The sequence below is a fragment of the Paenibacillus sp. P46E genome (assembly GCF_001909095.1).
In the GTDB taxonomy this organism is placed as follows: Bacteria; Bacillota; Bacilli; order Paenibacillales; family Paenibacillaceae; genus Paenibacillus_AQ; species Paenibacillus_AQ helianthi.
Genome location: NZ_LVYZ01000067.1, coordinates 1 through 46,711, shown reverse-complemented (window position 1 = coordinate 46,711; position 46,711 = coordinate 1). Strand labels below are relative to the sequence as shown.

The window sequence follows — 46,711 nt, the reverse complement described above, 5'->3', positions numbered from 1 at the left end:
ACCATGGACAGCATCATGGCAGAATTCGATACTGGAAAAGCGGATCAAAGCCTGGGCAGCAAAATTGCCGATGGTGCGAAACTTCGTGCGAGCAATGCGAAAATGCTGTTTGACCAGATTAAATCATATGTAATAAAATGGATGAAGAGTAATGGATTGAAGCTTTTGGCTGCCCTTGCAGGGATCTTGGTTGGTGTCGTGGCTGCAGAGATCATCACAGGCGGGGCGATCACGGCTGCACTTCCGATGATTATCAACCTGATCACGATGTATTTGCAAGCGGATGCGATTAAATCCGTGGCCCAGACGATTGTCCAAGCCTCCGGCTATATTGGCACCTACCTGAGCCAGGGCTGGCAGAAGATGATCGAGCCGGCTGCTATTGCACTGGCAACGGCACTGGCAATGGGACTTGTGGAACTTGCGATGGAGCTTGGCTTCAAGGCGATCGGCAAAGGGCTGAACAAAGCCGGACAAGCCGTGAAGAAAGGCGTTGGAGCTGCGGCCACTGGTGCGAAGACCTTAGCGGGTGCAGGAGTCAAGGGCATCAAGAGCCTGTTGAAATCTGGAGCCAAGCTTGCGTCCAAGAGCGGCAGCATGATCATCCGTAACGGAAAAATCGTGATCAAGAGCCTGCAAAAAGGGTTCATGAAGGGGGCCAAAAAGCTCCAGGGTCTGGTGGACCGAATTCTGCAGAAGTTCAAGTTCAAGCGGTTCAAGCTGGAGCGCAAGGGTAAGCATATCCGTCTGTATGGCGAGGTTAATCCTTGGGTGCTGCTGGTTGACGGGGAACTGCGGGACATCGATGAGAAGCAGCTTGAAAAGGAAATAAAAAAACTAGAACTCGATGGCAAGAAACCGATCAAGCTTAGTGAAACCGATTATAAGAAACTTGAAAAGCTTGATGCTACAGAGCTAGAGGTTATTGCTAAACATGCAGATGGAAATAAAGATAAGATTGATTTTAAAAGCGTAAAGAAGACGGGTAATGATCTATTGTCTTCCAATGGAAAATTTAAAGATGCTAAGTTGCAATCAAAATATGATGAATATTGTGAAAGGAAATTTAAAGCTGGTGAAACACCTAAAGACCCTCTAGAATGGAAGGAAGCAAGTGAAAAATGGGCATCTCTTAGAGAACAGGGAGAGATTTTCTCTGATGAAAGTTTTGCTAAATTCTCACAACAATATGAAAATGCACAAAAAGAAATAACAATTGTTACTAATGAAGGAACTAAAATAAGGGTTGACGCAATTGCAACTGATGATCACGGTAATGTTATTATACAAGAATATAAAAGTTCCGATACTGCTCCATATACTCCAAATCAAGGTAAGGGATTCCCGGAATTAGAGAAATCGGGCGGATCAGTTGTGGGTGAAGGGAAGGGAGATTTTACAGAGGGATACGAAATACCTAGTGGAACAACAGTGCAAACTGTTCGGCCCGAAGGTAAAACCTATTCAGATGAATAAATGAGGTGAGATGCAAGTGTCAGTATTAGACAAGAATAAAATAGATGGTATTGGCAAAAGTAAAAGTGAAAATAAATTAGCTTTAATGATTGCAGACCATTTAGATTGGGAAAATGAACACCAACACTTAACATTTTTGCAGGACAAAATTAATGCTTATATTTCTTTTATTGAAAGTGGACAAGTTTATAGTTTATATCCAGATTCAAAGTTAGTAGATGGATTTATTTTTGATCTAAGATTTGCATATAAACCAACCGAAAATTGTAATAAATTATTGGAGCTTTTTAGAAAAAGCACGCAAGATTTGAAGATTGATTTTGAAATCTATGAATCCTAAACGGTTTGGATTTGAGGTGTAAATATGAAAGCAAATGAGGTATTTGATGACGTATGCAGTTTAATATCTGAGAAATATACAGACAGTGGGTGGAAATACTCTAAGTCAGATCATTGGATGACAAAAAAAGATAAGAATTTCACGTACAAAGTGTTTTTTTATACAAGTTGGAATAATATATCTGATAAAAATGTAGCATTTTATGGTGAATGTGCAATTATTCCTATAAAATCAAAAGATAAAATATTTCATATCAATACCCGTCAATGTAATATTCCAAGTGGTCAATTATATTGGAACATCGCAAATGAGGATAATTGGGATTATGCAGTTCAGGAATTCACTAATTGGTTAGATAGTGTATTCATACCGATTGTAGAATGCTGTATGAATGATCTGGATAACTTCGTTAAACAAGTTACTGTGGAAGGATTTTATCCTTCAAGGGGTTATGTGGTAGATATTAGTTTTATCTTAACATATGGTTCACGTGAATTAGCAGAAGAAGCCACCAAAAGATACTATGTTAGTTTAGACGAGTCGATAAAAAAAGAATTTAAAGAAAACTACGAGAGTATGATAAATGGAAATAAGACGGTAAGTGTATACGGTAATAATATGATGAGAAATTATTCTAATTTTAGAACTGTAGTGGAAAATAAAATAATTATAACGTTTTAGCACATGAAATTGTCTAACATCGCTTGCGGTAATTGGTAACCCAGTTATCGCTTTTTATTTTCCAAAATTACTTCTAAGTGGAGAAGGTAGAGCAGGAAATAGTTTTCCACAAAGATCACCGTCGTTATTGTTAATATCAGTATCAAGTGAATCACATGCTATTATATCAGCATTCAAAAGGCAATAAGACGAACTGAAGGTTTTAATACAAGTAATTATCGACAATGATCAAGAGCCATGGACAAATTTAACCCTTACATTGAAGTCTCCTGGAAAGATGAATATTATTTATGATTATGAAGATGTGCTGGCATCAAAAATTTTGCCAAGTCAACGACAAATGGTCTTTGAATACCAGAACTTAGGTATGTTTCCTCAAAATGAGAGGGACAGACTCTTTCTATATTAGAAGATACAGAACTTGAAAATATCTCTAAGAATGCAGATGGAGATAAAGGTAAGATTGTTTTTGATAGCGTTGAGGGAACGGATAAAATTCCTAAAGTAACAAAAGGTTATGATGTAACACCTTTGAAAAGCACTTATAAAGAAAGGTTGAATCAAACTCCGGTAAGTAATGGTAAATGGACTGGTGAAAGAGGTGAATCAACTTTTATTTCCGATAGTCCCGAAGTAAAACCATATTTTAATGAAGCAGGCGTTCAAGGTGTAAAATATAAGAATGCAGTACCAGATTTATCTCCGTTTTCTAAGGCGGAATTTGAGATTACGGGTATGTCTAGTTCAAGAACTTCTAATTTTTCAAAAGCTGACGAGTTGCTCGCAAAGCAGTGGTCAACACCAGAGAAGCAGTGGACAAAGGCTGAAGTGGCAAAATGGAGAACACAAAACAAGTACACTTGGCACGAACTTAATGATGGAAAAACCATACAATTGATTCCAAGTAGTATTAATTCTAAATTTGGTCACCTTGGTGGAGTAAGTGAAGTTAAATGAGAAAGGACGATACTCTGAAAATGGAAAAGGATGAGTTGTTTGGAGAAATTGTATATGAAGATTTGTGGATAGGTACAACAGAGATAACTATGTTTGGAGAAAATCAAAAAATACTTTTGAATATCTATGGTGAAGAGAATGAGGAAATTACTCCGAACCAACGGGACGCTTTTTCTCATTTCAAAGCAAAAATGCCTGACATAGTAAAGGAGAGCGAAGATAAGATTCTTGAGTATTATTTAGATAATTGTGAAGATTATCGAGCAATGCAAAGTAATAGTGAAGAACTCGAAAAAATTGCTCCAAAGATTTCATCAATAGACGAGTTGGGGAAACTTGTTACACCTACAAGTTTGCTAATAAGATATGATTTCGAAGATGGTATTAGACGAGTAGGGATATTATGTGATTGTACTTGGGAACGAGAACATGGATTGGGTATTAGTGTTGAAAATGAAGAAGTAGTAGAAATAGGTCTTCAAGATATTGTTCTTTAGCTTTAGGATATGTCAAGGTTTTGTTTAACCCCCCTTTATAGTTAAGTAAGATGATTTTATCACTTTGAGGGGTACAAATTGAATTACGAAAAGTTAAGAAGGTCCAGCATTCTCTGGATCTGCTACCCAGGCGAATCAGGTGTGTCATCCGTTCGCGGCCCTCTATGTGGAACAGAACCTCGTATTTTTGTTTATTTGGTAGTCCTCCTGAATTTTCCCTAATAGGGAGGTGGTGAAATCTGAATAGGTCAAGGCTAGCCAGTTAGCCCCACCCGGGTGTAAACGCACCCGGGTGTTTTGTTTTTTTGACTTATTCTTAAATAGTAACTCCCCTCAAAATCCCCCTCTCTTATACAGTTGTAATGAAGCCTCAAACAGCCCTCATCTTGGTGTCAAAGTGTGGGTTATTTGACACTCACGGTTTCGAAGGTGTTTGCCGATTTCCCGGGCATCGCCGCCAAAATATGCAGCAAAATAGACGGAGTCGTCAACAAGGCCTTGAAGGCGGTCAATCAGCTGGCACAGAAGCTCAAAACTAAAGTCACACAGGTCATGGACTTCCTGGCCGCCAAGGTGGATCAGGCGCTGGCTGCGGTACAGAACTTCTATACCAAGCTAATCTCAAGCCTGGGCAACCTGCTCATTGCTACGTTTCTGGATGTACTCGCCCGGATGGGGGGGCGCTCGGCAAGGCGGCGAAGCGTTCACTCAGTCATCTGGAAGGCAAGATGTGGGAATATCTGCTCGGAGTAGACATCTCCAAGCCTATGGGGGCAGGAGCGGCAGAGCAGGCGCAGGCATCCGGTCAAGCGGACGAGAAGCTTACCGCAGACGACATCGAAATGGAGTCGGTCGAAGCGGGTGAGATGGATCCTGCACTGGTGCAGGAAGCGAACCTCAAGGACGGGGAGAGCAAGCAGCTCTCCGGCAGCCGCGATCCGGCCACCATGGACAGCATCATGGCAGAATTCGATACTGGAAAAGAGGATCAAAGTCTGGGCAGCAAAATTGCCGATGGTGCGAAACTTCGTGCGAGCAATGCGAAAATGCTGTTTGACCAGATTAAATCATATGTAATAAAATGGATGAAGAGTAATGGATTGAAGCTTTTGGCTGCCCTTGCAGGCATCTTGGTTGGCGTCGTGGCTGCGGAGATCATCACAGGCGGGGCGATCACGGCTGCACTTCCGATGATTATCAACCTGATCACGATGTATTTGCAAGCGGATGCGATTAAATCCGTGGCCCAGACGATTGTCCAAGCCTCCGGCTATATTGGCACCTACCTGAGCCAGGGCTGGCAGAAGATGATCGAGCCGGCGGCCATTGCGCTAGCAACTGCACTCGCGATGGTACTCGTGGAACTGGCGATGGAGCTGGGCTTCAAGGCGATCGGCAAAGGGCTGAATAAAGCCGGACAAGCCGTGAAGAAAGGCGTTGGAGCTGCGGCCACTGGTGCGAAGAAGGTAGCGGGTGCAGGAGTCAAGGGCATCAAGAGCCTGTTGAAAACCGGAGCCAAGCTTGCATCCAAGAGCGGCAGCATGATCATCCGTAACGGCAAAATTGTGATCAAGAGCCTGCAAAAAGGGTTCATGAAGGGGGCCAAAAAGCTCCAGGGTCTGGTGGACCGAATTCTGCAGAAGTTCAAGTTCAAGCGGTTCAAGCTGGAGCGCAAGGGTAAGCATATCCGTCTGTATGGTGCTATTAATAAATCTTTTTCAGCAGCACAATTACTTCATCAAGGGTGAGGCCAAAGGACTTGTAGTATGATGTATCGCTCTCCATTTGCTTAAGGATCATTTCGTTGCGTATCCGCAGCATCTCGTCAGGCGAGAATTTGGCTACAAAACATCCTTTACCTGTTACCGTATTGATCAAACCACCTCGTTCCAACTCCTCCCAAGCCTTCTTAACGGTGATTACACTAACGTTAAGCTCCAGGGCTGCCTGACGAATCGGCGGTAGACAATAGCCGCTTTCCAGCTCGCCTTTCAGGATTTGGGCGCTGATCTGTTCGTAAAGCTGCTGATATATCGGTTTCTCGGATGTGTTCGAAATCGTTACATTCATAATATCTCCACTTTCAGGAATCTCTTTACGGCAATCCGATAGGCAATTAAGGTGAATGCTATAAAAATTACGATACCTGCGATCAGAATGGATAGCTGCAGTGCAGTATTATCCGTCCCGGAACCGTAAAAAATGTCATTTACCCAGGGACTTTGGATTCCGGCCCATTGCGCAAGTCCGGCAAATAGTATAGCGGCCGTAATGGATGCGGTCGTTGCCGCGCCATACTTATACGCTGTCTTGTAATGCATGGATATAAATATGATGTTGAAGATCGCAAGCATGATAAAACATAATCCCCAAAAACCCATATACGGCGGATAGAAAATGTAAGTCAGATGAGGATACAAACGAAACGTGAAAATACTGAAGATCATTGCAATGAGAAGATGCATGAGTTCAAGAATAACAACAACGGTTATCCTGGACTTCACGATGTCTGTTTTGGTCACTGGCATCATCGTACTAAACATCAAATCATTCTGACTTTTAAATCCGCCAAACATATTCGGTATCGTTATGAAGCAGAAATATAGCGGTACGATAAAGTAGATCCAGCCGGGAATAAGCATTAAGCCGCCCATAATTAAGGGTAATCCGAAGAACCAAGGGTTTACTCCTAATTTTAAATCTTTCATCACCAAATTATACATATACATCCTCCTTTTTTTTCGCAAAGTAGATCATGATTTCATCGAGGCTTGGCGTGGTTGCCTTTAGGTTGGAGAGTGGATCAATATCATGGGCATGAATTAATCCGGTAAATCCGAACGAGTTGAGCTTGTAAGAAATCAAATGTTCCTTCACTTCACTCAATTGGGCCTCGCTGCCACTGAGTAAACGGTAGGACTCCTTAAACTCGTTTTTCTCGGAACTGGCGACGATTTGTCCGTGTTCAATGAAGGTTATATAATCCGCACACCGCTCCAAGTCGGATGTAATATGGGTAGAGAAAAGAATACTGATTTCGCCGTCAATAATGAGCTCCTGAAAGATATCCAGCAGATCGTCTCTTGAGACAGGATCGAGTCCGCTGGTGGGTTCATCTAGGATGAGCAGCTTGGCGCCATGCGATAGAGCAAGGGCTAAGTTGTACTTTACTTTCATGCCTGTAGACAACTCTGCAATTTTTTTGTTTTCATCCAATTTGAATCTCTTCAGATAGTTGTAGTAGGTTTCATCGTTCCAATTCTTATAGAACTTCTTTGTAGCATTGGTCAGCGTTTTGAGCTTGCTTCGGGTATAGAAATCGATATCACCGAAGGCGCATCCGATTTCCTGCTTCAATTCGATTTCGTGTTCAGCGATGTTCTTGCCCAAAATGCTAATCTCGCCGCTATCGGCTTGAACCATGTTCAAGATCGTTTTGATCGTGGTCGTTTTTCCCGCGCCGTTGACCCCGATAAAACCCATTATATAGCCCTGCTCCAATTGAAAAGATACATCTTTGATCTGAAAATGAGGATATTTTTTATTTAAGTTTCTAATATCTAGTGCCAGCATACGATACCTCCTAGAAAATTGTGTATTCCGTGTATGCACAATGTATCACGAGACTTTTAAGAAAGTCAATTGGTATTTCACTTAGTCTTCCAAAATTTCCTCCCCACCCAGTTGTAATTCCCCTCCCCAAACTTACTTTATATATGAACGAGAAAATATAGAGTGAGGACAGAAATAGGCGATGAAATTCAAAAAATTGGCCAGAACCTTTCGTCAGGAAACGCCGGAAGCGGAATGTACAGAACGTGAAGCAGCACCTGCCCTTGATCCGGCATCCGATCGTAATCTTGCTTCCAAAATAGCTCCCGATCCGGAGGACAATGAGGCTGCCCCACCCTACAGCTCCAATCACGAATATCTGGCAGAGGAATTGCAGCGGCTGGAGCTTCGGCTCAAGCTCAGGATGCTGGAAGCGCCCCAGCTGGACTCCGGGCTGTCTCCAATGGACGAAGAGATCCACTATTTGCTGGATGTTCAGTCCACGGATGAAGACAGCACAAATCTGCTAACAACGGAGATCAATAAGTTAGAGCAACGTATCGCTTCAAGACTGAGGGCCAGTCACGGGCAAGAGGTCCGGCTGATCCTCCCGCAGGTGGCTTCCACGCTTAACCTGTCTTCTCTGGAGGTAGACATCGTCATCGCTTGTCTGGCACCTGAACTGGGCCGCAAGTATGAACGGATCTATGCCTTTTTACAGAATGATATGACGGATAAGCGCCCTTCGGTTGAGTTCGTCCTGGGGTTGTTTACCGGGTCGGATGACGAAAGGCTAGCAGCCCGTCTGCTGTTCGATGCCAATGCACCGCTGATGAGGTTTTTGCTGGAACGAAGAGGCGAATACGGTGACAGCCGTACACCGCTGATTGCCAGACCGTTGAAGCTGGAGGATTGGGCGGTGAACCTGTTGCTTGGGTATGAGGTGCTGGACGAGCGGTTGACGAAGGCAGCAAGCCTGGACACTCTGGTCATTCCGCAGCAGACAGGATTCCCGGAAGAGCTGGAGCAGAACCTGCTGCGGTTTGTGAAGCATTATAGCAGCGGCGAGGAACGGAGGGCCGGCAGTCTCCTGTACTGCAGTGGTCCGGATGAAGCCGGGAAGCTTAGCGGCATTCGAGGTGTCTGCAGCAAGCTGGGATTATCTGTGCTGGTTGCCGATATGGACAAGCTGCTGCTTCCAGAGGTGGATTTCAGCGAAATGCTGAGGCTGCTTGGACGGCATGCGCTCCTGGAACATGCGGCTCTTTGCTTCACAGGCTTCGACAGCATGGTGACCGAAGACGACCGTTACCGCGTGAAGATCAGGCTTCTAGTGGAAGTGTTAGATACTTATGCACCTCTGACTTTTATCCTTGGAGAAGCAGAGTGGGGTATAAGCTTAACCGGGGTTCAACTGAATTTCATGCAGATCGAATTCCCCTTTCCGGATGCAGCGGCGCGCAAGCAGGCTTGGACGAACTTTGGTCAGGACTACAGGCTGTCACCGAAGATCGAGCTGGCGGATTTCAGCGGCAGCTTCCGATTTACTTCCGGACAGATCCGGGCCGCGCTGAATGGCGGCGAGAATATCGCCGTATGGAACGGTTCCAGCGGGGCTGAGGTAAGCGCCAAAGATCTGTACGAGGCTTGTTACTTCCAGTCCAGCCGCAAAATCCAGGCGCTGGCGACGAAGATCCGGGCCATGTATACATGGGATATGCTGGTGCTTCCTGGCGAACAGTTAAGCCAGCTGCGGGAGATTTGCCGCCAGGTGAAGTACCGCTCGCTTGTCTATGGGGAGTGGGGCTTCGCGGGACGGCTGTCCCTGGGCAGAGGGCTCAACATTCTGTTTTCCGGCCCGCCGGGCTCCGGGAAGACGATGGCAGCCGAGGTGATCGCGACGGAGTTGAACCTGGAAATCTACAAAATCGATGTCTCGCAGATTGTGAGCAAGTACATCGGGGAGACAGAGAAGAATCTGTCGCGGATTTTTGATGAGGCAGAGACCTCCAATGCCATTCTCTTTTTTGATGAAGCGGATGCCTTGTTCGGCAAGCGTTCAGAGGTCAAGGATGCCCATGACCGCTATGCGAATGTGGAGATCAGTTATCTGCTGCAGAAGATGGAGGAGTACACCGGGATCGTGATCCTGGCTACCAATTTGAATCAGAACCTGGATGATGCCTTTGCGCGCAGGCTGCATTTCAAGCTGGAATTTCCTTTCCCGGAAAAAAACCAGCGCGCGCTGATCTGGCGGGGCATGTTCCCGGCGGGAGCGCCGCTTGATCCGGACATGGATTACGATTTCATGGCGGAGAAGTTCATTCTTGCCGGAGGGAATATCAAGAACATTGCCTTGAACGCTGCCTTTTATGCCGCGCACGAGGGCTGTGCAATCGGGATGAAGCAGATCATGCTGGCAGCGAAGCGGGAATATCTCAAGCTGGGCAAAACCTTTTTGCAATCTGATTATGCTCCGTATCACAAACTGATCGAGGTGAAATAAGCATGGCTGTGGATACCGGTACAGTAATTAGAGATGTCAGCACCAGTCTGAAAGCACTGCTTAAGGCACATGTGCCTGAGCTGAACGATGACAGCTTCATCAGCTTTGGCTCCCCAAGCGACATCGACAGCTCCACAATGAAGCTCTCGATGTGCCTGTATTATTTGAGCCACAGTCCGAGCATGCGCAACAGTGAGAAGGAAGAGATCAGCGGTACGAACCAGTTCAATTATCCGCCCGCTTACCTCGATTTGTATTACTTGCTCACCCCGTATGCCAAGGACAGAGAAACGGAGCAGCTCATCCTGGGCAGAATTTTTCAGCTGTTCCATGAGCACCCCGTGCTCAGCGGCACAGACCTCAGGGGAAACCTCGCCGCCTGCGGCAATGACAATATCCGGATATCGTACAATAATCTGACGATTCAGGATATCAAGCAGCTGTGGGAGGTTTTTCCCGGCAAGCCTGCCAAGGTAAGCCTGTCTTATCTGGTATCTCCGGTAAGGCTGCCTGCGGATAAGTCGATTACGATTCCTCGGGTACAGGTAAAGGATCTGGGCATTCACCCCATTTAAATAGACAGGTCCAGGCTTCTTCTTTGAAAGGAGTGATTCATGGAGGGAACCCGTTGCAAGTCAACCGGAAAAGCGGATTTTCCGCAAAATCCAGCACATGCTCAACAGGAGTATAGGCTAACAAAACTTAGGCGTATGCTTTCGAAGCGAGTTTTGTACGAAGAATTTCACAGGAGCATAGGCTAACAAAACTTAAGCGTATGCTTTCGAAGCGAGTTTTGTACGAAGAATCTCACAGGAGTATAGGCTAACAAAACTTTTAGGAGGGTAAGAGATGGCAAATTATTTATCGCCAGGTGTGTATGTAGAGGAAGTCTCAAGCGGTGTCAAACCGATTGCCGGCGTAGGCACATCTGTAGGGGCTTTTGTAGGGATTTCAGAGAAGGGCGTGATCGGCAAAGCAGTGCTGGTTACGAACTGGAGCCAATTCGTCAATGAATTCGGCCAGTTTATTCCGAATGGCTATCTGGCTTATGCCGTGTATAACTTTTTCGCTGAAGGCGGCACCTCCTGCTATGTGGTAAGAGCGGCACCTACAGATATTCAGCCTGCCTCCCTCGCGATCAGAGACACCGATAACCTGGATCTGTTCAAGGTAGTTGCACGCTCGGAAGGGGTATGGGGCAACCGGATTTCGGTCAAGGTGAGCCAATCCTCCAATAAGCAGCAATTCGGTTTCAAAATGGTCGTGCAATATTTGGAAGACTCCGATTTTAATGATGAATACAACGGAGAAGACGAAGCCGGCAAAATCGTCGAAATCTTCGACAATATGCTGCTGATCAATTTTGTGGAAAAGGTGAACGAGGTTTCTGCTTTTGTGAAAGTGAAGCCGCTGGTTGATCTGACCATCCTGGAGAACATGGAGAAGACCCCGGCCTTTAATGAAACGGCCTTGTCGCTTAGCGGCGGTGTGAACGGGATGTCTCCGATTGATTTCCTGGGGGATTCGGTTAGCCGGGCCGGGATTCACGCCTTTGACACCATTGACGGCATCAATATTGTGGCTGCTCCAGACCTTGCGGACATGGCCTACAGCCGGGGCACGATACTGGACATGCTCAATTATTGCAAGCTGAGAAAAGACTGCATCTTCATTGTTGACCCTCCACATGGGCTGACCCCGATGCAGGTCAAGGATTTCAAGGAAGGCGCAGGCAATTACTCAGGTAATTCGTTCAACACTTCCTACGGTGCCCTGTATTATCCTTGGGTCTACATTAATGATCCGCTTACAGGCAAGCAAAAGCTCGTACCGCCGTCAGGCGCTGTTGCCGGAACCTATGCGTATGTGGATTCTGTTCGCGGTGTTCATAAAGCACCAGCCGGAACTACAGATGGCTATCTGGATACGGTTGTGGGCATTGAGAAGATCATCACCAAAGCGGAGCAGGAGCTGCTCAACCCGGAAGGCATCAACGTGATCCGTTCCCTGCCGGAAGGCATCTGTGTATGGGGGGCCAGAACCCTGTCCTCCGATTCCGAATGGAATTATGTCAACGTCCGGCGGCTAATGATGTACATTGAGGAATCGCTTGACGAGGGCAGCCAATGGGTGGTGTTTGAACCCAATGATCCAAGCCTCTGGGGCAAGGTGAAGCGCAACCTGACAGCCTTCCTGACCCGGGTCTGGAGAGACGGCGCTTTGTACGGAACTACGCAGGAAGAGGCCTTTTTCGTCAAAGTGGACGAGGAGAATAATCCTCCGGCTGTTCGGGATGCCGGCCAGCTGATTATCGAGGTCGGTGTGGCACCGGTCAAACCTGCTGAATTCGTAGTCATTCGGGTCAGCCAGAAAACCCTATCCAAATAAAAGATTGAGAGGAGATTTATCCTATGGCAACCGGCAAAAGAATGGACCCCTACCGTAATTACCGCTTCCGCGTCGTGATTGATGGCATTCAAACTGCAGCATTCGCTGATGCGACAATTCCAGATACCTCTACAGAGGCTGTGGATTACCGTGAGGGCATTGATGCTCCGCATGCACGTAAGCTTTCAGGGCTGACCAAATTCGGCAACATTACCTTGAAAAAAGGTCTGACCGACTCCCTGGAGCTCTACAACTGGCGCAAGTCGATTGAAGACAAGGGTGCCCTGAAGAACCGCAAGAGCTTGTCGATCATCCTGGTGGATGAAGAAGGCAATGACAAGGCGCAGTGGGATATCCTCGAAGCCTGGCCGATCAAGTATGATGTCAGTGCACTCAGCGCCAAAGGGAATGAAGTTTCCGTTGAATCCATGGAGCTGGTTCATGAAGGTGTACGCAGAGTGAAATAGCTTTTTGCTTTTTCCCCATCGTCACAAGGGATTTGATACGATACGCCAAAACATGAGAAGGCCGGTATAGGGATCAAATTCACAGCCTGAGGATGCGGGCGAAGTGAAGGAACTAGAATTTTCTGAAGCGAGGGATAACACTTGGAACTTTTGCAAACCGAATTCAGCTTCACATTGCCTAAGGGCTATGTGGATGAGGCAGGCACTCTCCATAAGCAGGGAACGATGCGCCTGGCCACCGCAGCGGATGAAATTACGCCGCTCCGGGATTCCCGGGTCCAGTCCAACCCGGCGTATTTGACGGTCATCCTGCTCTCCAGAGTGGTAACCAGCCTGGGCGGGCTTGGCATGATCACGCCGCGAGTGATTGAAGAATTGTATACTTCGGATTTTGCCTATCTACAGGATATGTATAACCGGATTAACCAGAACGGCACCAATACCGTACATGCCAAATGCCCCAAATGCGAGCAGCCGTTTGAGATTGAACTGGAACCGCCGGGGGAATAATCGGCTACCCCCTTGACCGCCTCTATGAGGAGGTAGCCTTTCTAACCTACTATCTGCATTGGGACTATCCAGCCGTGCTGAACCTCGAACACGCTGAACGGGACCGCTGGTGCAGGGAAGTCAGCAAAATCAACCAAAAGCTGGGTGGCGGGGAAGAGAAGAAGAACTTCTTTGAGGCTTAGGAGGATAACATGAAGGCGAATATTTTGAATATCGGTGCAAAAAGCAATTGGGTGCCCGGCTATCGGGAGGACCCCTATCTTGCCTATAACTTCATCGTGGAGATTGACGGGATATCCGTCGCCGGTTTCTCCGATGTCTCAGGTCTCAGTATTGAGACACAGGTGGAACGGAAGAGCTTCGGAGGCGAGAACCACAAGGAATTTGTCTTCCTCGGCCAGACGAAATATTCCGACCTGACGCTGAAAAATGGGGTCACGAATGATGAATTTCTATGGAACTGGTATCAGAATGTGATCAATGGAGTCGTGAAACGCCGCAACGGGTCTATCTGCCTGCTGGATCATTCCGGCACGCCAAAGGTGTGGTGGAACTTCATCGAAGCTTGTCCCATCAAGTGGGAAGGACCGGCATTCAGCGCCAGCAGTAGTGCAGTGGCAGTGGAAAGTCTGGTGCTGACCCATAACGGGCTGTACAGGTACCGGTAAATGGATACAGTAACATCTGATCAGAAAAGGCAGGATTTCGTCCAGTCCATTCTGGGAAAGTATGGCATCACCAGATGGCGGAGCCGGTTTCAGACTCTGATCCTGCGGCAATTCCCAATGTTGTTCCCGGAGCCTGAAGCGGTGAAGCCGGAAGGTGCAGTAATTCATCAGGTGAGCCTGATTCAGCACACGCATATCCATCAGTCGATTATCCATCCGCCGACACAGGTCATGCTGCAGCAGCAATCTCCAAATCGAAAGTTGCAGATCAGCACAGGCAGTAGTGGAACTGCAAAGGGCAGTCCTGATTCCTATCCGGGAAACCAGGGGAGCGAACGGAATACGCTTCACGGAGAGACCGGTAATCTGAACCTCATCCATGCCTTACAGGGGAGAGTCAGCAAGCAACAAAACAGGGATGGGATTCCTGTAACAACGGCGTATCGATCGATCAGGCTAGCTGATAGTGAACCTGAACCTAAAAGCCCTCAGAACAAACGGAGTCAGAAGAGAACAGCTGAAACAAGGCAATTATACCTGTTAGAAGTGCCGGGGGCCCCGACAGCCGGAACTGGGCAGAAAGAGCAGCACCAGGGGGTCGGGATTGTACCGCATGCCCGGAAATCCCGGCAGCATGAATTCCTCAAGGACGATATCCCGCAGCCATTGCGGGCCGTCCATCAACAGCTGCATACGCTGCGAACCCACACCTTGTTCCATGCTGTTGACGCCTTGAACACTCAGCATCATCGGTCGCTGACACGGGATCTGACGGCTAATCGGGATGCGCAGTCAGGGCAAGCTCCTGCAGGGGGGCTAAAGAATAGCATAGAGGTTGTCTCCAGCTCTGGCAGGACCGCTGTGAATGCACAGCATAATTCTTCTCCATGGATCTTCATGCCAAGTCAGGATTTCCTCCCTTCCGCAAGCCCCGGTCTTCATCTGGGCTTAGGTCCGGGGATTGCGGCAGTGCTGGAGAAAATGGAGAGCAGACAGGTTCCCCGGAATCCGCTGCCGCAGGAGTCTGCTTCAATTCTCAACAGGCTGCAGCCCTTGGCCGTCCAGCCCATTCTGCTTCTTGCCGCTCCATTAGAACCCCAAGGTGGAGCTCTGCGGCAGGCTTCAACCCTGCTCAGCAGCACTGCACGCCGAGGGAACGCTAAGGGCCTTCCGGCAGATGATCCGATACCCGGCTTGATCCATATGGCTGCGGAGCCCGCAGTGCCTTCCGTACAGCGGAGGAGCAGCCGCGGGAGCTGGCCTTACATTGCTGCTCCGTTGCAAGAGGAGATGCACCCGCTCGCAGACAGACATTCCAGCCTGATTCTGCGGAAGCAGGAAGTACCTAAGGCTGCAGGGCAGGAGACGGTACAGCAGCTGCAGGAGGTTATGCCTCTGGAGCAGGCCGCCCAGCAGATTAAGGCTCAGCCATCCCCGAGAGCGGCAGCCCCTGCTGCAAAGATGGACACTGCGGAACTGAATCAGCTGGCTGAACGGGTCTATCAGGTGCTGGAGAAGAAAATGGCGATCCGCAAGGATCGGAGGGGGCTTAGATAATGGCGGAAAAAGCGAAGATTATCCCCCTGGATATGGGCGGCGGAGCCATTGAGGTGATGTTCAACCCCAATGAGTACACCGTTTCCTTCGAAGGGAAATATACCGGGGAGAAGAACAACAAGCAATTTCAAATCACGGAGACACCGGAATTCAAGGTTTCTTTATTCTATGACACGTATGAAAAACGCACAGATGTGCGCAAGAAAACCAGGCTGCTGACCTCGCTGCTTGATCCCAAGGTCAGCGGGAAAAGCACGAAAAAGCCGCCGGTATGCATGTTCGTCTGGGGCGGCTTCACCTACCGGGGCCTCCTCAGCAAAATTGAGCAGAAGTTCACAATGTTCATGGAGAACGGCACACCGGTCCGCTCTCTGCTTGACGTTACTTTCATCACGGACGAGCCGGACAAAACCGTGGAGGACAGCCAGGGCCTGAATGCCTGCCGTAAGCTATGGGTGGTTAAAAGCGGTGACCGGCTGGACCTGATCGCGAATGAGGCGCTGAAGGAGCCGCTGGCATGGCGCAGGATTGCCGAACTGAACCGGATTGTGAATCCCGTCGGCTTTCCTGGAAAAAACGATATCGGGAGGACCTTGGTCATCCCGGATTAAGGCGGGGGTTGCATGGGCACCAGTGTAGCGAATTATAAGATAGAGCTGAATGGAAGCAAGCTGTCCGCAGAGCTTACTGCCGCGGTCGAGGGAGTTACGCTGGAGGATGAGATCAATCTGCCGGCTTTATTTTCCATTCAGATGAATATGGTCAATTCCGGCAGCGGGATGTGGCGGGGAACCGATCTGAAGAGCATTAAGCCAGGGGACAAAGTGAAGCTGTCGCTTGGTCTAGACAAGCCCCAGCCGCTGATCAGCGGAGAGGTTACTTCGCTGGATCTGAATTTCTCGGAGCACTCTGTACTGGAGATTCGCGGGTATGACCTGCTGCACAGGCTCCGGATGGGGACGAGAAGCAAAGTGTTTGCGAAGAAAAAGCTCAGTGATATCGCCTCGGAAATCGCTAAGGAGCATGGCCTTACCCCAGTGGTTGATGATACGGGCACCGTCTATCCCTACCTGTTCCAGAACAATCAGAGCAACTACGAGTTTCTGCTGGAACGGGCGGCCATGCTGGATTATGAGCTCTATGCAGACGACAAAAAGCTGTATTTTGTCAAGTCGCGGTCTGTGAAAGCTCCGGGGCTCCCCGAGATGACCTTCAAGAAGGATTTTGAACGGTTGAACCTGGAGCTTCGGACACTTACGCGGGGGAGTAAGGTGAAGGTCAAGGGCTGGGACGTGAAGGAGAAAAAAGAGCTGGAAGCCGAAGCGAAAACCGGAGACGAGACGACCAAGATGGGCGGCACCGAATCTGGGTTCTCTATAAGCGCCAAAGCCATCCAGGAATCACCCATTTCCATCATGGCGGAAAATTTGCTCGATATGAGCGAGGCCAAAACACTGGCGTCTGCCGCCTATAACAGCCGCCTGCGCGATTTCATTGCCGGGGAGGGGATGTGCTGGGGGAATCCGCTGCTCCGGGCCGGCCAGACGGTGAAGCTGATGGGCATGGGCGACCGCTTCAGCGGTATTTACTATATTGTCTCTACGGTTCATAAGATTGACAGCAAGGGGTATACAACGACTTTTAAGGTGAAGAGGACTGGCCTATGAATGAGGGACCCGGAATTACCAGTTTTGTCGATAGCATCATCAGCGAAGGACGGCTCTTCGGGGTAATGGTGGGCATTGTGATTAACAATGATTCCGCGAACCATGCGGATAAACCGGGACCAGGACGGGTGAAGGTGAAGATCCCGCTGATGGGCATGCCGGAATCCAACTGGGCCCGGATGGCCTCATGGATGGCAGGGAAGGAACGGGGGGCTTTTTGCCTGCCTGAGGTGGACGACGAGGTGCTGGTGGTTTTTGAGAACGGGGATGTTAACCGCCCTTATGTGATCGGGTCTCTGTGGAACGGGAAGGATACACCGCCGGAGACCAACAAGGACGGCAAGAATAATATCCGAATGTTCAAGTCACGCAGCGGACATATCCTGCAGTTTGCCGATACCGAGGGGAAAGAGAACATTACGCTCACTTCCTCCAGAGGTCATGTAATCAGGCTGGATGACAAAAGCGGCGCAGAGCAAATCCAGATCATGGATAAATCAGGGAAAAACAAAATCGTTCTTGATACCAAAGCCAATAAGATATCGGTCCTGTCGGGACAGGATATTGAAATTTCCGCCCCGAGCGGCAAACTGTCCCTCTCCGCCAAAACCATTGAAATGAAATCATCAGCGGACACCAAGATTGAAGCGTCGGCGGGCATGGACGTCAAAGCAGCGGCCAATATGACGATTAAAGGGGCAACGGTCAACATCAATTAAAAAGGAGGCTAAATGATGGGACAGCCTGCCGCGAAAAAAGGCGACCGCATTCTGGCCACCGATACGCATATCGTGATGCTTCCTGCCGGAGCTGCGCTTGTTCCGACGCCTCTGCCTCATCCGTTTACGGGGATTCTGGACGGTGCGCTCAGCACGAACGTCAAGATTATGGGCCAGCCGGCAGCTACAGTGGACTCCACGGCAACCAATACACCGGCACATGTCCCGCAGGGAGGCCCGTTTCAAAAACCTCCCAAAAATCAGGGGAAAATCATCGCCGGAAGCGCAACAGTAAAAATCAACGGGAAAATGGCCGCCAGAAATAGTGATCCGGCGCTGACGTGCAATGATCCGGCCGACCTGCCGGTAGGTAAGGTGGTTGCGGCGGGAACGGTCTTAATAGGAGGCTGAGTTATGGAAGTCGTAGATTTTTTGGGACGGGGCTGGAAGTATCCCATCGCTGTCCAAAGAGGCAGAATCAACGCATCGGAGGGAGAAGACTCTATCCGGGAATCGGTCATTCTGATCCTTTCCACCGCCCGTGGCGAACGGGTAATGAGACCGGACTTTGGCTGCCGGCTGAACGAGCTGGTATTTGCGCCGAATACGATGAGCACTGCCACATTGTTAAGAAGTTTTATTGAAGAAGCGCTGTTGAACTGGGAGCCGCGGATCGAAGTGGATGATATTACAGTCACACCGCGCTCCGACCAGTCGGAGCTGGAAGTGTCCATTGACTATACCATCAGGGCCAGCAACAGCAAATATAATCTCGTCTATCCATTCTTCCTTGAAAGCGTGGGGAAATAATGACAAACATTGTACCTACTATTGACAAGCGGAATCAGGAACAGCTGGTCTCAGAGCTGAGACGCTTAATCTACCAATACTGCAGCAGGGAATGGACAGATTTGACGGAGCTGGAAGCGGACAAGAAGGTGGACGCTCTGGTTCATATCTTTACCAATATGACGGGTAAGGTCATCGACCGGCTGAACAAGGCACCCGAGAAAAATTTCATCTCCTTTCTGAATCTGATCGGCATTCATCCTACACCGCCAAGAGCAGCCAAAGTACCACTGCTGTTCAAGCAAAAGCCGGATGCGGACCCTATCAATACGATTCCGGCAGGGACCAAGGTATCGGCTCAGCCTGAGAATCAGGCGGAGGTTATTTTTGAAACGGACAAGGATCTGACGGTCATCCAGCCACGGCTGGTGAGAGCCGTTAGCCTTGATCCAGAAGAGGACCAGTGGAGCAATCAGGATTATCTCTTCTCAGAGGAGCCGTCCGGCCAAAGCGCCAAATTGTTCAGAGGTGATTCGACGGTAGTCCACAGGCTGTATCTGGGACAGTCGGAGCTGCTGGGGTTCGGGGAAGAGAGCAGCCGCTTGTCTGTGTACTTCAACAAGCCGGAAGCCGCGTTGTCTATGGCTTCGCAGAAACAAGATGTGACCGAAGGTCAGCTGCTGAATATGGATTGGTTCTGCTTCGATGAAGAGGGCAATACCGTTCAACTGCATCCGGAGATGTCCGGGACCCTGGAGGATACCGCCTGGAGGGCTGTGTTCCGCTTCAATCATCTGTCCGGGATACATGCGAAGACGATTGCTGGCTATGAACAAGCTGAAGTTCGTCGTGAATGGTCCAATAAGTGGATATTTGCCGAACTGAAGACACCTATAACAGCCTCTACCCTGATGCCGGATATCGAGGACATCCGCATGGAGCTGAATGTAGCAAGTCCGCTGCCGCTGACTCCGGATTTGACGGTCAACAACGGCAACCTGCTGGATATGGGCAAGGATTATTATCCTTTCGGAGAGAAGCCCAAAGTGAACGATACCTTTTACATCGCTTGCAGGGAAGCTTTCTCCAAAGAAAATGCACAGATTACGCTGGCGATTGAGCTGTCTGATCCGGAAATCAGCAAGCTGCCGGATACTTCCTACGTACGGCTGGGCTGGGAGTACTGGAATGGCAAGGAATGGCTCGTGATCAGCAGCCTGGAAGAGCTTCCGGGTGATGATGCTTCGGCTGAAGCCGGCAGCACAGGCAGTGCAGCCAGTCTTACGGCAAGCGGAACCGTGAGATTTCAGTGTCCCGGGATCAAACCGCTGACTCTGAACGGCGAAGAAGGCTACTGGATTCGTGTCCGCATCACTGGCGGCAATTATGGTGAGGAAGCGAAATATGAATACGAAGATGAAGCGGTCAAGCTGGGAGAGGGAAGTATCACCGTAGCCCAGCTGAAGGTTACGCAAGCGACCTATGCGCCACCTTCGATCCGCAAACTGGGTATTGCCTACAGCTACACGCTGGAGGCGCATCCGCAAACAGTGCTTACAGAGAATAATTTCAGCTTTGAGGACAAGACAGCCGAATGCCTGAAGGCCGGGGAATTTTTCAAGCCCTTTTATCCTTGTGCCGAGCTTGTACCTACATTCTACCTGGGCTTTGACCGTGACATCCGCAATCTTCCGGTTTCGCTCTTTTTCCCGTTAACCGGCGAACAGCTCGGGCGTCCGGTTGTGGCCTGGGAATACTGGGACGGCAGAAGATGGCTGACCTTAAGTGTCAATGACGAGATCCGGGGCTTCACCCGCAGGGAGATTCTGCAGTTTGCCGTGCCATCGGATATCGAGAAACGCGCGCTGTTTGGAACCGAGCAGTATTGGATTCGCGCCCGGCTGGATGAAGGACGCTTTGAGATCTTTCCCCAGGTAGATGCAATCTCCTCTAATGCGGTGTGGGCCCGCAATTCTTATTCGGTTATTGGCGAGATTCCGGGATCAAGCAACGGGGAAGAGAACCAGAGCTTTCAGTTGTCGAAGTCACCTGTTCTGCCTGGCCAGAGTCTTCGCATCCGGGAGGCCTCGGGTCAAGGGGAATGGGTGGGGTGGGAGGAAGTCGACACCTTCTCCTTGTCTACATCAGATGGCAGGCACTATATGCTGGACAGAAGCAGCGGAACAATTATTTTTGGTGACGGCAGGAACGGGATGATTCCGCCTACGGGAATTGATAATATCCAGTGCGACTACAAGCATGGAGGCGGGGCTGCCGGCAATGTTGCGGCAGGTGCAATAACGAAGATATGGGACAGCTTCAGTTGGCTGGATTCGGTGACCAATCCGGTGGCGGCGGACGGCGGATTTGACCAGGAGGAGGCGGATCAGGCTGAGATCCGCGGGCCGCATACGCTGAAAAGCTGGGACCGGGGCGTTACCGCTGAGGATATGGAATGGCTGGTACGTGAGGCCATGCCCCAGATTGCCAAGGTAAAATGTCTCAGCGCCATGAATCGTGACCTGGAGTTCGTTCCCGGTACGGCCACAATCATTGTGGTCCCGGATACAGACGAGCCGAAGCCGGTTCCCAGCCAGGAATTGCTCAGTGAGATTGAAGCCTATCTATGTGATAGGGCTTCGGCGACGCTGGATACGAATGTGCCGGGAATCGCAGTGATTGGCCCGGATTATGTACAGATCGGCGTAGAGGCTGCAGTTGTTTTTACTTCGGTAGAGCAGCGTAAGGTGGCGGAGGGCCGGATTATAGATAATCTGAAGCAGTTTTTTCATCCGCTCTATGGAGGAGACGGGAATAAGGGCTGGGAGCTGGGCCAAAACCTGTATATTTCCGAAGTCTATGCTGTGATTAAGAATACGCCAGGTGTTGATTATGTTTCCGGTATTGTCATCAAAGCTTCGGTACAATGCTTCACTGTAAGTCTTGAACCCTTGGAGAATGGACCTTATAAGCCTCTTGCTCCTTACCCGAAATACAGCGCGGTCCGGTCTGACGACAATTCTATTCAGTATGCGCTTGCTGAGCAGGTGGAGGCCGGAAGCGGGGTGAAATCGCTGATGCTTAAGGGCTTCAAGAAGAATGGAATGATCAGGCTCCGCTACAGAACTTATGAACCGGTACAGCTGATCGTTGTCTCCATTGACGGTGACATTCTGGAATGCCAGACTCTGGACGGACAACCGCTGGAGCGCAGCTATCCTGAGGGCAGTGACCTCGAATTTGATATCACCGATGATTTGACGGTCCGCACCTATATTCTTAACAGTCTGGATCAGGGTACAACTTCGTTTTTTGTAAAAATCGCCGTGTTTGAGCGGGGGGACATCGTATTCTTAAGCCGGGCTGATGAGTATGTCAACACTACGCCGCTTAAGATCCGCGGAATCCACTCGGAGAATATCTTCCTTGAAGAAGACGAGTTGATCTATGGAGGGACACACCTGATCAACAAGCCGGAGGAACATCTCTTTTCATATCTTCTGGATAAGAACACGGGTCTGGTTCATGATTTGACCGGGACCAAGCCGGAATGCGGGCTGGCCGCCATCCTCAAGGAGGACCGGAAATTTCTGACCAGACAGGCTGCTGTTCCGGGATCAGCGGTACATTGTCCTTATTGTTTTCCGGCGGAGCAGTAAATTGACCATAGAAAGGAGGAAGAGTTATGCCGCTTCCAGTACCGAGTCTGGATGATCTGGGCTTTGACGAGCTTGTGGCGGATGCCAAAACGCTGATTCCGCTCTACGATCCGGACTGGACGAATTATAACCCCTCGGATCCGGGCATTACGCTGATTGAGCTGTTTGCATGGTTCAGTGAAATGGTTCTCTACCGGATTGACCAGGTGACAGAAGCAAGCCAGGTGCAGTTTCTCAAGCTGCTGGGTGTAACCTTGACTGAGGAAGAAGAGCTGACAAACGGGATACGGCGCGGGGTGAAGCAATTCTCAGAATGTTACAGAGCCGTAACTTCGGCGGATTTTCAGCTTTTGGCGGAACAGGGTTTGCTGGAAATCCCAGGCATCATGGAGACATATCCTGACCTTGCGGTGCGCATCCTCTGTCTGATCAATACCGACATGGAGAACGGCACCGGCGTAGACAAAGAGGCTTTCGGCCATGTCTCTGTGATCTTGGTTCTGCAGACTGCGAATCAGAAGGATCTGCTGAGAGAAATCACAGCAATGAAGCAGAGTGTCAAAGCCTATCTGGATGCCCGCAAGCTGCTGACCACCCGTGTCCATGTGGTAGAGCCCGATTACCGGGATATTGCGATCGAAATGGTAGTTTCAGCCATGGACAAAAGTATCGGCAGCACGGTTACCGACAGCATTACACGTTTTCTGGATCCGGTAAGCGGAGGAGAGGAAGGCCTGGGCTGGCTTCCGGGAAGAAAGCTGTACGCCTCCGATTTGTATCATCTTGTAGAAGGCATATCCGGAATCGATCATGTGACGAGTGTGACGCTGGACTCTCCTGACCTGCTGCCGTTTCAATTATTTAAGCTGAAGGATCTGAAGGTTGAGGTGGAATCATGAGCAGTCACAACGATTACAGTTATGTGCAGTATCTTCCGAGAGTATTCCAGCAGAAAGCAGGGGAATCCGACGAGAAGTTTTTTCTGGGCCGGTTCCTGAAGGCCTTTGAAGCCATGCTCTCTGGTAAAACAGGCGCAGTAGGTCAAGAGTCACTTGGAATTGAAGCGCTGCTGGATAACTTGCATCAGTATTTTGACCCGGGCAGGGCTCCCTCCCAGTTTCTTCCCTGGCTGGCAGGCTGGGTAGGCTTGGAGCTGGAAGAAGGACTCGAATATGACGGAGAGCAGGATAACCGGGAAAGAACGCTTTCCCCCCGGCAGATTTTGCCGCTTCCAGCCTCCCGCAGTACGGTCAACCGTAATTTGATCGGCAGCATTGTCCAACTCTACAAAAAACGCGGAACACTGGATGGTCTCGCGAAATACTTGCAGGTGTATGCGGGGGAAGAGGCTGCCATTCACATCAGTGATTTCGAAGAGCCTGTCCGCTGCGGCCAGTCGCAGCGTGTGGGAATCAATACGATGGTTGGAGCGGCGGAGCCGAGCTATTTTTCTGTTCATGTCATCCTTCCCGCATACAGCCGGAGCCTTCTGCAGAACAAAGTGCAAATCCTGCAGGAGGTCATCCGGAAGGAAAAACCTTTTCACACCAATTCAAGCCTGAATATTGAAGTTCCGCACATGTGCCTGGGGGTATATGGACGCATGGGAATGGAGACCTTGCTCGGGGGTATGACAGAGGAATAGAGAATAGAGAACGGAGGCAAGCGAATCATGGGAAAAGAATTTGCAAGAATGCGTTACTTTGACGGGCTCTTCCTGAATGCGGAGGATTATAGGCTGGACCAGGATTTCTACCTGCGTCTGCAGCGTCTGCATAACCGTTATCTGCATACCTGGGGCATTGTCTGCGGCCTGAAGGTGCTGCCTTTGCTGGATCAGGGCGAATACATGAAGGTAAAGATTGCGGAAGGTCTGGCATTGAATCAGGCAGTGATTAAGGGGACCACTCCCCAGAAGAATGAGAGCATCAGCCAGGAGATCCTTATTTATGAGGGGCATCCGGATAATCCGGTGGATCTTTCCGAGTATAACGCCAACGAAAGTATCTATATCTGGGTCAGTTATGAAGAGATGGAGACCGACCGCAATATTGAACGGGGGCAAGGTGAAAAGATTCATATCTGGGAGCGGGGACGGATCAGCCACGGTACCGTGAAGCCCGATAGCTCTGAACATATTGTTCTGGCCCGGGTCGTGCCGCGCAAACAGGGAATTGAAACGGTAATCGACAGTGCATGCATCTTTGACTACGACAGTGACGCTGCCCGCACGCCACTTCGAAATTACGCCGGCGCAGCCGGTAAGAAGATGGTGACAGAGAAACTGATTATCAAAGCAAAAAGTGAAGACAGCATCGACAATATGCAATTAAATGAAGAAACGCTGGCTGCGATGCCATCAGTCTATACGCTGCAGGAAGGCAAGGTGTTGGAGGTCAACGCCCCGGATACCCGGTTTACAGGAAACCTCTTGGTTGCCGGTGACTTAACCCTTCAGGGAGAGCTCATTCTGCAGAGCAAGGATAAGTCGCAAAGTGAAATGCGGATCATGAACAGCTTCGTTGAGGTTAACAGTCCCAATACGGATGATCCGAACTATGAATTTCCCGGCCCGCGGGACGGCGGACTTGAGGTCTATCGCGGCGACGGCGGCACTCATGACGCACGGATCGTCTGGGTGGAGGCGGATCAATGCTTCAAGGCCGGGATTGGCACAGATCTCAAAAAAATCGCTTATGGTAACGAGTGGGACAGTCTGATCAAGTATGAGTTCGCTGACCTGCTGCACAGACACAGCAAGCTCTCGTCGCCGGGCGGATCGTCGGTTGGCTTCAACAGCTCCGGCAAGCTGTACAGCGATGCAGATCTGGCGCTGAAGGACGGGGCGACCCTATGGCTGAAAGGCACAAATCCGGACACCATTGACGGCTCGCATGGCCTGGGCTGGTTCGGAGCCGGCAAGCCTTTTGCCGCTGCTGAGGTGGACGGGCCTGTATTGTTCGGGAATAGCGGCGGTGTTCTGGGCACCAGAACGGCAAATAGTGACGGCTCCCGGACAGACAAGACGGTACTTTCCTGGAACAAGACCGGGTATGTGGGGATCGGCCCCCGCAAAGCTTTGGAGGATTCGCTGGATGTCGATGGCAGCCTGCGGATTCTTAGCGGTAAAAACCCGGTCCGTTTCACTTCTGTGTGGTCAGGCTTCCCCGACAATCAAATGAATGGCGCAGAGATCAGCAATGACATTACCGATCACAAAGCATTAATGATCGTGGGCAACCAGTCCGCCGGCCAGGGGAGAAAGGTTGCAATCTGGGACCGCCTCGATGTGAACGGATTTCTGTACGTGAATGGTAAAATGCAGGCATCACAAGAAATCATTCCAAGTGCAGGCAGAGGTGAGCACAACGGCATCATTTTCCCGGCCAACCCGGGAGGCGGCGGTTCGGACCTTGCTTGGATCAAATACTATCCGCGTACAGGCGAGGATTGCACGCTGGAAATCGGCACCTCGAATGATGCCAATGATCACATCTCGCTGAATGCCTCCGGCAATGTCGGTATTGGTACGCTGACACCGGCGGACAAGATGGATGTCGACGGGGAACTGCGTGTCCTGAGCGGCAAGAATCCGATCCGGTTCACATCGGCCTGGTCAGGCTTCCCGGACCAGGCCAGGAACCAGGCGGAGATCAGCAATGACACCACAACCTACAAATCCTTGATGCTTGTGGGCAATTCCTCCTCTCCGGACGGCAAACGGAAGGTTTCGGTCTGGGACCAGCTGGATGTGAACGGGTTTCTGCAGGTGAACGGCGGCGCCCGCATAACAGGAGATCTGCAGATTACAGGCAGCATCAAGACAGATGTGTTCAACTTTGACGGCAGATTCAAAAAGCTGGATGTCGCTGATAATTTTGCAGCCTATGTACGTTGTGCCGATTTCTATATCGGCTACTCGGGCCGCCGCGGAACACCCGGCAGAGCCTTAGTCGATAACGGAAGCCATCTGGTGCTTAATTACGGCAACGACTGGTCTTATGCTTCCGTACACAGCAGTCTTGAAGTCAAGAATGCGCTGAATCCCAGCGCGGGCAGCGGAAATAACGGCATTATCTTCCCGTCTGATCCCGGCGGGGGCAGCGGTGATTCAGCCTGGATCAAATTCTATCCGACCAGCGGGGAGAACTGTGTACTGGATATCGGTGTATCCAATGATGCCGGGGACCGCATCTATCTGCATGCCAGCGGCGGCGTTTATGCGAACGGCAGTATGTACTGGTGGTCCTCACGCGAACTCAAGGACAACATCGCCGATATTCCTGTCAAAGAAGCAAAGCAGCTGCTCGACGGGCTGAACCCGGTTTCTTTTAAATACAAAGGAAGTACGAAGGAAAGAACCCTTGGTTTTATTGCTGAAGAGGTGCCAGCAGTTCTGGCGGACCCCGATCAGCGGGCAATCAGCGGGATGGATATCATCGCCGTTCTGACCAGTGTGATGAAAGACCAGCAGAAGGCTATCGCAAGAATGCAAAAACAAATCGCAACCCTGCAGGGTGCGTAAAAATTGGAGGATAAAAAGATGAAGGAACAACTGGAAGCACGCATGAACGAATTGAAGGCAGAACTCGAATCCGGCCGGCAGATGCTGCAGGAGCTGGACGAGAAACGCAGTAATCTGGGCTATGCCATGACACGGATTAGCGGGGCCATTCAGGTACTGGAGGAGCTGGCTGCGGGGGAAGAAGAGTCCGTTCAAGCCTGAACAAGCTGTAACTATGAAAGCCGGGAGGAGTGGGATTGTGCCAAAGGATATGAAACGCATGAATTATTTCAACGGGCTGCTGCTAAAAGAAGAGGACTTAACACTGGATCAGAAATATCATAAGCGTGCTCGCGGGCTGCATAACCGTTATTTTCATAATTGGGGAGTCGTAACCGGACTGAAGGTTAATCCAAAAGAGTTGACCAAAGTAGAGATTGATCCGGGCCTTGCCTTGAACCGCGTCACGGACCCGGACAACAACGAAGAGATCAGCCAGGAGATTCTGGTAAGTGACACCCATCCGGCGAGGATTCTGGATCTGTCTGGATACAGCACCTCGGATCAGATCTATATTTCCGTCTGCTATAAGGAAGAGTTGGCAGACCCTGATCTCCTTAAGGGGGGCGGGAATGAAATTCATGTGTGGGAGATCGCGGATATCAAAGCCAGCTCCCTGAAGCCTGAGGATGTGCGTAAGGACATCCTGTTGGCCCGTGTTACCCTGAAGCATAATCAGGATGGAGCGCTTAGTATCGACCGGATTTATGAGACTGATGTGGATGGAACGCTGCTTGTGACCAGAGCCGTGGGCGGCGAAACGCTGAAGGCTAACAAAATTATTCTCGGTTCAAAGGAAGATCCCGACCAGCCCTTTTTGAGCAATTCTGTGGAAGAGGATGGTAAAGAGGGGAATAAGCTTAATGTTCATGCAGGCTTGACCGAATTTACGGGCAATCTGAGAACCGGTGCGATTAGTACCTATGGGACTCTGGATGTTAACGGCGAGCTTACTGTCACTGCCGGCAGTGAGCAGGTATTCAAGGTCAATAATTCCGGGGACGTGGATATGACGGGCTCCGTTGCCGTAGCAGGACCTTTCTCCGCAAAAAGCGGGATCGAAGTCAGCGGCGGGATGGCTGTACTGGATGTGTCTCAGGTTATGGTTGGCGGAAATATGGTGACGATCAACAAAAATGCCAGTGCGGAAAATAGCAGCGGCATTGAAATCATCCGCAAGGATCAGCCCAGTGCCAAGCTGCTGTGGGATGAAAAAAGCAACGGGTGGATGATAGGGACAGCTGAGAAAGAGGGTGACCCGGCCAGCGGCATGTTCCATGTCGCCTATGGTGAAGAGTGGGAGCAGCTGCATGGGGGCGCGATGGCGGATAGCCTGCATACCCATAGTCAGCTGCATTCGGCAGACGGAAAACCGGCTCTTCGTACCGATACAGCGGGAAATATCCAGATTGACCAGACATTGACAGTGTCCGGAAGTCTGGTGTCCAAGCGGGACGGCTTGGAAGTCTTCCGGGGAGAAACGCTGCCCAATGCCAAGATTGCCTGGAATGAGAAGGCCAAATCCTGGCAGATCGGTACGGTTAATGGGGATATGACCAACATTCCTGACGGGAAGCAGTGGGGAGATCTGACCGGTGGCAGTAATGCGGATGCTCTGCATACCCACCGGCAATTTCATAATGAAGACAAGAGCCTGCTGGCCCTGGAAATTGGTGCAGACGGGAATGTAAATATCCCGCATGAGCTGATGGTCGGTGAGACACTTACAGTCAATAAGCTGATTGTCAGAGAAGAAGAGATCGTCATCAAAAAAGTCGAGCAAGAGGTGACGGACAGCTTCCTGACCGTAAATAAGGCGGAGACAGACACGGCACTCAGCAGCAAGGGTGGTCTGGACGTGTACCGGGGCAGCCACAATCCGAAGGCCCGGATGGAATGGAATGAGACAGACCGCAAATGGAAAATCGGAATCGAAGGCAGTATGTCTGATATTCCGTATGGGACCAAATGGGATTCCTTGACAAACGGTTCAGTGGCCGACACCGCTCATAAGCACAGCTCCCTAAGCACTCCTTCAGGCGGAACCGTATTGTCTGCCGACGAGCAGGGGAAGCTGTCAGCTTCAGGGAATATAGAGATTGCCGGAACCCTGAAGGGCAAAGGCAATGCTGATCTGAATGCCGATCTGAAAGTAGGCGGTTCCGCCACTATCGAAGGCAACCTTACGGTAAAAGGCAAAACTACCTATGTCAATAAGGAAGATATGGTTGTCGTCAGCAACCGGATTGAGCTTAACAAATTCGAAGGCAACAGCTCCGCCCTGAAGCAGAGCAGCATTGAAGTCTACCGGGGCAAGCAGAATCCGAGCGCCAAGTTGGTCTGGAGCGAGACGGACGGCAGATGGAAGCTGGGGCTCGGAGATGAGCTATCCAATATTGCCTACGGCAGCAATTGGGATGCACTGACCGGAGGGGTGAGCTCAGATGCGGACGGTCTGCATCGGCACAATTCACTGAGTGACAGTAAGGGGAAGACTGCCATCCAGGCAACCGCTGAAGGCAATATTGAGATTGCCAACAGTGCGGAGGTACAAGGAACCCTTACGGTCAACAACGGAGCGGATATCAGCGGCGGTCTGGCCGTGGAGGGCTTGCTGAAGGTAGACGGCAACCTGATTGTCAAAGGCACCACGACAACCGTGAAGCGCGACGATCTCGTCGTAACCAATAATGTAATCGAGATTAACAAGTTCCAAGGTGAAACGCCACCCGCGAACGAGAGCGGTATTGAAGTTTACAGGGGGGAATCACAGCCCGCCGCCAGAATTATCTGGAATGAGAGTGAACGGAAATGGAAGGTGGGCACTGGCGCCGCGCTGGAAAATATCGCAAGCGGCAGCTCCTGGGACAAGCTGACACAAATGGTTAGCGCGGATTCCCTGCATATCCACAGCCAGCTGTATAACCCGCAGACCGATATTCTGGCGCTTAGCGCCAGTGCCGAGGGGGATGTGGATGTTCATCATGATCTGACAGTCGGCAGCAATCTTACGGTGGCCGGTGACCTGGAGGTCCGGGGGAAGTCTGCCAGCATTCATTCGGATGAACTGGAAATCGGAAGTCCATGGATCACGCTCAATCAAGAGGATGATCATGTCTCTTCTCTTTCCGGCGGAGGATTGGAGATTTATCGCGGCCTGAATGAGCCGGCAGCCTCCATCTCATGGAACGAGGATAAGGATCAGTGGCAGCTTGCAACCCCTACGGAATCTGCCGCATTGGTTGTAGATACTTCAGGTAATGTCAATGCAACCGGGGGGCTGAAGGCGGAGAATGCCAATATCCTTGGTGCGGTTACCGCAGCCAGTGCCGCTATTGCCGGAACGGTAACCGTCGGTGATGGACTTGAAGTTCTCCAGGGAACAGAGACCAGTGCACAGATCAAATGGGCAAAGGACCGCTGGAAGCTGGGAACCGCAGGCAAGACTGTACTCAGCTTGACCCGCAGCGGGAAAATGGGTGTGGGTACGGATAATCCCACCGAGGTGTTGGATGTAGCCGGGAAAGCGATCTTCCGGACAGAGGCGGAAATTGCCGGTGCAGCAACTTTTTCAGGCAAGGTCACTGCAACAAATGAAGCGGTTTTCGATGGAGATACTTCATTTAACAAGGCACTGAGTGCTGTGAGTGTCGCAGTAAGCAAGAATGCAATTGTTGCTGGCAGCGTTGTGGCAGGTGGATTTGAAGCCCCCCGCGGGCTGGACAGCAACGGTAAAGCCCTGCCGAATGCGCGGATCGTCTGGAATAATGTACAGAAGGCCTGGTTCTATGGCGACGGAGATACGCTCTCGGAATTCGGTACAGGCAAAGGCGGCCAGAACAAGCTCTATAACGCGCTTGGAGATACAATTGCCCTGTTTGCTGATTCTGAAGGCAAGGTAGGGATCGGTACCAATACCCCATTATCACTGCTGGATGTGAAGATTAAGGGCGGGAATACAGCATTCAGCGTAACCGGAACCGGGAATGTCGGCATCGGGACCTATGCTCCCAAAGTGAAGCTCGATGTACAAGGCGACACATCTGTTACAGGAAACCTTACGGCTACAGGAACTGTTACTGCGGTAAATGCGGTCATCTCTAAGGATTTAACAGTAACTGGCAATCTAACCGTGAACGGTGATACGGTAACCCTTAACGCCGCTACGCTGGAAGTGGAAGACAATATCATCAGGGTCAACAAATATACACCGCAGGCCACCCCGATAGTGGCAAATGCCGGGCTGGAAGTATTCCGCGGAGGGACTGCGCTTCCTGCCCAGCTTCTGTGGGATGAAACGGCTGATCAGTGGCTGGCTGGTCTCTCCAATTCGCTGAAGGCGATTGAATTCAAAGGCCATACTCATCCGGAGTTTGCTGAGCTATCTGGCGCATTTACAGTGGTGTCCGGGAATATTGGGATCGGCACGGCGACACCAGCCGCCAAGCTGGATGTCAATGGAAATGTGGCTGTCTCCGGAAAGCTGAATGCTGCAGACGTTGCTATTAGTGGTTTATTAACTGCCAAAGATGTTGCGTCTACCGGTACGGCAGCCTTAAAAGACGCAACAGTAAGTGGTGTACTTACTGCGAAGGATGCTGCTGTCAGCGGTTCATTGACGACTAAGGATGCGGAGGTTAGCGGCAAGCTGACCGTTAAGGATGTTACCCTCAACGGCAGCCTGACGCTCAGCCAGGGCATCGAAGTGAACAGGGGAACAGATCCGAAAGCGCAGATTCTCTGGGACGAATCCACGGATGCCTGGCAGGCGGGCGTAGCCGGCAGTCTGAAACAGCTTGCGTACAGCGGCCATACCCACCAGGAACTGTCGGATTTGACCGCAGTTCTGAAGATTGCCTCCGGGAATCTCGGGATTGGCACTGCATCGCCAGCCGCCAAGCTGGATGTGAACGGCAATGCGGCTGTCTCTGGCAAGTTGACCGTCGCCGACATCGTTGTCAGCGGCGCTTTGACTGTTAAGGACACTACAATAAGCGGCACGTTAACCGCAAAGGACGCAACGCTGAGCGGGACCACAGCCCTTAAGGATGCCACGGTAAGCGGTATATTCACAACGGCCAATGCGTCAGTCACTGGTAATTTAGCAGCCAAAGACGCAACCATTACCGGTAACCTGTCAGCCAAGGATGCATCCATCAGCGGCACCCTAACGCTTACCCAGGGCATCGAAGTCGGCCGAGGCACGGACGCGAAAGCCCAGATTCTATGGAACGAGGCTCTGGACGAATGGCAGGCGGGTACGGCCGGGAGCATGAAACAGCTCTCGTACAGCGGCCACACGCACCAAGAGCTTACAGATCTGGCGGGAGTGCTGAAGATTGCTTCCGGCAATGTCGGAATCGGCACCGCAGCACCAACTGCCAAGCTGGACGTAACCGGTAATGCGGCAGTATCCGGTAAGCTCTTGGCAGCCGACGCCGAACTAAGCGGGAAGCTGACTGCGAAGGATGCTTCGCTAACCGGTCTTCTGACTGCGAAGGATGCATCCATCAGCGGCAGTCTGATGGTTAGCCAAGGCATCGAAGTGAACCGGGGGACGGATAAGAAAGCCCGGATTTTCTGGGATGCGTCCAATAATGTATGGCAGGCTGGAATGGAAGACAATATGCAGACCCTCGTCTGCAAAGATGCCCTCTATGACGAGCTCATCCAGGTGGCCGGTGCGGTAACTGTCGATAAGAGCAGCAATATAGGGATCGGCAAAACCCCAACGGATGATTACAAGCTGGACGTGAACGGCAACCTGCGGGCGACTAATTTTGCACAAACCTCTTCCAGAACCTTCAAGGAGAACATCACCAGTCTTCCGGTGAAAAAAGCTATGGAGCTGCTGAACAAACTGAAGCCCGTTACCTTCAACTACAAAGCAGAAAATGCCAAGAAACAGAACATCGGCTTCATCGCCGAGGACGTACCGCAGATCTTCTCGACCGCTGATCACAAGTCGGTTGTTCTGATGGATATCATCGGTGTACTGACTACTGTTGTTCAGAAGCAGCAAAGAGATGCCCAAGACATGCGGAAGCAGGTGAATGAACTTCAGATTCAGGTGGCAGCCCTCGCTGGCGCGTAACCCGATAGACACTTCTAAGAATTAGATTAAGCAGCTTCTTCAGCCATAGTGCTGTGGGGCTGCTTTGTTTTTTCATGAGTATGGTCATTCAGGCTATGAAAACAGGCAAATGATGTGAAAGTTTGATACCATATATTATATCCGTAGCTATCGAGCGAATAAATGTGATGAATTGGGCGCACGCAGGGTAAGTGCGAAATAGGGGTTGTTTTCAAGGAGGTAAGCCATGGAGTACATTTCTAGGAAAGAAGCGGGGGAAAAGGGGGAACGCTGGCCTATTGATGCCATTGCGGCGGGTCCTCGTCATACCGCCCTGCTTAAATCTGACGGTATGGTGACGGCTGCGGGGGATAATAAATATGGCCAATGTGATGTGAGCGGCTGGCGCGATATAGTTGCAGTTGCGGCTGGTAATGTTCATATGGCGGCGAATACGGGTAATGCGCACACCATCGGTCTTAGATCTGATAGAACTGTGGTAGCTGTGGGTTGGAACAAGCATGACCAATGCAATGTAAGCGACTGGCGCGATATTGTAGCGGTTGCGGCGGGTTGGCGTCGTACCATTGGGCTTAGATTGGATGGCACGGTGGTAGCAGTAGGCCGAAATCATGAAGGCGAATGCAATGTAAGCAGCTGGAATGATATGGTTGCGGTCGCGGCGGGTGACTGGCATACTATCGGTCTTAAAAGGGACGGCACGGTGACGGCTACGGGCAATAACCGTTACCGGCAATGCAATGTAAACGGCTGGCGCGATATAGTGGCGGTTGCGGCGGGTTATCTTCATACCATCGGTCTTCAATCGGACGGTACGGTGACGGCGGCGGGTTTGAATAAACATGACCAATGCGAGGTAAGCGGCTGGAGCGGTATTGTGGCGATAGCGGCGGGCAGTAATCATACCGTAGGCCTTAGATCAGACGGTACGGTGACGGCTGTGGGCTCCAATGAGTATGGTCAATGTAATGTAAGTGATTGGCGCGATATGGTGGCGATTGCGGCAGGTTGTGCCCACACCGCCGGGCTTAAATCAGACGGCACAGTAGTTGCGGCGGGTAATAATGAATATGGCCAATGCGAGGTAAGCGGCTGGCGCGGCCTCCAACTACCCGGCAATTAGTGTTGCAGTCTGTTTTCTCATGAGCTAGTCAGTCTCTGGAGTGTGAATTCACAGAATAAAAGTGTAAAATGGGCAGTAGATGAACACCGCAGGAGGAACAAGGGATGTCAAAAGAGTATTCGCGCACATATATTGAGAGTGTAAAGCTGGAATTGCTGAGTAGGCTTGGCCTGAAGCAGGTATACTATAAAGGACAGGCAGGCGATGACCTTCTTTATGAAGCCACGGGCTTTGACAAAAAGACACAGCATAAATTCTGTGTCAGAACCAAAACCGGGACCATCGACGAGTTCGTAGCCGGGAAATGGATGAAGGTCCGCAGTTTTGAGATTAAGAGCAAGCAACAATAGCAGAGAGTTAAGGCCTTTGCACACGCAGATAAAATAAAACAAGCCGCCAAACCCTGATCATGGGCTGGCGGCTTGTTTTGCTGCATGTTACATCGAGAAATCATTGCCCAGATATACATTCGGCGCAGTCAGGTACAGCTCACGGACCACTACGTTCTGCGGCTGCTGCAACGCGTAGACTACGGCTCTTGCGATATCATCACCACTCAAAAAAGTCTGTCCCATCGCCCCTCGAATCCGGGCGATCAGCTCTTCCGGCAGATGGTCTCCCTGGTTGAACTCCACCTCCATTCCCAGCTTGCGGGCAAGCTCCACGACCGTCTCAGGCTCCAGGTTGCGGCCGAAGTTCGTCGCCACAGCACCGGGGAGAATGGTTGTTACCTGAATCGGTTCTTTGGCCAGTTCATGTGTCAGTGCTTGTCCGATGGCATTCACCATATGTTTGGTGGCACTGTAGAAATCCCTGCCAGGTTCGTAGGCGTTGCCTGAAGAGATGTTAATAATATGCCCTGGCACACTGCCTTCGTTGAGTCGCATTTCATGGACCGCTGCCTGTGACCCGGCAAGAAGCGCGACGATATTGACATCGATCATCTCCCGCCAGTCGTCCACCTGTGTATCCACAATATTGCCATGAATATGCAGGCCCGCATTGTTGACCATGATATCCAAATGACCGGTCTGCTCGCGGGCCTGATGGATAAAGCTCTGAAGCTTGCCGGTATCGCGGAGATCAAATGCACTATACGTCGCCTGACCGCCGGACTGTTCGATTTGCGATTTCAAGTCCTCAAGCTGCTCTTGGCTTCTTCCGGTGATGAAGACATGAACACCTTCTGCAGCAAGCTGGCTCGCAATGGCGCGGCCAATGCCGCTGGATGCTCCTGTAATGACGGCTGTTTTATGGTTTAACATGAATTTTTCCTCCTTCAAATAATGAACATTGTGTTGATTTATGAACCGTGTGTTTATTATAATCAGAGTAAAATACACTTACAATCGTCACTATTTCGAATAGTGTTCATTAAGGCTAACAGGAATGAATGGAGGAGACTCTCATGGGAAAATCCGCTGATCTGCGTGTAATCCGAACGAGAAAACTGATTGATGAAGCTTTCCTCTCGCTAGTGGAGGAGAACGGGCTGGCAGGCGTGAATGTAAGGAGTCTGACCGCCAAGGCGGGTATTAACCGGGGTACCTTCTATCTGCATTATCAGGATATTTACGACCTGATGGACAGAATGGAGGATCAGATTATTGAAGAGATGGATCGCCTTCCTGCCCGAAGTGAACCGGAACAACTGCTCACCAGCGGGTATGTAGAAGAACCTTATCCGTCGATTGTGGAGTTTATCCGGTTTATGAATGAGCAGCACCGTTTTTTTGCAATTTTTTTCACCCAGGAAGGAACGTCATTTGGCAAAAGATTAAAAGACCTCATTCACAGCCGCATGTATGAAAAACTCCCCCGGCAGGGCGTGAGTCCGGATGCGCTCTCCGTCCCTGACGAATATATTGTCGCTTATTTCAGCTCAGCACATTTTGGAGTGATCCGGCACTGGTTTGAAACAGGAAGAATATTGCCTCCTGAACAAGTGGCACTGATCTTAACCCGCCTGGTCCGCGATGGCCCGCTGATGACGGCTTTTAACCGTAAGCTGGAGCCGTAGCTAAGTTATTGACCTTTGCTAAACCCCACTTTGATCATTTGATCAAGCGGGGGTTTTTGTTATGCAGTGAATTCCCGTCACACAGCGTCAAACATTGAAGAACGATTAAGAGACGTACCAATTTAAAATAGTTGTTAGAGGAAGGGTGAATGGGTTGGAACTTAAACTAGGCAAATCAATCGTGCAAACGCTCTGGATGGCATGGGAAAAAGTGTTTGCACTGGGTTCACATTTTCGCGGAGCGGGGACCTCTCACTTTGGCATTTGCAGCGTGATGCTCAAAAAACACAGAGGGCAGGCTATCATATGCGAGGATTCGACGGTTATTCATGATGGGGAATGGGTAGGAGAGCTGCACCTTGATAATGGTAGTATCCTGAAGCTGATCAAGTCTCAAGGCTCTGACCGGGCTGCGCTGCGTACAGCAAGGCTACTGCGTCAATCCATGCGTCAGATCCATGAAGCCTTCGAGTCACAATCAGAGTTCAAACAGGTCAAGGCTTTGCTAGGGATTACGCTGCTTCACCGGGGACTAACACATGGTCTGGGGTTTGAGCAACAGGCTCTGCAGCCAGGGATTTTCAGACGGATGACTACCGTTTATTTACGTCTGCTTCTTTCTGCACTACATCCTGAAGGAATGAACAGAATCAGTCAACGAACGGAAAAGCTGGTCCCGATGCTGCTGATCCATTCACGTTCCTCACTGAAAAACCGTTTTTCCCCCGGAGAGAAGCTGCCAGGCTAATATACATAACGGATGAAGGAGGAAGCGATGCTCATTTATCTAGCAATTGGAATGGTCACTATCTTTTTTTTGTACATGTTAGCACCAAGTCTGATCACAAGGCTGACTGGATATGGTGTATTGCGCCAAGGGACGACTCCCAAACAGGTGGCCTTTACATTTGATGACGGGCCGCATCCGGAGTATACGCCTAGGCTACTGGATCTTCTGAAGCTGCATCAAGTGAAAGCCACCTTTTTCGTTCTTGGTGCTCAAGCGGAACAATACCCCGAGCTGATCCGAAGAATGGACCGGGAAGGCCATCAGATTGGTATTCACAACTATGTTCATACGTCCAATTGGCTGATGCTCCCAGGCACCATCCGGCAAGGGCACCTGGAGCGGACTGCAGATATTGTGGAGTCTATTATCGGAACCAGGCCCAATCATTACCGTCCGCCCTGGGGACTCATCAATGTGTTTGATTTCTTGCGGCTCAGGCAGTACCGGATTGTGCTGTGGTCGATAATGGGACATGATTGGAGCCGCGAGAGATGTCAGACCTCCCTGCGCTCCACGCTGTTAGACCGGATGAAGGACGGGTCCATTATTTTACTGCATGACAGCGGGGATACACTGGGGGCAGATGGCAATGCCCCGCATTATATGCTGCAGGCTTTGGAGGAAGTATTGCTGCAGCTGAAGACCAGGAATCTGAGATGTGTAAGGCTGGATGAAATGGCTTAACCTGCTAGCGTCTATTCGTCCAATGCCTTAATTTTATAAAGATAAAAAGTGATAGACACAATTTCGTGAAATTAATCACGTTGTTTTTATTAAAATTTTAATATATAATATGAATATACCAAAAACAGGGGGAATTATTGTGAAGCTAGTAAAAGGATTATTGGTTGCAGGTGTGGCGGCAGCGTTGTTGTCGGGTTGCGGAAATAATAATAATAATGCGAAAGAAGCGGCTAGCGCATCACCGGCTGCAAGTGCAGCGGCAACTACTACAGATGCACAAAGCACAGCATCCATCGTGAACCAAGCAGATGCCTTTACCAAAGCCGTTAGTGCAGATGGTAACTGGATTGTAGCGATTCTGAATGACCTGACTGTTGACACTGATGTGGTTGTTGCCGGTGAATTCCATGATAAAGGCAAAGCAGAAAATGCTATCTACCGTAAACTGGCTCTGTACGCACAGGATGCAGACCACAAGATCACTGCCAGCTACACGCTGACTGCTCCTAAGGTCACTGTACAAAGTGAAAACTTCAAAGTGCAGGGCGGAACGATCAAAGGTGACGTATATGTAGAAGCCAAGGGATTTACTTTGGATAAAACAGCAACAATTGACGGCAACCTGTACTTTAAAAGCGATGATCTGAAAACAAGTGCTGTTCTTGAAGGTAAAGTTACCGGCGAAACAGCCGTGAAATAATTGAGCTTCTGAATCATAGCTATTATAAAATCTTATTGAAAAGCCTGTAGAGCTGACCCATTCCGGGTTCGGAATCTACAGGCTTTTTTGTATACAACAGGGATTTAAAGCACGGATTTCCTGTGAATAGCTGTATAATGGAAAATAGATGGGTGACTATTAGTCGAGGTGATGAATATGAAGCGGATTTTCGTTCTGTTGCTGTTAAGCACCATAGTATGGATTAGTGGGTGTAGTGGAAAGCACAACATATATGACGGGATTGATAAGCAGGATATTAAGGATATTGAGACTGCCAAGGATCTTAATTTCATCTATTCATATAAAGGACACACTGATAACTGGGTGTCCACTTATTACGTCTATCAACTGAAGAAGGACAGTGACAACCATATCACAAGATTGTTCTTGAAATATATCGGCAAAAAGCCGGGGCCATCGGGTGAAATGAAATATGAATACAGCACAGAAGGCGGCCATAAAGGAAGTGGAACCCTGTCTGATGCAACTTCGCCTTCCTTTATATATAATCTGGGATCTTCAGGAGGGAACGGTTCCATTGCTGATCAGGATTCTGTGGTGAAAATGCAAGTGGAATGGAACGGAGGCAAGGAAGAAATCAAATTGTTGCCTGAGCTCCAGTAGTCCAGAACCGTTAATCTTTGTTTCGCATGACTGCCGATCTCTCAATTCAGCTGTGACCTATATTCATAGGCCGTAATGCCGAACATACTTTTGAAATGCCTGTTGAGATGGGTCAGATCCGTAAATCCGCATTCGGTGACGGCAGTATAGACATCCTTGGTCCGCTCGATGGCTTGCTTGGCATGTTCTACTTTGCAGTTCAGGAAGAATTGATAAGGTGAGATGCCGGTATGGCTCTTGAATGCCCGGATGAACTGGTATTTGGACATTCCAAACTCCTGGCAAAGATCGTCCAGCTTCAATACGTGATCTATGCTGAAATACATTTTTTCCTTTGCCTGCTCGACAAGCTTGTTATTCGTTCTCTGCCCCATATCGAAATGTTTCTGTGTGACGCGACCGGCTATTTTCATTAGCAGCTCGCTGCACAGCACTTCATCTTTGCCCGACTGTATGGCATAATTCAGTCTTAATATGCACGATGCTAACTCTGCATCGTAGACAATGGGGGAGGAGAAGCGCAATTCTTGGCCGCCGAGGATCTCCGAGAACAAGTCCGGCTTAATGTACAGCATCACATAGTCAATGCCTTCCCTGTCATAAGAGCTGCCGTCATGATACTGTTCCCGGTTGAACAGCATGACTCCATTCTTATGGGAGGCTTGATAGCTTCCCTCCAGATTATACTGCTGTATGCCGCGCAGGGTTACGCCGATGGCATATTCCTCGTGGCAATGCTTTTTGTAAGTGAAATCAGTAAAACTTGCCGACAAAGCCAGGATACCTGCTGATTTGGCATAGTTGAATTTCTCCACGCGGCTCACCTCCAAGTTATAGAATCCCTGATACCATCACTGCAGAGTACACCAGAAACAATGCCATCAGAGTATTGATCAACCGGTGCTGCTGCTGCAGCAATTTTCTGAAGACAGCACCACAAACGACCCAGGTCACAAACGCCAGAAATCCGATAACCGTAATCATCAGCACAAACAGAAACGAAGCGGATGATGAAGTATAATAGGGCAATACATAGCTGGGAATTACGGTTAGAGTGAACAGCAGCACCTTCGGATTGATAAACTGCATCAGCAGGCCTGAGGTAAAACTGGTTGTCTGCACCGGCGTGGTGTCCGCTCGCCCCATTCGATAGATCTGATAAGCAAGGTAGAGCATATATACACTGCCTGCGATCTGCATGATGCCAAGTATATCCGGAATAATTCCGGTAAGCATACGGTTAAGCAGAGCGGAAGCAGCAAGCAGCAGACCAAAGGCAATTGTCGCTCCGCACACATACTCCATAGCTTTTCTGGCACCATAATGCTGTACGGATGATAGAATGACAATATTGGTAGGTCCGGGTGTAAAGGTGACCACAATACAGTAAAGAATGAAGGATGCGATGTTCATAATGACCTCCTATACAAGTAGTCACATGAATATACACCCTGAAGTCTAATGACTATAGTATATTATTGCAGCAATCAAAAGGGAATGACCCCGTCAATATGGTGCACCAACTGTCGGAACCGGGTCCTGAAGGGCTGTTATTCTAGGAATGAGGGGAGGAGGAAGTGAAATGAATCTGCTGGAGAACATGAATGATGCTCTAACTTACATTGAAGCACATCTCAAGGAAGAGGTGGATCTCAAGGAGGCCGCCAGACGGGCATTATGCTCCGAATATCACTTCAAGCGGATGTTCTCATTCCTTGCCGGAGTATCGCTATCGGAGTATATCCGTCTCAGACGCCTGACGCTGGCTGCATTTGAGCTGCAGCAAAGTCCGCGGCGGATCATCGATGTTGCTCTGGATTTTGGCTACAGCTCACCGGATGCGTTTACGAAGGCGTTCCAGCTTTTTCACGGAGTGACTCCATCCGAAGCGCGGGCGGGCGGGTTCTCCCTGAAATCCTTCCCTCGGATGACTTTTCAGTTGACGATTAGGGGAGGCATTGAAATGAATTACCGTATCGAGGAAAAAGAGGCTTTTCGCATTGTTGGACTGAAGAAGAGGGTTCCGATTCAATTTGGCGGCGTGAATCCGGAGATTGCTGCCATGTGGCAGAGCCTGAATATGCAAATGATTACCGAACTCAAGGGGCTGTCGAATATCGATCCGGCCGGGATGATCAGCGCATCGGTGAATTTCTCTGAAGGGCGCATGGAGGAAAAAGGGGAGCTGGACCACTATATCGGTGTAGCTACCTCGCTTGAAGGTCCGGGGCATTACGCGCAGCTTGAGGTTCCCGCCTCCACATGGACAGTATTTGAAGCGGTTGGGCCGTTCCCGGATACCCTCCAGAATATATGGGGCCGGATTTACTCCGAATGGTTCCCTTCTTCCAATTACGAGCTGGTAGAAGGGCCGGAGATTTTGTGGAATGAGAGCAAGGATACGACCTCGCCGGCGTACAGAAGTGAAATTTGGATACCGGTTCAATTGACCCGCCTGTCGGGTTGATATGGTAAGGTATGATTACATCCTAATATCGACAAGGCAGGTGTATTAGAAATGGTTCAGGCTAAGGAAGTGCTCAGCAACCAGCTGCTCGCAAATGCAAATGATCCTAGCTGGTATGTTACCTTTACAGAATCGGTGCAGGGGTTAAGCGAAGATGAGGCGCTGTGGAAGGCGGACGAAGACAGCAACAGCATTGCCGAATTGGTTCAGCATCTGCTGTATTGGAATCAGACCTGGCAGACTCGGTATCATGAAGCTAGTGTTCAAGCTGTGCCCTCTGTAGAGAGCAACAATCTTACATTTCAGCTTCCCCGGAGTACCTCTTTTGAGCAGCTTCAAACAAGGTTGCTGGAGGTGCTGTTGGATTGGCAGAGTCTGTTAACCGAAGCACAGCTGGCGGAAGACGTGCCGGAGTTCCCAGGCAGCCAGTGGTGGGAAATCGTCGGGAATGTGACTACCCATAATGCCTATCATATTGGCCAGATCGTATTTATCCGTAAGCTGCAGAAGAGCTGGAAACGAAGCAGGGAATAGATGAGTAGACACTATAAGGCAGTGGGTGAATCTTACCCGAATAAAACTAACCCACAGGGATATTTAACCCGGTGGGTTAGTTTTTTTGGAAAGATAAGAATTTATTTAATTAATTCGAGCAATATCTCAGCGCAGAATTTAACGGATATGAAATGTTATAATAAGGTAAATAGCTGTCTGGGAGGCGAAAACAATTGAGGGCGAGATTGTTGAGGATATTATCAATACCGGCATTATGCTTGATTATGATCTCTTGTGATCCGAGTGAACCGTCTAGCAAAGTATCGGAAGAGCTCCATCATAAGTTAACTTCTGAGCAAGCGGGTGCATTGATTCTGGCCAATAAGAACTTATCAGCTTCCAGTGAAATGGCGTCACACCTGATCGACATCACCCCCTCTGACATTTGGGAACAAACAGGGCATCAGCTTTTTAAAAATATTGAAGCGACATCGAGCTGGGATACCTTTGCTGTGTCTGAAGAGAAGGCCGTACAGATCGGTATGGGATTCGGCGGATTTGGGGTAACAAGCGCTGTACCATATGATGTCAATAAAGATGGTACAGTGGATATAGTCTATGCATATTCTTTTGGCTCAGGACTTCACCGCTCGGTTATTGCCTGGCTGGACCTGCAAAATTCCACCGAGCATATCATTTCGAGTAAACCGGCACAAACGGATTTCCGCCAGTATGATCTGATCCTGAAAACTGAAGATAAGCAGATCGAAGTGTACCGTATTAAAGACATGGGTACGAGCAAAACCAGTTTAGATGTATTACGTACATACCCTTCCAAGACAGATATTGAGAATATGACACTAGTTAAGGAAGGGGAACTGGTTTGGGAGAACGGTGAGTTCTTTAACATTCCTGTGAATTGATTACAATAAGGAATTCAAGGTGGAATTCTCGAATTTGGGTTAGGGGGATCATCATGTTTCATCCTGTAAGCCTTATAATACCGCTGATGATATTGCTGCCCAATGTGCTGTTTTTCAAATTTGAGCCTCAGAATTTGCCTGGCAGGACGGCCAGAAATTTTCTTTTGACTGGGGCCGAATTCATTGGGCGAATGGGTGTGATTACCGTTCCACTATTCTATTCCCTTCATGTGCAGAATGGTTATGAGGTCCTGGCGCTGGTAATGATGCTGCTCTCACTGGGTATATACTATTTCGGATGGGGAAGATATTTCAGGGATGGAAGAGCGTACAGACTGCTATTCACACCGCTCATGGGCGTTCCTGTGCCTTTGGCTTTAAGTCCAGTCCTCTATTTCCTGTCTGCTTCAGTGATTCTGCACTCCAGCTATCTGCTTATCTTCAGCATAATACTTGGAGCGGGACATATTCCCGCCAGTCTCAGTGATTATAAACGGAATACATAAGCCCGGACAAGGTTTGTGCCTGCGGTTCCTTTGAGCAGCTTGGACGAAGTCAGACGTTTCTCGAATTGGCCGGGTGTTTCTTCATCTGCCGCTGCTTCAAACATATTTAGGAGCTGTGTGAAAAGTTGAATATCTTCGCTCTTCGGGACCCCATACCCACGCTCCAATAATTCATATAATTCGGTAAGATCCGTATATGCCCCAGTGGTGCTACCGTAGGTGTTACCTAAATGAATAGCGTACCTGATCCGGGACAGGTTCTCCCATTGATCGTGATGGAACCCGCAGTATTTGCAGCACACAAAGCGTTCGGCTTGTTCGTAATCATGCTCCTGCATATGGATCATCCGCTGATAACTCATGAGAGAAGAAACGCCCCTGGGGAAACTTCCGCCAACCCCCGCAATAAAAGCTCCCGCGATACGGGACCAGCTGGCACGCCCGTCCGATTGGAGAGCAATCAGCATCCGGTTGATATCATGATGTGTAATTTCATGTGTGTCATTGGCCTCCCACCCGTACTGCTCCAGCTGCTTGCGCGCAGCAGGCTCCAGGGTCTCCGTTCGATACAAGCTAACACCACGTTCTACGTCATATTCGGAATTCGTATGATGATAGAGTTTCTTTAGTGCAGCCAGCATTTTTTTGTCCATTCATATAATCCTCTCTGCGCGGAGATGTCTCTGTACCTTGACTACTAGACTAATAGGAGTTTCCGCCAAAAGCAAAATACTGCAGTACTGTGCATACCGATTGGATTCTTTAGGCGAACAGGAATGTTTTACAAAATAGTATCGAGAATGATAACTTTATGCCACTTTTACAGCAGGACAATCGCTTATTGTAAGAAATATACAGGAATATAGGAGGAGGATTGGAAATGCGGAGAGGATTCTGGTTGAGGAAAATCCCTTGGTTTGGAGCGTTGCTATTGATATCGTTATCGGCAATGTTTGTCTCCGGAATCAGCGAGGGCAGCAGTGTAGCGCTCAAACCGGGGACGGTATATACACGCGATTCGGCAGGGGAGCAGGTCATTGCCTATAATGCCGGTCATTCGTATTCGCTTGACAAGGATGGTCATGTGATCATTTCGTACAGCAACGGCAAACTGAAGGTCAAAGCCCCTCTGGCCCTGATCCCGGGCTATCGAGAAGACTCGGGAATGTCCGAACATGAAACGGGTTTTTTTATCTCCATAGACAAGACAGCTATTACTTATGGAGGCTCCAGGGGAACTCCGGTTCAGGTGCTTATCTCCAATAACCAGGGGAAAACATGGAATACGTACCCAGTGACCAAAGAGCTCATCGGCACGACCAAAAACATCGGATTCATTTCCAAAAATGAAGGCTGGATAGTGCTCAGCAGATTCAACGGTATGGGCAGTGAAAATCATTATATCTACAAGACAAAAGATGGCGGGAAGTCTTGGAGTGAAGTGAAGGGGAACGCCAATACAGTATACGCAAGAGTATTAACCGGAGCAGGCTTTGCCAATGACAAGATCGGGTTTTTGGGGTTCAGATATGAAACAGATTTCCAACCGGCCATATGCTGGACACAGGACGGAGGGAAGAGCTGGACTAAGCTTCATATCAAGCTGCCCGATGGTTTTGCAGACTATAGCTTGACACCGCTCTCTCCGGTATTCGATGGGGCAACAGGACAGTTCCCTATACAACTCAGTAAGGATGGAGCAGGTAATGTAGTGGGTACGGTCTATTTGACTAGCCATAATTACGGGAAGACGTGGAAGTATAATAAAGTAGTGTTTCGCTGAGGATACCTGAGTAAAGGAGATTGTGATCAGACCGACAGTCCAGCTGTAATCTGCTAGGCAAATCTGGACAGCTCCCGGTTGAATCTCTCGCGTTCGTCATAAAAAAGCCCGTGGCCGCTGTTTTCAAATGGCACAAGCACCGAATTTCGTATCCCTTGATGCTGCGCCACAGCCAGCGGGTACAGACATACTTGATCATGAATGCCATGAAGAATCAATGTGGGTACGTGCACTTTTGGAAGATCAACAAATAATTCTTCGGCGAGCCAGGCTCTGGAGACGGCTATCGTGGACCAGCTTGCTGCTTGCAACCCTAATTGGAAAAACCAATCCGAGAACGGCTCAGAAACCTTTTGATAGAAAAATTGTTCTCCGAAGTCACGGAGCATCTTGGGCCGATCCTGGTAGGTCGCCTGTATGATCTGCTCAATCGCTTCTTTGGTGGTGCCATAGGGGAAACCTGGCCGCTGAATTAGACTGGGGGCTGCCGACGCAAACAGCGCAAGCTTGGAAACACCATATCCGTTGTGCCGGGCTATATATCGGATCGTTACTGCTCCCCCGGTGGAGTGCCCGGCTAATGTAATATCCCGGAGCCCCAAAGCTCCGATCACACACCGGATATCATCAGCTAACCGGTTGTAGTTGTATCCGTCCAGCGGTTTATCCGAATTGCCGAATCCGCGCATGTCTATCCCGATACAACGATACCCCAGGGGCACCAGAGAATTGTATTGATATTCGAACATTTTATGGTTTGCAGGCCAGCCATGGATGAACAGAATCGTTTTTCTGCCCAGCGGATTGATATCATTGACATATACATTCACATTTGGTTCTACTCTAATCCAGTGCTCCATTAGGCATTCCTCACTTATCCTTTGATTGGGTCTAGTTGGGATATACTATTCAGCTCACCTTATTAAGTGCCCAGTGTCATAGGAAAATAAAGTGTTAGACTGAAAAATAAAGTGTTAGACTTAGCAAATAATGTTGTAAACTGAGAAAATTAGACAATAATTCATTAAGCTCTAACGGGCAGGATAGCGTGGCGATAGATAGATTTCCATCAGCATTTCGTTGTCGCTAAAATACTAATTAACTAGAAAGTTTAGTTATATCTAATAACCACCATGTATTTATTTGGATGTAGTGTATAATCGTTTGTAATAGAGAGACGTAACAGCCCAAGTTATCTATGGTTTGGCTTAATAGGCGAAATCGTCCTTGTGTGGCAGGGGCTTGTCTTCTAGTGGTTGTAAATGGCGATTAATTTTATTTAAGGGAGTGAACACTTGAAATCACCGCAAAATGTTTTGTTTATGAGTTCATCTTATTACGAATGTCGCAGAATGTTTTTACAATACCTAGAATCCTTATCCGGTGTATATGATAATTTTTTAGAAGACCACATATTAGATTCAAATTTTTATGAAATTCGAATAGAGGGAGCAATGATAGGTTATTTTGCAATTCACAAAGAC

General features: G+C 49.4%; 46 protein-coding genes and 2 pseudogenes. 40 read left to right on the top strand and 8 right to left on the bottom strand.

Annotated features, from left to right (window positions below; genetic code table 11):
• The 8 genes and pseudogenes from A3849_RS33710 to A3849_RS25600 all read left to right on the top strand — a co-directional run.
• Nucleotides 1–1,476 (top strand): annotated as a pseudogene (locus A3849_RS33710) (hypothetical protein); the annotation flags it as partial.
• 16 nt (nucleotides 1,477–1,492) lie between these two features.
• Complete coding sequence (locus tag A3849_RS25625; RefSeq protein WP_074113933.1) at nucleotides 1,493–1,816, top strand: DUF6572 domain-containing protein; 324 nt, start codon at nucleotides 1,493–1,495, stop codon at nucleotides 1,814–1,816.
• 24 nt (nucleotides 1,817–1,840) lie between these two features.
• On the top strand, nucleotides 1,841–2,497 hold the full coding sequence (locus A3849_RS25620) for a hypothetical protein (protein ID WP_074113930.1): 657 nt from the start codon (nucleotides 1,841–1,843) through the stop codon (nucleotides 2,495–2,497).
• 193 nt (nucleotides 2,498–2,690) lie between these two features.
• Nucleotides 2,691–2,906, top strand: coding sequence for an immunity protein YezG family protein (locus A3849_RS25615; protein ID WP_306010720.1), 216 nt, complete (start codon nucleotides 2,691–2,693; stop codon nucleotides 2,904–2,906).
• A 122-nt stretch (nucleotides 2,907–3,028) separates the two neighbouring features.
• A complete protein-coding gene (locus A3849_RS25610; protein WP_083613663.1) occupies nucleotides 3,029–3,454 on the top strand; it encodes an HNH endonuclease in 426 nt (141 codons plus the stop codon).
• Nucleotides 3,451–3,951 carry a DUF6985 domain-containing protein gene (locus tag A3849_RS25605; RefSeq protein WP_074113927.1) on the top strand — a complete coding sequence of 167 codons (501 nt, stop codon included), beginning with the start codon at nucleotides 3,451–3,453 and terminating at the stop codon, nucleotides 3,949–3,951. Before A3849_RS25610 ends, A3849_RS25605 begins: the two co-directional genes overlap by 4 nt.
• Before the next feature lie 399 nt (nucleotides 3,952–4,350).
• Entirely contained in the window at nucleotides 4,351–4,704 is a 354-nt protein-coding gene (locus A3849_RS33705) for a hypothetical protein (protein WP_256700909.1), read from the top strand.
• Nucleotides 4,680–5,699: a hypothetical protein gene (locus A3849_RS25600; RefSeq protein ID WP_256700908.1), complete on the top strand. Its 1,020-nt coding sequence runs from the start codon at nucleotides 4,680–4,682 to the stop codon at nucleotides 5,697–5,699. The genes A3849_RS33705 and A3849_RS25600 overlap by 25 nt, the downstream gene beginning before the upstream one ends.
• Here the strand turns inward: A3849_RS25600 and A3849_RS25595 are convergent.
• Genes A3849_RS25595 through A3849_RS25585 form a run of 3 tightly spaced genes read right to left on the bottom strand, consistent with a single transcriptional unit; the run spans nucleotide 5,656 to nucleotide 7,524 of the window.
• A complete protein-coding gene (locus A3849_RS25595) occupies nucleotides 5,656–6,021 on the bottom strand; it encodes a GntR family transcriptional regulator (protein WP_074113926.1) in 366 nt (121 codons plus the stop codon). The two genes, A3849_RS25600 and A3849_RS25595, sit on opposite strands and share 44 nt — an antisense overlap.
• Complete coding sequence (locus tag A3849_RS25590) at nucleotides 6,018–6,674, bottom strand: ABC-2 transporter permease (RefSeq protein ID WP_074113925.1); 657 nt, start codon at nucleotides 6,672–6,674, stop codon at nucleotides 6,018–6,020. Before A3849_RS25590 ends, A3849_RS25595 begins: the two co-directional genes overlap by 4 nt.
• On the bottom strand, nucleotides 6,667–7,524 hold the full coding sequence (locus A3849_RS25585; protein ID WP_074113924.1) for an ABC transporter ATP-binding protein: 858 nt from the start codon (nucleotides 7,522–7,524) through the stop codon (nucleotides 6,667–6,669). The genes A3849_RS25590 and A3849_RS25585 overlap by 8 nt, the downstream gene beginning before the upstream one ends.
• 181 nt (nucleotides 7,525–7,705) lie before the next feature.
• On the opposite strand from A3849_RS25585, the gene A3849_RS25580 reads away from it, so the two are divergent.
• The 21 genes from A3849_RS25580 to A3849_RS25480 all read left to right on the top strand — a co-directional run bounded on the left by A3849_RS25580 (nucleotide 7,706) and on the right by A3849_RS25480 (nucleotide 34,564).
• Nucleotides 7,706–10,009 carry an ATP-binding protein gene (locus tag A3849_RS25580; RefSeq protein ID WP_083613662.1) on the top strand — a complete coding sequence of 768 codons (2,304 nt, stop codon included), beginning with the start codon at nucleotides 7,706–7,708 and terminating at the stop codon, nucleotides 10,007–10,009.
• Between the two features lie 2 nt (nucleotides 10,010–10,011).
• A complete protein-coding gene (locus A3849_RS25575; RefSeq protein ID WP_074113923.1) occupies nucleotides 10,012–10,584 on the top strand; it encodes a Pvc16 family protein in 573 nt (190 codons plus the stop codon).
• A 274-nt stretch (nucleotides 10,585–10,858) separates the two neighbouring features.
• Nucleotides 10,859–12,397: a phage tail sheath family protein gene (locus A3849_RS25570; RefSeq protein ID WP_074113922.1), complete on the top strand. Its 1,539-nt coding sequence runs from the start codon at nucleotides 10,859–10,861 to the stop codon at nucleotides 12,395–12,397.
• A gap of 23 nt (nucleotides 12,398–12,420) precedes the next feature.
• A complete protein-coding gene (locus A3849_RS25565; protein WP_074087859.1) occupies nucleotides 12,421–12,864 on the top strand; it encodes a phage tail protein in 444 nt (147 codons plus the stop codon).
• Between the two features lie 141 nt (nucleotides 12,865–13,005).
• Complete coding sequence (locus A3849_RS25560) at nucleotides 13,006–13,374, top strand: hypothetical protein (protein ID WP_074087861.1); 369 nt, start codon at nucleotides 13,006–13,008, stop codon at nucleotides 13,372–13,374.
• Nucleotides 13,371–13,556 (top strand): DUF6760 family protein, encoded by a 186-nt coding sequence (locus tag A3849_RS34030; protein WP_074087862.1) that lies wholly within the window; start codon nucleotides 13,371–13,373, stop codon nucleotides 13,554–13,556. Before A3849_RS25560 ends, A3849_RS34030 begins: the two co-directional genes overlap by 4 nt.
• A gap of 9 nt (nucleotides 13,557–13,565) precedes the next feature.
• Nucleotides 13,566–14,042, top strand: coding sequence for a phage tail protein (locus A3849_RS25550; RefSeq protein ID WP_074113921.1), 477 nt, complete (start codon nucleotides 13,566–13,568; stop codon nucleotides 14,040–14,042).
• Nucleotides 14,043–15,599: a hypothetical protein gene (locus A3849_RS25545; protein ID WP_074113920.1), complete on the top strand. Its 1,557-nt coding sequence runs from the start codon at nucleotides 14,043–14,045 to the stop codon at nucleotides 15,597–15,599.
• Nucleotides 15,599–16,210 (top strand): CIS tube protein, encoded by a 612-nt coding sequence (locus A3849_RS25540; protein ID WP_074087865.1) that lies wholly within the window; start codon nucleotides 15,599–15,601, stop codon nucleotides 16,208–16,210. Before A3849_RS25545 ends, A3849_RS25540 begins: the two co-directional genes overlap by 1 nt.
• A gap of 12 nt (nucleotides 16,211–16,222) precedes the next feature.
• Complete coding sequence (locus A3849_RS25535) at nucleotides 16,223–17,266, top strand: phage late control D family protein (protein WP_074113919.1); 1,044 nt, start codon at nucleotides 16,223–16,225, stop codon at nucleotides 17,264–17,266.
• Nucleotides 17,263–17,985, top strand: coding sequence for a phage baseplate assembly protein V (locus A3849_RS25530; protein WP_074113918.1), 723 nt, complete (start codon nucleotides 17,263–17,265; stop codon nucleotides 17,983–17,985). Before A3849_RS25535 ends, A3849_RS25530 begins: the two co-directional genes overlap by 4 nt.
• A gap of 15 nt (nucleotides 17,986–18,000) precedes the next feature.
• The gene (locus A3849_RS25525) at nucleotides 18,001–18,396 is read left to right on the top strand and encodes a PAAR domain-containing protein (protein ID WP_074087868.1); all 396 of its coding nucleotides are present in this window, start codon (nucleotides 18,001–18,003) and stop codon (nucleotides 18,394–18,396) included.
• A 3-nt stretch (nucleotides 18,397–18,399) separates the two neighbouring features.
• The gene (locus tag A3849_RS25520; RefSeq protein ID WP_074113917.1) at nucleotides 18,400–18,795 is read left to right on the top strand and encodes a GPW/gp25 family protein; all 396 of its coding nucleotides are present in this window, start codon (nucleotides 18,400–18,402) and stop codon (nucleotides 18,793–18,795) included.
• On the top strand, nucleotides 18,795–22,433 hold the full coding sequence (locus A3849_RS25515; RefSeq protein ID WP_074113916.1) for a putative baseplate assembly protein: 3,639 nt from the start codon (nucleotides 18,795–18,797) through the stop codon (nucleotides 22,431–22,433). The genes A3849_RS25520 and A3849_RS25515 overlap by 1 nt, the downstream gene beginning before the upstream one ends.
• A 26-nt stretch (nucleotides 22,434–22,459) precedes the next feature.
• Nucleotides 22,460–23,332 (top strand): baseplate J/gp47 family protein, encoded by an 873-nt coding sequence (locus A3849_RS25510; RefSeq protein WP_074113915.1) that lies wholly within the window; start codon nucleotides 22,460–22,462, stop codon nucleotides 23,330–23,332.
• Nucleotides 23,329–24,078 carry a phage tail protein gene (locus A3849_RS25505; RefSeq protein WP_074113914.1) on the top strand — a complete coding sequence of 250 codons (750 nt, stop codon included), beginning with the start codon at nucleotides 23,329–23,331 and terminating at the stop codon, nucleotides 24,076–24,078. The genes A3849_RS25510 and A3849_RS25505 overlap by 4 nt, the downstream gene beginning before the upstream one ends.
• Nucleotides 24,079–24,105: 27 nt before the next feature.
• Nucleotides 24,106–26,958: a tail fiber domain-containing protein gene (locus tag A3849_RS25500; protein WP_074113913.1), complete on the top strand. Its 2,853-nt coding sequence runs from the start codon at nucleotides 24,106–24,108 to the stop codon at nucleotides 26,956–26,958.
• 18 nt (nucleotides 26,959–26,976) lie between these two features.
• Complete coding sequence (locus tag A3849_RS25495; protein ID WP_074087879.1) at nucleotides 26,977–27,159, top strand: hypothetical protein; 183 nt, start codon at nucleotides 26,977–26,979, stop codon at nucleotides 27,157–27,159.
• A gap of 37 nt (nucleotides 27,160–27,196) precedes the next feature.
• Nucleotides 27,197–33,091 carry a tail fiber domain-containing protein gene (locus tag A3849_RS25490; RefSeq protein WP_074113912.1) on the top strand — a complete coding sequence of 1,965 codons (5,895 nt, stop codon included), beginning with the start codon at nucleotides 27,197–27,199 and terminating at the stop codon, nucleotides 33,089–33,091.
• A gap of 226 nt (nucleotides 33,092–33,317) precedes the next feature.
• Nucleotides 33,318–34,214: an RCC1 domain-containing protein gene (locus A3849_RS25485; protein WP_074113911.1), complete on the top strand. Its 897-nt coding sequence runs from the start codon at nucleotides 33,318–33,320 to the stop codon at nucleotides 34,212–34,214.
• Between the two features lie 104 nt (nucleotides 34,215–34,318).
• Complete coding sequence (locus tag A3849_RS25480; protein WP_074087884.1) at nucleotides 34,319–34,564, top strand: hypothetical protein; 246 nt, start codon at nucleotides 34,319–34,321, stop codon at nucleotides 34,562–34,564.
• An 87-nt stretch (nucleotides 34,565–34,651) separates the two neighbouring features.
• On the opposite strand, the gene A3849_RS25475 is transcribed toward A3849_RS25480, so the two are convergent.
• Nucleotides 34,652–35,479: an SDR family oxidoreductase gene (locus A3849_RS25475; RefSeq protein ID WP_074113910.1), complete on the bottom strand. Its 828-nt coding sequence runs from the start codon at nucleotides 35,477–35,479 to the stop codon at nucleotides 34,652–34,654.
• A 143-nt stretch (nucleotides 35,480–35,622) separates the two neighbouring features.
• On the opposite strand from A3849_RS25475, the gene A3849_RS25470 reads away from it, so the two are divergent.
• From A3849_RS25470 to A3849_RS25450, 5 genes are all read left to right on the top strand, one after another.
• Nucleotides 35,623–36,234, top strand: a complete 612-nt coding sequence (locus tag A3849_RS25470) for a TetR/AcrR family transcriptional regulator (protein ID WP_074113909.1) — start codon at nucleotides 35,623–35,625, stop codon at nucleotides 36,232–36,234.
• A 154-nt stretch (nucleotides 36,235–36,388) separates the two neighbouring features.
• Nucleotides 36,389–36,982: a YkoP family protein gene (locus A3849_RS25465; RefSeq protein WP_083613659.1), complete on the top strand. Its 594-nt coding sequence runs from the start codon at nucleotides 36,389–36,391 to the stop codon at nucleotides 36,980–36,982.
• 27 nt (nucleotides 36,983–37,009) lie between these two features.
• A complete protein-coding gene (locus tag A3849_RS25460) occupies nucleotides 37,010–37,708 on the top strand; it encodes a polysaccharide deacetylase family protein (protein WP_074113908.1) in 699 nt (232 codons plus the stop codon).
• Nucleotides 37,709–37,847: 139 nt separating this feature from the next.
• The gene (locus A3849_RS25455) at nucleotides 37,848–38,408 is read left to right on the top strand and encodes a polymer-forming cytoskeletal protein (protein WP_083613658.1); all 561 of its coding nucleotides are present in this window, start codon (nucleotides 37,848–37,850) and stop codon (nucleotides 38,406–38,408) included.
• A gap of 177 nt (nucleotides 38,409–38,585) precedes the next feature.
• Nucleotides 38,586–39,053, top strand: a complete 468-nt coding sequence (locus A3849_RS25450) for a hypothetical protein (protein WP_074113906.1) — start codon at nucleotides 38,586–38,588, stop codon at nucleotides 39,051–39,053.
• A gap of 41 nt (nucleotides 39,054–39,094) precedes the next feature.
• Here the strand turns inward: A3849_RS25450 and A3849_RS25445 are convergent, their stop codons facing one another.
• Both A3849_RS25445 and A3849_RS25440 read right to left on the bottom strand, forming a co-directional pair.
• Nucleotides 39,095–39,868: an AraC family transcriptional regulator gene (locus A3849_RS25445; protein ID WP_074113905.1), complete on the bottom strand. Its 774-nt coding sequence runs from the start codon at nucleotides 39,866–39,868 to the stop codon at nucleotides 39,095–39,097.
• Nucleotides 39,869–39,884: 16 nt separating this feature from the next.
• Entirely contained in the window at nucleotides 39,885–40,466 is a 582-nt protein-coding gene (locus A3849_RS25440; RefSeq protein WP_074113904.1) for a LysE family translocator, read from the bottom strand.
• A 169-nt stretch (nucleotides 40,467–40,635) separates the two neighbouring features.
• Between A3849_RS25440 and A3849_RS25435 the strand changes: the two genes are divergently transcribed.
• From A3849_RS25435 to A3849_RS25420, 4 genes are all read left to right on the top strand, one after another.
• On the top strand, nucleotides 40,636–41,520 hold the full coding sequence (locus A3849_RS25435) for an AraC family transcriptional regulator (protein WP_074113903.1): 885 nt from the start codon (nucleotides 40,636–40,638) through the stop codon (nucleotides 41,518–41,520).
• 51 nt (nucleotides 41,521–41,571) lie between these two features.
• Nucleotides 41,572–42,054 carry a DinB family protein gene (locus A3849_RS25430; RefSeq protein WP_074113902.1) on the top strand — a complete coding sequence of 161 codons (483 nt, stop codon included), beginning with the start codon at nucleotides 41,572–41,574 and terminating at the stop codon, nucleotides 42,052–42,054.
• A 194-nt stretch (nucleotides 42,055–42,248) separates the two neighbouring features.
• The gene (locus A3849_RS25425) at nucleotides 42,249–42,938 is read left to right on the top strand and encodes a hypothetical protein (RefSeq protein WP_143191898.1); all 690 of its coding nucleotides are present in this window, start codon (nucleotides 42,249–42,251) and stop codon (nucleotides 42,936–42,938) included.
• 53 nt (nucleotides 42,939–42,991) lie between these two features.
• A complete protein-coding gene (locus A3849_RS25420) occupies nucleotides 42,992–43,444 on the top strand; it encodes a hypothetical protein (RefSeq protein WP_074113900.1) in 453 nt (150 codons plus the stop codon).
• Here the strand turns inward: A3849_RS25420 and A3849_RS25415 are convergent.
• Nucleotides 43,426–44,097 carry a hypothetical protein gene (locus tag A3849_RS25415; protein ID WP_074113899.1) on the bottom strand — a complete coding sequence of 224 codons (672 nt, stop codon included), beginning with the start codon at nucleotides 44,095–44,097 and terminating at the stop codon, nucleotides 43,426–43,428. The two genes, A3849_RS25420 and A3849_RS25415, sit on opposite strands and share 19 nt — an antisense overlap.
• 227 nt (nucleotides 44,098–44,324) lie before the next feature.
• Between A3849_RS25415 and A3849_RS25410 the strand changes: the two genes are divergently transcribed.
• Nucleotides 44,325–45,227 carry a WD40/YVTN/BNR-like repeat-containing protein gene (locus A3849_RS25410; RefSeq protein ID WP_074113898.1) on the top strand — a complete coding sequence of 301 codons (903 nt, stop codon included), beginning with the start codon at nucleotides 44,325–44,327 and terminating at the stop codon, nucleotides 45,225–45,227.
• A 53-nt stretch (nucleotides 45,228–45,280) separates the two neighbouring features.
• Here the strand turns inward: A3849_RS25410 and A3849_RS25405 are convergent, their stop codons facing one another.
• Nucleotides 45,281–46,087, bottom strand: coding sequence for an alpha/beta fold hydrolase (locus A3849_RS25405; protein WP_074113897.1), 807 nt, complete (start codon nucleotides 46,085–46,087; stop codon nucleotides 45,281–45,283).
• A gap of 435 nt (nucleotides 46,088–46,522) precedes the next feature.
• Between A3849_RS25405 and A3849_RS33105 the strand changes: the two are divergent.
• A pseudogene (locus tag A3849_RS33105) lies at nucleotides 46,523–46,711 on the top strand (hypothetical protein); the annotation flags it as partial.

Excerpts from the sequence above, each read along its gene's own strand:
- A3849_RS25460 (WP_074113908.1), top strand. The coding sequence starts at position 37,010 with ATGCTCATTTATCTAGCAATTGGAATGGTCACTATCTTTTTTTTGTAC.
- A3849_RS25620 (WP_074113930.1), top strand. The coding sequence starts at position 1,841 with ATGAAAGCAAATGAGGTATTTGATGACGTATGCAGTTTAATATCTGAG.
- A3849_RS25540 (WP_074087865.1), top strand. The coding sequence starts at position 15,599 with ATGGCGGAAAAAGCGAAGATTATCCCCCTGGATATGGGCGGCGGAGCC.
- A3849_RS25405 (WP_074113897.1), bottom strand. The coding sequence starts at position 46,087 with ATGGAGCACTGGATTAGAGTAGAACCAAATGTGAATGTATATGTCAAT.
- A3849_RS25430 (WP_074113902.1), top strand. The coding sequence starts at position 41,572 with ATGGTTCAGGCTAAGGAAGTGCTCAGCAACCAGCTGCTCGCAAATGCA.
- A3849_RS25500 (WP_074113913.1), top strand. The coding sequence starts at position 24,106 with ATGGGAAAAGAATTTGCAAGAATGCGTTACTTTGACGGGCTCTTCCTG.
- A3849_RS25475 (WP_074113910.1), bottom strand. The coding sequence starts at position 35,479 with ATGTTAAACCATAAAACAGCCGTCATTACAGGAGCATCCAGCGGCATT.
- A3849_RS25410 (WP_074113898.1), top strand. The coding sequence starts at position 44,325 with ATGCGGAGAGGATTCTGGTTGAGGAAAATCCCTTGGTTTGGAGCGTTG.
- A3849_RS25420 (WP_074113900.1), top strand. The coding sequence starts at position 42,992 with ATGTTTCATCCTGTAAGCCTTATAATACCGCTGATGATATTGCTGCCC.
- A3849_RS25605 (WP_074113927.1), top strand. The coding sequence starts at position 3,451 with ATGAGAAAGGACGATACTCTGAAAATGGAAAAGGATGAGTTGTTTGGA.
- A3849_RS25495 (WP_074087879.1), top strand. The coding sequence starts at position 26,977 with ATGAAGGAACAACTGGAAGCACGCATGAACGAATTGAAGGCAGAACTC.
- A3849_RS25450 (WP_074113906.1), top strand. The coding sequence starts at position 38,586 with ATGAAGCGGATTTTCGTTCTGTTGCTGTTAAGCACCATAGTATGGATT.
- A3849_RS25520 (WP_074113917.1), top strand. The coding sequence starts at position 18,400 with ATGGAAGTCGTAGATTTTTTGGGACGGGGCTGGAAGTATCCCATCGCT.
- A3849_RS25590 (WP_074113925.1), bottom strand. The coding sequence starts at position 6,674 with ATGTATAATTTGGTGATGAAAGATTTAAAATTAGGAGTAAACCCTTGG.
- A3849_RS25470 (WP_074113909.1), top strand. The coding sequence starts at position 35,623 with ATGGGAAAATCCGCTGATCTGCGTGTAATCCGAACGAGAAAACTGATT.
- A3849_RS25525 (WP_074087868.1), top strand. The coding sequence starts at position 18,001 with ATGGGACAGCCTGCCGCGAAAAAAGGCGACCGCATTCTGGCCACCGAT.
- A3849_RS25535 (WP_074113919.1), top strand. The coding sequence starts at position 16,223 with ATGGGCACCAGTGTAGCGAATTATAAGATAGAGCTGAATGGAAGCAAG.
- A3849_RS25565 (WP_074087859.1), top strand. The coding sequence starts at position 12,421 with ATGGCAACCGGCAAAAGAATGGACCCCTACCGTAATTACCGCTTCCGC.
- A3849_RS25515 (WP_074113916.1), top strand. The coding sequence starts at position 18,795 with ATGACAAACATTGTACCTACTATTGACAAGCGGAATCAGGAACAGCTG.
- A3849_RS25600 (WP_256700908.1), top strand. The coding sequence starts at position 4,680 with ATGTGGGAATATCTGCTCGGAGTAGACATCTCCAAGCCTATGGGGGCA.
- A3849_RS25545 (WP_074113920.1), top strand. The coding sequence starts at position 14,043 with ATGGATACAGTAACATCTGATCAGAAAAGGCAGGATTTCGTCCAGTCC.
- A3849_RS25435 (WP_074113903.1), top strand. The coding sequence starts at position 40,636 with ATGAATCTGCTGGAGAACATGAATGATGCTCTAACTTACATTGAAGCA.
- A3849_RS25440 (WP_074113904.1), bottom strand. The coding sequence starts at position 40,466 with ATGAACATCGCATCCTTCATTCTTTACTGTATTGTGGTCACCTTTACA.
- A3849_RS25510 (WP_074113915.1), top strand. The coding sequence starts at position 22,460 with ATGCCGCTTCCAGTACCGAGTCTGGATGATCTGGGCTTTGACGAGCTT.
- A3849_RS25530 (WP_074113918.1), top strand. The coding sequence starts at position 17,263 with ATGAATGAGGGACCCGGAATTACCAGTTTTGTCGATAGCATCATCAGC.
- A3849_RS25575 (WP_074113923.1), top strand. The coding sequence starts at position 10,012 with ATGGCTGTGGATACCGGTACAGTAATTAGAGATGTCAGCACCAGTCTG.
- A3849_RS25595 (WP_074113926.1), bottom strand. The coding sequence starts at position 6,021 with ATGAATGTAACGATTTCGAACACATCCGAGAAACCGATATATCAGCAG.
- A3849_RS25550 (WP_074113921.1), top strand. The coding sequence starts at position 13,566 with ATGAAGGCGAATATTTTGAATATCGGTGCAAAAAGCAATTGGGTGCCC.
- A3849_RS25415 (WP_074113899.1), bottom strand. The coding sequence starts at position 44,097 with ATGGACAAAAAAATGCTGGCTGCACTAAAGAAACTCTATCATCATACG.
- A3849_RS25580 (WP_083613662.1), top strand. The coding sequence starts at position 7,706 with ATGAAATTCAAAAAATTGGCCAGAACCTTTCGTCAGGAAACGCCGGAA.
- A3849_RS25485 (WP_074113911.1), top strand. The coding sequence starts at position 33,318 with ATGGAGTACATTTCTAGGAAAGAAGCGGGGGAAAAGGGGGAACGCTGG.
- A3849_RS25570 (WP_074113922.1), top strand. The coding sequence starts at position 10,859 with ATGGCAAATTATTTATCGCCAGGTGTGTATGTAGAGGAAGTCTCAAGC.
- A3849_RS25585 (WP_074113924.1), bottom strand. The coding sequence starts at position 7,524 with ATGCTGGCACTAGATATTAGAAACTTAAATAAAAAATATCCTCATTTT.
- A3849_RS25480 (WP_074087884.1), top strand. The coding sequence starts at position 34,319 with ATGTCAAAAGAGTATTCGCGCACATATATTGAGAGTGTAAAGCTGGAA.
- A3849_RS25505 (WP_074113914.1), top strand. The coding sequence starts at position 23,329 with ATGAGCAGTCACAACGATTACAGTTATGTGCAGTATCTTCCGAGAGTA.